General features: G+C 70.7%; 53 protein-coding genes and 1 pseudogene (2 of these 54 only partly in view). 27 read left to right on the top strand and 27 right to left on the bottom strand.

Annotated features, from left to right (window positions below):
- Window positions 1-688 carry the 3' portion of an NAD-dependent epimerase/dehydratase family protein gene (locus JYK17_RS12760; protein ID WP_222810394.1) on the top strand. It extends 167 nt beyond the left edge of the window, so only the last 688 of its 855 coding nucleotides appear in the window; its start codon lies off the left edge, out of view; the stop codon is at window positions 686-688.
- Window positions 689-719: 31 nt separating this feature from the next.
- On the opposite strand, the gene JYK17_RS12755 is transcribed toward JYK17_RS12760, so the two are convergent.
- The 3 genes from JYK17_RS12755 to JYK17_RS12745 form a co-directional block, all read right to left on the bottom strand.
- Window positions 720-2,063 (bottom strand): GH1 family beta-glucosidase, encoded by a 1,344-nt coding sequence (locus JYK17_RS12755; RefSeq protein ID WP_128802980.1) that lies wholly within the window; start codon window positions 2,061-2,063, stop codon window positions 720-722.
- Window positions 2,064-2,128: 65 nt separating this feature from the next.
- On the bottom strand, window positions 2,129-2,395 hold the full coding sequence (locus tag JYK17_RS12750; protein WP_128802981.1) for a protealysin inhibitor emfourin: 267 nt from the start codon (window positions 2,393-2,395) through the stop codon (window positions 2,129-2,131).
- A 21-nt stretch (window positions 2,396-2,416) separates the two neighbouring features.
- Window positions 2,417-3,490, bottom strand: coding sequence for a M4 family metallopeptidase (locus JYK17_RS12745; protein WP_222810393.1), 1,074 nt, complete (start codon window positions 3,488-3,490; stop codon window positions 2,417-2,419).
- Between the two features lie 319 nt (window positions 3,491-3,809).
- On the opposite strand from JYK17_RS12745, the gene leuA reads away from it, so the two are divergent.
- The 6 genes from leuA (at window position 3,810) to JYK17_RS12715 (ending at window position 12,422) form a co-directional block, all read left to right on the top strand.
- Window positions 3,810-5,531 (top strand): 2-isopropylmalate synthase, encoded by a 1,722-nt coding sequence (gene leuA / locus JYK17_RS12740; RefSeq protein ID WP_108007620.1) that lies wholly within the window; start codon window positions 3,810-3,812, stop codon window positions 5,529-5,531.
- Window positions 5,532-5,713: 182 nt separating this feature from the next.
- A complete protein-coding gene (locus JYK17_RS12735) occupies window positions 5,714-6,412 on the top strand; it encodes a TerB family tellurite resistance protein (protein WP_108007621.1) in 699 nt (232 codons plus the stop codon).
- A gap of 844 nt (window positions 6,413-7,256) precedes the next feature.
- Window positions 7,257-9,338, top strand: coding sequence for an MMPL family transporter (locus JYK17_RS12730; protein WP_222810392.1), 2,082 nt, complete (start codon window positions 7,257-7,259; stop codon window positions 9,336-9,338).
- Between the two features lie 59 nt (window positions 9,339-9,397).
- A complete protein-coding gene (locus tag JYK17_RS12725; protein ID WP_108008050.1) occupies window positions 9,398-10,576 on the top strand; it encodes a sensor histidine kinase in 1,179 nt (392 codons plus the stop codon).
- Complete coding sequence (locus JYK17_RS12720; protein ID WP_108007623.1) at window positions 10,573-11,235, top strand: response regulator; 663 nt, start codon at window positions 10,573-10,575, stop codon at window positions 11,233-11,235. The genes JYK17_RS12725 and JYK17_RS12720 overlap by 4 nt, the downstream gene beginning before the upstream one ends.
- 2 nt (window positions 11,236-11,237) lie before the next feature.
- Window positions 11,238-12,422, top strand: a complete 1,185-nt coding sequence (locus tag JYK17_RS12715) for a sialidase family protein (protein WP_108008051.1) — start codon at window positions 11,238-11,240, stop codon at window positions 12,420-12,422.
- Between the two features lie 18 nt (window positions 12,423-12,440).
- On the opposite strand, the gene JYK17_RS12710 is transcribed toward JYK17_RS12715, so the two are convergent.
- Genes JYK17_RS12710 through JYK17_RS12690 form a run of 5 tightly spaced genes read right to left on the bottom strand, consistent with a single transcriptional unit; the run spans window position 12,441 to window position 19,022 of the window.
- Window positions 12,441-13,367 (bottom strand): dihydrodipicolinate synthase family protein, encoded by a 927-nt coding sequence (locus JYK17_RS12710; protein ID WP_108007624.1) that lies wholly within the window; start codon window positions 13,365-13,367, stop codon window positions 12,441-12,443.
- The gene (locus tag JYK17_RS12705; protein ID WP_222810391.1) at window positions 13,364-14,383 is read right to left on the bottom strand and encodes an oligopeptide/dipeptide ABC transporter ATP-binding protein; all 1,020 of its coding nucleotides are present in this window, start codon (window positions 14,381-14,383) and stop codon (window positions 13,364-13,366) included. The genes JYK17_RS12710 and JYK17_RS12705 overlap by 4 nt, the downstream gene beginning before the upstream one ends.
- Window positions 14,380-16,425, bottom strand: a complete 2,046-nt coding sequence (locus tag JYK17_RS12700; RefSeq protein ID WP_108007626.1) for a dipeptide/oligopeptide/nickel ABC transporter permease/ATP-binding protein — start codon at window positions 16,423-16,425, stop codon at window positions 14,380-14,382. The genes JYK17_RS12705 and JYK17_RS12700 overlap by 4 nt, the downstream gene beginning before the upstream one ends.
- Window positions 16,422-17,384 (bottom strand): ABC transporter permease, encoded by a 963-nt coding sequence (locus JYK17_RS12695; RefSeq protein ID WP_108007627.1) that lies wholly within the window; start codon window positions 17,382-17,384, stop codon window positions 16,422-16,424. The genes JYK17_RS12700 and JYK17_RS12695 overlap by 4 nt, the downstream gene beginning before the upstream one ends.
- Before the next feature lie 39 nt (window positions 17,385-17,423).
- Window positions 17,424-19,022, bottom strand: a complete 1,599-nt coding sequence (locus JYK17_RS12690; protein ID WP_181362342.1) for an ABC transporter substrate-binding protein — start codon at window positions 19,020-19,022, stop codon at window positions 17,424-17,426.
- 198 nt (window positions 19,023-19,220) lie between these two features.
- Between JYK17_RS12690 and JYK17_RS12685 the strand changes: the two genes are divergently transcribed.
- Window positions 19,221-19,958: a FadR/GntR family transcriptional regulator gene (locus tag JYK17_RS12685; RefSeq protein ID WP_372465098.1), complete on the top strand. Its 738-nt coding sequence runs from the start codon at window positions 19,221-19,223 to the stop codon at window positions 19,956-19,958.
- Window positions 19,955-20,386 (top strand): phosphatase domain-containing protein, encoded by a 432-nt coding sequence (locus JYK17_RS12680; protein WP_128802988.1) that lies wholly within the window; start codon window positions 19,955-19,957, stop codon window positions 20,384-20,386. The genes JYK17_RS12685 and JYK17_RS12680 overlap by 4 nt, the downstream gene beginning before the upstream one ends.
- 7 nt (window positions 20,387-20,393) lie before the next feature.
- On the opposite strand, the gene bla is transcribed toward JYK17_RS12680, so the two are convergent.
- Window positions 20,394-21,338, bottom strand: a complete 945-nt coding sequence (bla, locus tag JYK17_RS12675) for a class A beta-lactamase (RefSeq protein WP_222810390.1) — start codon at window positions 21,336-21,338, stop codon at window positions 20,394-20,396.
- Between the two features lie 88 nt (window positions 21,339-21,426).
- Here bla and JYK17_RS12670 point away from each other — a divergent pair, with 88 nt between their 5' ends.
- Entirely contained in the window at window positions 21,427-22,539 is a 1,113-nt protein-coding gene (locus JYK17_RS12670; protein ID WP_222810389.1) for a glycoside hydrolase family 113 protein, read from the top strand.
- A 9-nt stretch (window positions 22,540-22,548) separates the two neighbouring features.
- On the opposite strand, the gene JYK17_RS12665 is transcribed toward JYK17_RS12670, so the two are convergent.
- The 3 genes from JYK17_RS12665 to JYK17_RS12655 all read right to left on the bottom strand — a co-directional run bounded on the left by JYK17_RS12665 (window position 22,549) and on the right by JYK17_RS12655 (window position 25,903).
- Window positions 22,549-24,030: an alpha/beta hydrolase gene (locus JYK17_RS12665; protein ID WP_222810388.1), complete on the bottom strand. Its 1,482-nt coding sequence runs from the start codon at window positions 24,028-24,030 to the stop codon at window positions 22,549-22,551.
- Between the two features lie 108 nt (window positions 24,031-24,138).
- Window positions 24,139-24,969: an ABC transporter permease family protein gene (locus tag JYK17_RS12660; protein ID WP_128802992.1), complete on the bottom strand. Its 831-nt coding sequence runs from the start codon at window positions 24,967-24,969 to the stop codon at window positions 24,139-24,141.
- A 19-nt stretch (window positions 24,970-24,988) separates the two neighbouring features.
- A complete protein-coding gene (locus tag JYK17_RS12655) occupies window positions 24,989-25,903 on the bottom strand; it encodes an ABC transporter ATP-binding protein (protein ID WP_128802993.1) in 915 nt (304 codons plus the stop codon).
- Between the two features lie 133 nt (window positions 25,904-26,036).
- Between JYK17_RS12655 and JYK17_RS12650 the strand changes: the two genes are divergently transcribed.
- From JYK17_RS12650 to JYK17_RS12635, 4 genes are all read left to right on the top strand, one after another.
- Window positions 26,037-27,242: a sensor histidine kinase gene (locus JYK17_RS12650; protein ID WP_222810387.1), complete on the top strand. Its 1,206-nt coding sequence runs from the start codon at window positions 26,037-26,039 to the stop codon at window positions 27,240-27,242.
- On the top strand, window positions 27,239-27,907 hold the full coding sequence (locus JYK17_RS12645) for a response regulator (protein WP_128802995.1): 669 nt from the start codon (window positions 27,239-27,241) through the stop codon (window positions 27,905-27,907). The genes JYK17_RS12650 and JYK17_RS12645 overlap by 4 nt, the downstream gene beginning before the upstream one ends.
- Before the next feature lie 104 nt (window positions 27,908-28,011).
- Entirely contained in the window at window positions 28,012-28,392 is a 381-nt protein-coding gene (locus JYK17_RS12640) for a type II toxin-antitoxin system RelE/ParE family toxin (protein WP_128802996.1), read from the top strand.
- Window positions 28,389-28,712 carry a helix-turn-helix domain-containing protein gene (locus JYK17_RS12635; RefSeq protein ID WP_128802997.1) on the top strand — a complete coding sequence of 108 codons (324 nt, stop codon included), beginning with the start codon at window positions 28,389-28,391 and terminating at the stop codon, window positions 28,710-28,712. Before JYK17_RS12640 ends, JYK17_RS12635 begins: the two co-directional genes overlap by 4 nt.
- A 12-nt stretch (window positions 28,713-28,724) precedes the next feature.
- Here the strand turns inward: JYK17_RS12635 and JYK17_RS12630 are convergent, their stop codons facing one another.
- On the bottom strand, window positions 28,725-29,003 hold the full coding sequence (locus JYK17_RS12630; protein ID WP_108007632.1) for a DUF397 domain-containing protein: 279 nt from the start codon (window positions 29,001-29,003) through the stop codon (window positions 28,725-28,727).
- Window positions 28,985-29,818, bottom strand: coding sequence for a helix-turn-helix domain-containing protein (locus JYK17_RS12625; protein WP_222810386.1), 834 nt, complete (start codon window positions 29,816-29,818; stop codon window positions 28,985-28,987). Before JYK17_RS12625 ends, JYK17_RS12630 begins: the two co-directional genes overlap by 19 nt.
- A gap of 183 nt (window positions 29,819-30,001) precedes the next feature.
- On the opposite strand from JYK17_RS12625, the gene JYK17_RS12620 reads away from it, so the two are divergent.
- The 5 genes and pseudogenes from JYK17_RS12620 to JYK17_RS12600 all read left to right on the top strand — a co-directional run bounded on the left by JYK17_RS12620 (window position 30,002) and on the right by JYK17_RS12600 (window position 32,720).
- Window positions 30,002-30,217 carry a hypothetical protein gene (locus JYK17_RS12620; RefSeq protein WP_108007634.1) on the top strand — a complete coding sequence of 72 codons (216 nt, stop codon included), beginning with the start codon at window positions 30,002-30,004 and terminating at the stop codon, window positions 30,215-30,217.
- A gap of 30 nt (window positions 30,218-30,247) precedes the next feature.
- Window positions 30,248-30,871 carry a DUF1266 domain-containing protein gene (locus tag JYK17_RS12615; RefSeq protein WP_128803000.1) on the top strand — a complete coding sequence of 208 codons (624 nt, stop codon included), beginning with the start codon at window positions 30,248-30,250 and terminating at the stop codon, window positions 30,869-30,871.
- 26 nt (window positions 30,872-30,897) lie between these two features.
- Window positions 30,898-30,984 (top strand): annotated as a pseudogene (locus JYK17_RS41165) (DNA repair protein RecO); the annotation flags it as partial.
- A gap of 41 nt (window positions 30,985-31,025) precedes the next feature.
- Window positions 31,026-31,772, top strand: coding sequence for a DNA repair protein RecO (gene recO / locus JYK17_RS12605; RefSeq protein ID WP_108007636.1), 747 nt, complete (start codon window positions 31,026-31,028; stop codon window positions 31,770-31,772).
- A gap of 102 nt (window positions 31,773-31,874) precedes the next feature.
- Window positions 31,875-32,720, top strand: a complete 846-nt coding sequence (locus JYK17_RS12600; RefSeq protein ID WP_128803001.1) for an isoprenyl transferase — start codon at window positions 31,875-31,877, stop codon at window positions 32,718-32,720.
- 92 nt (window positions 32,721-32,812) lie between these two features.
- On the opposite strand, the gene JYK17_RS12595 is transcribed toward JYK17_RS12600, so the two are convergent.
- Genes JYK17_RS12595 through JYK17_RS12580 form a run of 4 tightly spaced genes read right to left on the bottom strand, consistent with a single transcriptional unit; the run spans window position 32,813 to window position 35,920 of the window.
- Entirely contained in the window at window positions 32,813-33,232 is a 420-nt protein-coding gene (locus JYK17_RS12595; RefSeq protein WP_222810385.1) for a Fur family transcriptional regulator, read from the bottom strand.
- Between the two features lie 59 nt (window positions 33,233-33,291).
- The gene (locus JYK17_RS12590; protein ID WP_128803002.1) at window positions 33,292-34,194 is read right to left on the bottom strand and encodes a metal ABC transporter permease; all 903 of its coding nucleotides are present in this window, start codon (window positions 34,192-34,194) and stop codon (window positions 33,292-33,294) included.
- Window positions 34,194-34,949 (bottom strand): metal ABC transporter ATP-binding protein, encoded by a 756-nt coding sequence (locus JYK17_RS12585; RefSeq protein WP_108007640.1) that lies wholly within the window; start codon window positions 34,947-34,949, stop codon window positions 34,194-34,196. Before JYK17_RS12585 ends, JYK17_RS12590 begins: the two co-directional genes overlap by 1 nt.
- Before the next feature lie 11 nt (window positions 34,950-34,960).
- A complete protein-coding gene (locus JYK17_RS12580; RefSeq protein ID WP_222810384.1) occupies window positions 34,961-35,920 on the bottom strand; it encodes a metal ABC transporter substrate-binding protein in 960 nt (319 codons plus the stop codon).
- Window positions 35,921-36,104: 184 nt separating this feature from the next.
- Here JYK17_RS12580 and JYK17_RS12575 point away from each other — a divergent pair, with 184 nt between their 5' ends.
- Complete coding sequence (locus JYK17_RS12575; RefSeq protein WP_108007642.1) at window positions 36,105-37,487, top strand: glycine--tRNA ligase; 1,383 nt, start codon at window positions 36,105-36,107, stop codon at window positions 37,485-37,487.
- Window positions 37,488-37,553: 66 nt separating this feature from the next.
- Here the strand turns inward: JYK17_RS12575 and JYK17_RS12570 are convergent, their stop codons facing one another.
- Window positions 37,554-38,258 (bottom strand): hypothetical protein, encoded by a 705-nt coding sequence (locus JYK17_RS12570; RefSeq protein ID WP_234547737.1) that lies wholly within the window; start codon window positions 38,256-38,258, stop codon window positions 37,554-37,556.
- Between the two features lie 237 nt (window positions 38,259-38,495).
- Here JYK17_RS12570 and JYK17_RS12565 point away from each other — a divergent pair, with 237 nt between their 5' ends.
- The gene (locus tag JYK17_RS12565; RefSeq protein WP_222810382.1) at window positions 38,496-39,107 is read left to right on the top strand and encodes a LysE family translocator; all 612 of its coding nucleotides are present in this window, start codon (window positions 38,496-38,498) and stop codon (window positions 39,105-39,107) included.
- A gap of 4 nt (window positions 39,108-39,111) precedes the next feature.
- On the opposite strand, the gene JYK17_RS12560 is transcribed toward JYK17_RS12565, so the two are convergent.
- Complete coding sequence (locus tag JYK17_RS12560; protein WP_222810381.1) at window positions 39,112-40,158, bottom strand: chitinase; 1,047 nt, start codon at window positions 40,156-40,158, stop codon at window positions 39,112-39,114.
- A gap of 160 nt (window positions 40,159-40,318) precedes the next feature.
- Between JYK17_RS12560 and JYK17_RS12555 the strand changes: the two genes are divergently transcribed.
- On the top strand, window positions 40,319-41,329 hold the full coding sequence (locus JYK17_RS12555) for an aldo/keto reductase (protein WP_128803006.1): 1,011 nt from the start codon (window positions 40,319-40,321) through the stop codon (window positions 41,327-41,329).
- 25 nt (window positions 41,330-41,354) lie between these two features.
- Window positions 41,355-41,945: a TetR/AcrR family transcriptional regulator gene (locus JYK17_RS12550; RefSeq protein WP_108007647.1), complete on the top strand. Its 591-nt coding sequence runs from the start codon at window positions 41,355-41,357 to the stop codon at window positions 41,943-41,945.
- Here the strand turns inward: JYK17_RS12550 and JYK17_RS12545 are convergent.
- The 3 genes from JYK17_RS12545 to JYK17_RS12535 all read right to left on the bottom strand — a co-directional run bounded on the left by JYK17_RS12545 (window position 41,942) and on the right by JYK17_RS12535 (window position 45,016).
- Window positions 41,942-43,105: a serine hydrolase domain-containing protein gene (locus tag JYK17_RS12545; protein ID WP_222810380.1), complete on the bottom strand. Its 1,164-nt coding sequence runs from the start codon at window positions 43,103-43,105 to the stop codon at window positions 41,942-41,944. The two genes, JYK17_RS12550 and JYK17_RS12545, sit on opposite strands and share 4 nt — an antisense overlap.
- Before the next feature lie 104 nt (window positions 43,106-43,209).
- A complete protein-coding gene (locus JYK17_RS12540) occupies window positions 43,210-43,419 on the bottom strand; it encodes a hypothetical protein (RefSeq protein ID WP_108007649.1) in 210 nt (69 codons plus the stop codon).
- Window positions 43,420-43,588: 169 nt separating this feature from the next.
- A complete protein-coding gene (locus JYK17_RS12535; protein WP_222810379.1) occupies window positions 43,589-45,016 on the bottom strand; it encodes an MFS transporter in 1,428 nt (475 codons plus the stop codon).
- A 101-nt stretch (window positions 45,017-45,117) separates the two neighbouring features.
- On the opposite strand from JYK17_RS12535, the gene JYK17_RS12530 reads away from it, so the two are divergent.
- Window positions 45,118-46,026 carry a helix-turn-helix transcriptional regulator gene (locus tag JYK17_RS12530; RefSeq protein WP_222810378.1) on the top strand — a complete coding sequence of 303 codons (909 nt, stop codon included), beginning with the start codon at window positions 45,118-45,120 and terminating at the stop codon, window positions 46,024-46,026.
- Window positions 46,027-46,178: 152 nt separating this feature from the next.
- Here JYK17_RS12530 and JYK17_RS12525 read toward each other — a convergent pair whose 3' ends face one another.
- Window positions 46,179-47,624 carry an MFS transporter gene (locus JYK17_RS12525; protein WP_222810377.1) on the bottom strand — a complete coding sequence of 482 codons (1,446 nt, stop codon included), beginning with the start codon at window positions 47,622-47,624 and terminating at the stop codon, window positions 46,179-46,181.
- A gap of 55 nt (window positions 47,625-47,679) precedes the next feature.
- Window positions 47,680-49,107 (bottom strand): MFS transporter, encoded by a 1,428-nt coding sequence (locus JYK17_RS12520; protein WP_108007651.1) that lies wholly within the window; start codon window positions 49,105-49,107, stop codon window positions 47,680-47,682.
- A gap of 102 nt (window positions 49,108-49,209) precedes the next feature.
- Between JYK17_RS12520 and JYK17_RS12515 the strand changes: the two genes are divergently transcribed.
- On the top strand, window positions 49,210-50,073 hold the full coding sequence (locus tag JYK17_RS12515) for a helix-turn-helix transcriptional regulator (RefSeq protein WP_128803012.1): 864 nt from the start codon (window positions 49,210-49,212) through the stop codon (window positions 50,071-50,073).
- A 28-nt stretch (window positions 50,074-50,101) separates the two neighbouring features.
- On the opposite strand, the gene JYK17_RS40480 is transcribed toward JYK17_RS12515, so the two are convergent.
- Window positions 50,102-50,251: a hypothetical protein gene (locus JYK17_RS40480; protein ID WP_234548546.1), complete on the bottom strand. Its 150-nt coding sequence runs from the start codon at window positions 50,249-50,251 to the stop codon at window positions 50,102-50,104.
- On the opposite strand from JYK17_RS40480, the gene dusB reads away from it, so the two are divergent.
- Window positions 50,193-51,266 (top strand): tRNA dihydrouridine synthase DusB, encoded by a 1,074-nt coding sequence (dusB, locus tag JYK17_RS12510; protein WP_234548456.1) that lies wholly within the window; start codon window positions 50,193-50,195, stop codon window positions 51,264-51,266. The genes JYK17_RS40480 and dusB overlap by 59 nt on opposite strands.
- A 262-nt stretch (window positions 51,267-51,528) precedes the next feature.
- Here the strand turns inward: dusB and JYK17_RS12505 are convergent, their stop codons facing one another.
- Window positions 51,529-53,355, bottom strand: coding sequence for an LTA synthase family protein (locus tag JYK17_RS12505; protein WP_181362345.1), 1,827 nt, complete (start codon window positions 53,353-53,355; stop codon window positions 51,529-51,531).
- Between the two features lie 539 nt (window positions 53,356-53,894).
- On the opposite strand from JYK17_RS12505, the gene ppdK reads away from it, so the two are divergent.
- A protein-coding gene (gene ppdK, locus JYK17_RS12500) for a pyruvate, phosphate dikinase (protein ID WP_108007653.1) crosses the window boundary here: on the top strand, window positions 53,895-56,037 show its 5' portion. The gene runs 578 nt beyond the window's last position; only the first 2,143 of its 2,721 coding nucleotides appear in the window; it begins with the start codon at window positions 53,895-53,897; its stop codon lies beyond the right edge, outside the window.

Genomic DNA, 56,037 nt, shown 5'->3' with positions numbered 1-56,037 from the left:
GGACGAGGAGACGCTCGGCAAGGCGCTCGCCGGGGTGGACGCGGTCGTGAACGTCGCCGCCGCCTTCCGCGGCGTGCCCGACGAGGAGGCGTGGGCCGTCAACCGGGACGCCGCGGTGGCGCTGGGCCGGGCCGCGCAGACGGCCGGGGTGGAGCGGTTCGTGCAGGTCAGCACGAACAACGTGTACGGCTCCGGTCGCGGGCGCCCGCTGGTGGAGGAGGACGAGAGCAGGCCCGGCGGGCACATGTGGGGCGCCTATCCCGCCTCCAAGGCCGAGGCCGAGCGGGCGCTGCTGGCGATGGAGGGCCTGGACGTGCGCATCGCCCGGCTGCCGTTCGTCTACGGCGAGGGCGACCCGCACCTGGAGAACGTCATGGCCTGGGCGCCGCGCTGGGCCCCGCAGCAGCGGCTGCACATGGCCCACCACGCGGACGTCGCCCAGGCCCTGATGCGGCTGCTGTACGCGCCGGGCATCGCGGGCCGGATCTACAACGTCGGCGACGACGCCCCGGTCACCACCGTCGAGCTGTACCAGCTCAACGGCGTGGAGGTGCCCGCCGAGCTGTACGACAACACCGACCCCGACCCGTGGCACAACATCGTGGACACCCGGCGCATCCGCCGCGAGCTCGGCTTCCGGCCGATCTACCCGAGCGTGTACACCGCACAGGAGGCCGGGGCCCTGTGAGACCGCGCGCTGTGACGTCGTTCGGGCCCGGTCAGCCGGTCGGGCCGGCCGGCTGCCGCTGGGCCCGCAGCAGGTCGCGGAACCAGCGGTAGGAGGCTTTCGGCGTGCGGCGCTGCGTGGCGAAGTCGACGTGCACCAGTCCGAAGCGGCGCGCGTACCCCTCCGCCCACTCGAAGTTGTCGAGCAGCGACCACACGAAGTAGCCGCGCACATCGACCCCGGCCGTCACGGCGTCGTGCAGGGCCCGGACATGGCCGTCGAGGTAGGCGATGCGGTCCTGGTCGTCGAGGCCCTCGTAGGAGCAGCCGTTCTCGGTGATGACGACCGGCGGGAGGCGGTCGCCGTAGCGCTCCCGGAAGCCGGTCAGCAGTTCCGTCAGGCCCTCGGGCACCACCGGCCAGCCGAAGTCCGTCACCGGGACGCCCTCGATCTGCCGCACGGTGAAGGGGAGTTCGGCCGGGATCGTCAGTCCGCCGAAGTCGATGTCGGTGCCGTCGGGGGCGCCCACCCGGGTCGGCGCGTAGTAGTTGACGCCGTACCAGTCGAGGGGCTCGGCGATGACCTTCAGGTCCGACTCGACGTCGCCCGGCATCAACTCGCCCAACCCTTCGGGGTACTGGCCCAGCAGCAGCGGGTCCGCGAACAGCCGGTTGAGCAGCAGGTCGTAGAAGCCCGCCGCCTCCACGTCGGCCGGCTCCTGCGAGGCGGGCCAGGTCGGTCCGTGCGAGTTGGCGATCCCGATGTCCGTGGCACCGGCCGCGCGCAGCGCCCGTACCGCGAGTCCGTGGGCGAGCAGCTGGTGGTGGGCGACCGGGAGCGCGTCGAACATCAGCTGCCTGCCCGGCGCGTGCGCGCCCAGCGCGTGGCCCAACAGGGTGTGTTCCGCAGGCTCGTTGAGGGTGATCCACTTCCGCACGCGGTCGCCCAGCCGCTCGGCGACCTGCGACACGTACTCCGCGAACCGTGCCGCGGTGTCCCGCTCCAGCCAGTCCAGCGCGACCGGCAGGTCCCAGTGGAAGAGGGTCGGCACGGGGCGTATCCCCGCCGCGCACAGCTCGTCCACGAGCCGGTCGTAGAAGTCCAGGCCGCCCTCAAAGCGCACCCGCGGCCAGGAGATCGAGAAGCGGTACGCGTCCACGCCGAGGCCGGCGAGCAGGGCCACGTCCTCGCGGTAGCGGTGGTAGTGGTCGCAGGCCACCGACGCGTCCGAGCCGTCCTTGACGTGGCCCGGCTTTGCCGTGAAGGCGTCCCACACGGACGGCTCGCGCCGGTCGGCCGCGCCCTCGATCTGGTGCGCCGAGGTCGACACGCCCCACAGGAAACCGGCCGGGAAGCGGGGGATCGCCGTCGCCGCGGTGAACGGATCAGTCGCCATGCGCGGATCATCCGTACCCCCGGTGAGGGAAGTCAACGCCCGCGCATGAACGACCTGTTACCGGCTCAGGCTCCCTCCTTCAGCACCCGGGAGATCAGCGTGCGCTGCTCCTCCGTGAGCCGGGGATCCGCCGCGTAGAACGTCCTGCCGTCCACGGTGATCTCGTAGCTGAACCCGTCCGGGACGCCGACGGGCGGCGTGCTGTGCCCGCCGGCCACGGCCTGCTCGGCCAGGGCGTGCCATTCGCCCGCGTCGGGCCGCCCCGAGGTGTCCACCTCGGCGTGCCGCTCGATGCCCGCGAACCCACCCGTGCGCCGTACTCGAATACGCATGGGTCCGTGTCTAGTACGGAACTACGCCGTCCGCACCCCGACCCGTTCCCAGGCCTTCAGGACGGACTGCAACTCCTCGCCCTCGCCGAAGCGGGCCCTGGCCGCCGCGACCGTGAGCTTCGCGAAGTCCGCGAACAGCGCGTCCTTCTTGAGCTCGCCGCCGGTCAGGACGTCGTACCAGACCTGCCCCGCCTTCTCCCAGGCGTGGCCGCCGAGGGCCGTCGCGGCCAGATAGAAGGCGTGGTTGGGGATGCCGGAGTTGATGTGCACGCCGCCGTTGTCGCGGCCCGTGCGCACGAAGTCGTCCATGGTCGCGGGCTGCGGGTCCTTGCCGAGGACGTCGTCGTCGTACGCCGTGCCCGGCTCCTTCATGGAGCGCAGCGCCTTGCCGGTGACGCGCGGGGCGAGCAGTCCGGCGCCGATCAACCAGTCGGCCTCGGCGGCGGTCTGGCCGAGCGTGTACTGCTTGATCAGCGAGCCGAAGACATCGGAGATCGACTCGTTCAGGGCGCCGGGCTGGCCGAAGTAGGTGAGGTTGGCCGTGTACTGGGTGACGCCGTGGGTGAGTTCGTGGCCGATGACGTCGAGCGGGATGGTGAAGTCGAGGAAGATCTCGCCGTCACCGTCGCCGAACACCATCTGCTCGCCGTTCCAGAAGGCGTTGTTGTAGTCGTTGTCGTAGTGGACGCTCGCGTCCAGCGGCAGGCCGTCGCCGTCGATGGAGTGGCGCTCGTAGGCCTTCAGATACAGCTCGAAGGTGGCGCCGAGGCCCGCGTAGGCGCGGTTGACGGTGGCGTCCTTGCCCGGGTCCGAGCCCTCGGCGCGGACCTTCCTGCCGGGCAGCTCCGTGAGGTGGTGGGCGTCGTAGACGGTGCGGTGCGGCTGGTCGGCGGCCGCCCCCGCGGGCGCCGCGACGGCCGGGGCGCCCACAACCGTGGTCAGCCGGCGACGGGTGCGCTCGAGGGCGTCGCGCTCCAGGGTCCTGCGCGCGGCGGCGGCGAGTGCGGGGTCCTCGTGCTGGGACAGCTTGTCGAGGATGTGCGGAGGTACGACGGTGCAGAAGACGGGCTCGAAGCCCCCGTTGGTCTTCGTCATGCCCGGAACCATTGCACTGAGTTATCTGCGTGTCACTACCCGCAACCATGATTGGTGAAATATCGGGACAGCGGATCGCACTCTCTGTGACGAAGTGGTATGGCGCACGTTTTGCCCCGGTTGTCCTTCCGGTCCCGCATACTGATACGGCGCCCCGCATCCGGAGGGGCTCGGCTAGCATGCGGAGCATCATGCGTTTCGGGCTGCTTCTTCTTAGCTGCCGCGGCGAGGGCCTGTAGTCCAGGTCGACTCCCTCCCCGCGGAGCTTCGCGTTGCGTCGTCGGCCGTCCTGCCGGACATCCTGAGGAGCCCCGCAATCATGGCGAACCGCCAGCAGCCCAGCACCATGCCGATCCACAAGTACGGCCGCTACGAGCAGGTGGACATCCCCGACCGCACCTGGCCGGACCAGCGTGTCACCACCGCCCCCCGCTGGCTCTCCACCGACCTGCGCGACGGCAACCAGGCCCTGATCGACCCCATGTCGCCCGAGCGCAAGCGCCGGATGTTCGACCAGCTGGTCAAGATGGGCTACAAGGAGATCGAGGTCGGCTTCCCCGCCTCCGGCCAGACCGACTTCGACTTCGTACGGTCGATCGTCGAAGAACCCGGCGCGATCCCGGACGACGTCACCATCTCCGTGCTGACCCAGGCCCGCGAGGACCTGATCGAGCGGACCGTGGAGTCGCTGAAGGGCGCCAGGCGCGCCAACGTGCACCTCTACAACGCCACCGCCCCGGTCTTCCGCCGGGTCGTCTTCCGCGGCTCCAAGGACGACATCAAGCAGATCGCCGTGGACGGCACCCGCCTGGTGGTGGAGTACGCCGAGAAGCTGCTGGGCCCCGAAACGGAGTTCGGCTACCAGTACAGCCCCGAGATCTTCACCGACACCGAGCTGGACTTCGCGCTGGAGGTCTGCGAGGCGGTCATGGACGTCTGGCAGCCCGGCCCGGGCCGCGAGATCATCCTCAACCTGCCCGCCACGGTGGAGCGTTCGACCCCGTCCACGCACGCGGACCGCTTCGAGTGGATGCACCGCAACCTCTCGCGCCGCGAGCACGTCTGCCTGTCCGTCCACCCCCACAACGACCGCGGCACGGCCGTCGCGGCGGCCGAGCTGGCCCTGATGGCCGGCGCCGACCGCATCGAGGGCTGCCTGTTCGGACAGGGCGAGCGCACCGGCAACGTCGACCTGGTCACCCTGGGCATGAACCTGTTCTCGCAGGGCGTCGACCCGCAGATCGACTTCTCCGACATCGACGAGATCCGCCGCGTGTGGGAGTACTGCAACCAGATGGAGGTCCACCCGCGCCACCCGTACGTGGGCGACCTGGTCTACACGTCCTTCTCCGGCTCCCACCAGGACGCCATCAAGAAGGGCTTCGACGCCATGGAGGCCGACGCGGCCGCGAAGGGCGTCACCGTCGACGACATCGAGTGGGCGGTCCCGTACCTGCCCATCGACCCCAAGGACGTCGGCCGCTCCTACGAGGCGGTCATCCGCGTCAACTCGCAGTCCGGCAAGGGCGGGGTCGCCTACGTGCTGAAGAACGACCACAAGCTGGACCTGCCGCGCCGGATGCAGATCGAGTTCTCGAAGCTCATCCAGGCCAAGACGGACGCCGAGGGCGGCGAGGTCACCGGCTCCGACATCTGGGCGGTCTTCCAGGACGAGTACCTGCCGAACCCGCGGAACCCGTGGGGTCGGATCCAGGTCAAGAACGGTCAGTCGACGACCGACACGGACGGGGTGGACACCCTCACGGTGGAGGCCACCGTCGACGGCGCCGACACCGTCCTGACCGGCTCCGGCAACGGTCCGATCTCGGCCTTCTTCGACGCCCTGCAGTCCATCGGCATCGACGTACGGCTGCTGGACTACCAGGAGCACACGATGAGCGAGGGCGCCTCCGCGCAGGCCGCCTCCTATATCGAGTGCGCGATCGACGACAAGGTTCTGTGGGGAATCGGGATCGACGCGAACACGACGCGTGCGTCGCTCAAGGCGGTCGTCTCCGCCGTCAACCGAGCCGCCCGCTGACCCCTTTGACCGGGCTTTTTCGCGCCCCGACCGCCTGTGCACGGCGGTCGGGGCGCCGTCGTTTATCGGCCATCGGTTCGTGGAGGTCACGGAAAGGTCTCGTCCGGGGTACTGACTCAGCTGTAAGGATGTGGCTAACATCACGCCAGCGGCGATGGGGCCGCGGGGTGAGGAGGTGCGACGTGCTGCCAGTACGGGGACGAGACGGCCGAGCCGGCAGGCCTGCGCGCATCCTGGGCACCCGAACCGCGTGGACGCCCGTCGGGGACGGGGAGTTCTTCTGCCCCGGCTGCGGGGGCGACCGCAACTACCAGCGCCTGACCGGGCACCGGCGCTTCGTCGTGCTCGGCGTGCCCGTGCTGCCGCGCGGCGAGACCGCACCGGTCGTCGAATGCGCCGCCTGCAGCCGCCACTTCGGCACCGACGCGCTCGACCACCCGACCACCACCCGCTTCTCGGCGATGCTCCGCGACGCCGTGCACACCGTCGCCCTGGCGGTGCTCACCGCGGGCGGCACCTGCTCGCGCAGCGCCCTGGAATCCGCCGCCGGCACGGTCCGCGCGGCCGGTTTCGACGACTGCACCGAGGACCAGCTGAACGCCCTCGTCGAGGCCCTCGCCTCGGACACCGGCCGGTCCTACGACCAGTCCTGCGGCGCCGGGCTCGCCATCGAACTCCACGAGGCCCTGGACCCCCTCGCCGCCCACCTGGCCCCCGTCGGCCGCGAGTCCATCCTCCTCCAGGGCGCCCGCATCGCCCTCGCCGACGGCCCCTACACCCCCGCGGAACGCGACGTCCTGACCACCGTGGGCGCGGCCCTGACGATCTGCTCGGACGACGTGAGCAGGTTGCTGGCGGCAGCGGCGCGGACGCCGTCCTGAGCGGACCGCTCCCGCATCGGGGCCACCCGGCCGCGGTGCGTGGTTCCGCTCCCGCGTACGGCCACGATGCTCTGCCCTGAACAGCCGCGCGGCCGACGTGCCCCCTGCGGCGGGCAGCGGCGCGGAGTCCGTCCAGAGCGGGAACCTGGCTGCCGCCCGAGGCGGAGCGGTCGATCCTGCGGATGGCTGCCCGGGCGGGGCGGCGTGGCGGCGGACTCGTCGTCCGGCGGTCGCGCATGGGGTGTCCGGCTGCGGGATGGGGTCTGCTCTTGCGGGCGGCCGTGGCGTGCCGGGCGTAGCGGGTGGGACGTTGCGGGCTTCGTAGGGGCGAGGTTCCGAGTGTCGTGGGCGTGGTTCTGAGCAGCCGCGCGGCCGACGTGCCCCCTGCGGCGGGCAGCGGCGCGGACTCCGTCCTGAGCGGGCACCTGGTTACCGCCCGCGGACAACCGCGCCGTGTCCTGCCGTTGTCCCGTGCCACCGCTCCCGCCGGATGCCACCGCGGCCCGGCGGACACGCCGCCCGGGTGGAGCAGCCCAGCGGTGGACCGGCCGTTCGCCGGTCGCACACCGGGGGGGCGTCCGGCTGCGCTGCGGGACCTCGCTTGCGCGGGTTGTCGTGGCTGCCGGGTGTCGTGGGTGGGGTGGCCCCAGCCGCGTGGATTGCGTGCCCCGGCGGCAAGGCCGTGCCCCGCTCCGAGCCGGAGGCTACTCCCGTGGGAGTAACGCCGCCGCCGGGCCTCCCGGCGCAGTAACCCGTAACTCGCCCCCAGGCCCGACGAACGAGCCCTCTCGCCCCGGGAGTCTGGAAGCGACCCAGACAACCCGACCGGAGGGGAGGCCCGCTCATGGGGGCCGTAAGGACGCGAGCAGGTGCGCGGCGTGTGGTGCCGTGGGTGGTGGTCGGGTTGTGGGTGGCGGTGCTGGTGGTCGCCGGGGCGTTTGCCGGGAAGTTCGGCGGAGCCCAGGAGAACCGGCCCGTCCACTACCTCCCCGACAGCGCCGACTCCACTCAAGTGGCCCGTATCCAGGACGAGTTGCCCGGCGGCCAGGCCACCGACCTGGTGCTCGTCTACCACCGCGACGGCGGCCTCACCGCCGCCGACAAGCAGAAGGCCGGTGCACAGGTCGCCGAGGTCGGGCACCGGTACCGGCTGACCGGCACCCCCAAGGGCGTCCCCTCCCGCGACGGCACCACCCTCATGTACCCGGTCTCCAGCAGCGAGCCCGGCCCGGACAGCAAGGCACGGGCCGACTTCGTCGACCATGTGCGCGCCATCGCGGACGGCGGCGCCGGACTCAGCGCCGAGGTCGGCGGTCCCGGCGCCGTGAACGCCGACATGAACAAGGTGTTCGGCACGGTCGACGGCACCCTGCTCTACGCCACGCTCGGCGTCGTCACCACCCTGCTCATCCTGATCTACCGCAGCCCCTTCCTCTGGCTCGTACCGCTCGCCTCCGCCGGGGTCGCCGCCGGCCTCGCGATGGCTGTCGCGTATGGCCTCCACGAAGGCTTCGGCGTCACCATCACCGGCCAGAGCGGCGGCGTCATGACGGTCCTCGTCCTCGGCGCGGGCACCGACTACGCCCTGCTGCTCATCTCCCGCTACCGCGAGGAACTACGCCGCCACGAGCAGCCGTACGAGGCCATGCGCGCCGCCCTGAAGGGCTGCGGCCCGGCGATCGTCGCCTCCTCCGGCACCGTCGCCGCGGGACTGCTGTGCCTGCTCGCCGCCGACCTCAACAGCAGCAGCGGCATGGGCCCGATCGGCATGGTCGGCGTGCTCTCCGCCCTCGTCGCGATGATCACCCTGCTGCCCGCCCTGCTGGTCCTCCTCGGACGCCGCGTCTTCTGGCCGATGATCCCCGCGTTCGGCAGCACCTCCAAGGCGCGCCGGTCGCTGTTCGCGGCCATGGGCGACTCGGTCGCGCGCCGCCCGGCCGCCGTGCTCGCCCTGGGTGCCGTCCTCCTCGGCGCACTCGCCCTCGGCGCGCTCAACCTGCCGGGCACGCTCAAGCAGGAGGACTCCTTCAGCGACAGCCCCGAGTCGATCACCGCAGCCCGCACCCTGAGCCACGCCTACCCCGAGCGCAGCAGCCAGCCGATCACCGTCATGGCCCCCACCGCGAAAGCCGGAGCGGTGCTCGCCGAGGCCCGCTCGACGGACGGCGTCGCGCAGGCGGCGGCCGCACGCAGCGGGTCCGGCTGGACGGAGATCACCGTCGTCTCCACCGCGGCCCCCGAGTCGCCGGGCGAGACGAAGACCATCAAAGCCCTGCGCGCCGGGCTGGACGACACCTACGGCGCCCATGTCGGCGGACCCGGCGCCCAGCAACTCGACCTGGCCGCCGGACAGTCCCGTGACCGCGAGGTCGTCGTGCCGCTCGTGCTCGCCGCCGTCTTCGTCATCCTCGTAGGACTCCTGCGCAGCCTCGTCGCGCCGCTGATGCTGCTCGTCGCCGTGGTCGCGGTGTGGGGTGCGGCGCTCGGCATCGGCGGGCTGGTGTTCGGGCCGGTGCTCGGCTTCCACGGCACGGACCCGGGACTCGGCCTGCTGTCCTTCGTCTTCCTGGTCGCCCTCGGCGTCGACTACGGCATCTTCCTCATGCACCGCATGCGCGAGGAGTCCCTCGCCGGCGCCGCACCGCGCACGGCGGCGCTCACCGCGCTGCGCACCACCGGCGGGGTCATCGCCTCCGCGGGCGTCGTGCTGGCCGCGACGTTCGCCGTGCTGACCACGCTGCCCCTGGTGGGGATGGTCGAACTCGGCTTCGTGATCGCGGTGGGCGTCCTGCTGGACACGTTCCTGGTGCGGACGTACCTCGTCACGACGGCGAGCGTGCTGCTCGGGCGCCGGGTCTGGTGGCCCGGCCGGCTGTCGCGCGCACCGCAGCCGCAGCCGGTGCCCCGGCAGCCGGAACCCGTGTGAAGCTGAACACCGTGGAGCACACGACGACGGCGAAGGGCCCGCGGCCGGGCGAGCGGATCATGGCGGCCGTCAACCGCGATCCGCGCACCGCCCCGCACGGCACCCGCAACGACGCGATCCTCGCGACGGTGCTCGCCGCCGTCGCCGTGTGCACGGCGCTGTTCACCGACGCCGCCCGCCGCCCGGACGCCGCCGGCTGGGTGCTGCTGCTCGCCTGCCATGTGCCGCTGGTGTGGCGGCGCCCCTATCCGCTGCTCACGCTCGCGGCGGTGGCCGCGCTGGTGGTGCCGTACCACGCCCTGCACAACAACCCGCTGCCGCCCACCCCGGCCGGCTACGTCGCGCTCTACACGGTCGCCGTCACCCAGCGCCCCCTGCGCACGGTCCTGACCGGCGCCACCGTCCTCGGCATCGCGGTGACCACGATGCTCACCATCAACACGCACCAGGCCATCGAACTCCTGCGCACCTCCGGCTGGATCATCGCCACCCTGTTCTTCGGCGTCGACGTCCGGTACTACCGCCAGTACGTCGCCTCGATCGTCGAACGCGCGGAACGCGCCGAGCGCACCCGCGAGGAGGAGGCCCGCCGCAGGGTCGCCGAGGAGCGGCTGCGCATCGCCCGCGACCTGCACGACCTGCTCGCCCACACCATCACCCTCGTCGGCGTCCGCACGTCCGTCGCCGCGCACGTCCTGACCGCCGACCCCGAACGCCTGGACCGGGAGACGATCGCGAAGGCGCTGGACGAGATCGCGGAGACCTGCCGCACCGCACGCGGCGAACTGCGCACCACCCTGGAGGTGCTGCGCGCCGCCGCCCCCGGCGAGGGCCGCGGCCCCCTGCCCGGCCTCGACGGGCTGCCCGACCTGGTGGAGACGGCCCGGCTGGCGGGCGCGCGGGTCGAGCCCGCGGTACGGGTGGAGCAGGCGCCGCCCGCCGTCGGCGCCGCCGCCTACCGGATCGTGCAGGAGGCGCTGACCAACGCCGTACGGCACGCGGGGCCCGAGCCCCGCGTACGGGTCGAGTTGTACGAGGACAAGGGCTCGCTGCGCCTGTCCGTCACCGACGACGGCACCGGACCCACCCCGGGCGGCACCCCCGGCTTCGGGCTCGTGGGGATGCGGGAGAGGGCCCGCAGCGTGGGTGGCACACTCGACGCCGGGCCGTGCCCGGAGGGAGGGTTCGCGGTGCGTGCCGTACTGCCGCTGACGACCGCTGTGGAAGGGACGCGATGACGATCCGCGTGCTGCTCGCCGACGACCAGACCCTGGTGCGGGCCGCGTTCGCCATGCTCGTCGAGTCAGCGCGGGACATGGAGGTCGTGGGGCAGGCGGGCTCCGGCCGGGAGGCCGTGGCGCTGGCCCGCGGCGCGCGCCCCGACCTGGTGGTGATGGACATCCGCATGCCCGACCTGGACGGCATCGAGGCGACCCGGCTGATCGCCGCCGACGAGGATCTCGCGGGCGTCCGCATCCTGGTCCTGACCACCTACGACACCGACGAGCACATCGTGGAGGCGCTGCGCGCGGGCGCCTCCGGGTTCCTGGTCAAGGACACCCGCCCGGCCGAACTCCTCGACGCCATCCGCACGGTGGCCGCCGGGGAGGCGCTGCTGTCGCCGGGGCCCACGGGACGGCTGATCGAGCGGTTCCTGCGCAGCCCGTCGGCGCCCGCGACCGGCGGCCCGGAATGCCTGTCCGACCGTGAGCGCGAGGTGCTGACCCTGCTGGCGCGCGGGCTCAACAACACCGAGATCGGCGAGGCGTTGGGGCTCAGCCCGCTGACCGCGAAGACCCATGTCAGCCGGATCATGGGCAAGGTCGGCGCACGGGACCGGGCCCAGCTCGTCATCCTCGCCTACGAGTCGGGACTGGTGACTCCGGGAACGATGTGACGGTGACCTTCCTGAGCCGCACCTTCCTCGCCGCCCTCGTGCTCCTCACCCCGCTCACGGCCCTCGCACCCGCCTCCGCCGCCACCGGCTGCACCTCGTCACTGCCGTACACGGCGGGACAGGGCGGCTACGACACCTTCCGCATCCCGGCGGCGGTCACCACCCGCCGGGGCACGCTCCTCGCCTTCGCCGAGGGCCGGCACAACAGCGCGGGCGACACCGGCAACATCGACGTCGTGCTGCGCCGCTCCCACGACGGCGGCTGCACCTGGGACCCGCTGCAGGTGGTGGCCGCCGGGGACGGGGACACCCGGGGCAACCCGGCGCCCGTCGTCGACCCGCGCACCGGCGCCGTCGTCCTCGTCACCTCCTACAACAGCGGTGCCGTCACCGAGGCGCAGATCATGCGCGGCGAGGTCACGCGCGAGGAGAGCAGACGGGTCTTCGTGCAGCGCAGCACGGACGACGGGCGGCACTTCACCCCGGTGCGGGACATCACGGACCAGGTGAAGCCCGCCAGTTGGCGGTGGTATGCGACGGGTCCCGGCCACGCGGTCGCGCTGACCCGCGGACGGCACGCCGGTCGGCTGCTGGTCCCCGCCAACCACTCCGCGGCCCCGCCCGCCGGCTCGTCCGACACCGGCCAGGAGGCCAAGTACTACGGCGCGCACGCCCTCTACAGCGACGACGGCGGCCGCACCTGGCAACTGGGCTTCGTCGACGACTCCTACGACGGGACCGACAACTCCAACGAGTCCACGGCCGCCCAACTGCCCGACGGGCGGCTCTACTTCAGCGCCCGAGATCAGAACGGCAGCAGCGTCGGCAACCGCCTCGACACCTACTCCAGCGACGGCGGCGAGAGCCTCGACCGCCCCTACGCCGTGCAGCCCACGCTCGACGACGTCCCGGTGGTCGAGGGCAGCGTCCTCCAACTGCGGGGAATGGACGCGCCGTTGCTCTTCTCCGGCCCGTCCGTGCCGACCGCCCGCCGGGCCATGGCGATCTGGCGCAGCACGGACGGCGGCCAGACCTTCGCCAGGGCCCTGACGCTCTCCGAGCAGCCCGCCGCCTACTCCGACCTGGTGCAGGTCGACCGTCGCACGGCCGGGATCCTGTACGAGACGGGCACGACCGGGACGTACGACACGATCGAGTTCCGGCGGCTCCCGGTCGGCGACCTCTAGGCGATCTTTGGGCGCTCCCTAGAGCAGCCCCGCCCCCGCGAGGAACTTGCCGACCTGCTCCACCTCCTCCGGCGACAGCGGCACCTGGGGTTCCGCCGTCGCCGGGCAGTCGATGACGCCGCGCAGGTGCAGGGCCGCCTTGAAGGCGCCGAGGGCCGAGGAGCCGCCGCCCATGCGGGCCGGGTCGCCGACGCCCACCAGGCCGAACAGGGCGCACAGCCGGTCCTGTTCGTCGCGGGCCCGCTCCCGGTCGCCGGCGCGGCAGAGCCGGTCGAGGCGGACGTAGCCGTGCGGGTCGACGTTGGCGAGGCCGGGCACCGAGCCGTCGGCGCCCAGCGCGAGCGCCGCGTCGACGAGCAGCTCCGAGCCGGTCAGGACGCTGAAGCCGGAGAGCCCGCGCGCCCCGGTGACGACCGCGCGGAAGGCGGCCAGGTCGCCGCTGGAGTCCTTCAGACCGGCCAGCACACCGTCGGCCGCCAGATCCAGGACGACGTCCGCCGGGAGCTTGGTGTGCACGGCGACCGGGATGTCGTACGCGATCACCGGCACCGGCGAGGCGGCCGCGACCAGCCGGAAGTGGCGGGCGATCTCGGCGGGGTGGGTGCGGGCGTAGAAGGGCGCCGTGACCACCACCGCGTCCGCGCCCGCCGCCGTCACCGCCGCCACATGGTCCAGGACCCGCGGCGTCGCCATGTCGATCGCCCCGGCCAGGACCGGCACCTGGCCGCCCACATGGGCGGTCACCGCCTCCACCACGAGCCGCCGCTGCGCGTCGCGCAGATACGCCGCCTCGGACGAGGAGCCCAGCACGAACAGCGCGTGCACCCCGCCCGCGAGCAGATGGTCGACCAGCCTGAGCAGGGAGGGGACGTCCACCTCGCGGTCCGGTGTCAAAGGGGTGCAGACGGGCGGGACGACACCGGTCAGCGGGGCGGGAAAGGTCATGAGGGCTCCGTGGGGCGGCTCTGGTGCACGAGGTCGCGGGTCGACTCGTCCTCCTGCACGGGATGGTGGCAGCGGAAGCGGTGGTCCGCGCTCGACGCGGCCGAGAAGTCCGGCATGTCGGCCGCGCACCGCTCGTCCGCCTTCCAGCAGCGGGTGCGGAACGGGCAGCCGCTGGGCGGGCGCGTCGCCGACGGCACCGGGCCGGTCAGCGGGATCGGGTCGATGGGGTCGAGCAGGCCGGGGGTCGCCGAGAACAGGGCGCGGGTGTACGGGTGCCGGGCGTGCTCGGTGACCTCGGCGGCGGGGGCCTCCTCGACGATCCGGCCGAGGTACATGGTGATCACGCGGTCGCTCATCCGCCGGACGGTCTGGATGTCGTGCGAGACGAAGACGAGCGCGAGGCCCAGGCGTTCCTTGAGGTCCAGCAGCAGGTTGAGGATCTGGGCGCGCACCGACACGTCGAGCGCGCTGGTGGGTTCGTCGGCCACCACCAGAGCCGGGTCGAGCGCCAGCGCCCGGGCGATCGCCACGCGCTGGCGCTGACCGCCCGACAACTGGCCGGGCAGGGCGTCCGCGAGCGCCCGGGGCAGGCCCACCAGGGACATCAACTCCCGTACGCGGTCCTCACGTTGCTGCTTGGTGCCCCGGTCGTGCACATCCAGCGGGTCGCGCAGGATCTGCCGTATCGGCAGTCGGCGGTTCAGGGCCGTCGACGGGTCCTGGAAGATCATGCCGGTGCTGCCGCCGACGGCGGACCGGCGCTCGGCGGCCGGCATCGACCACAGGTCGCGGCCCTGGAAGGACACCGTGCCGTGCGTCGGCCGCACCACGCCCACCAGCACCTTCGCCAGCGTCGACTTGCCGCACCCGGACTCGCCCACCACGCCGACCGTCTCGCCGGGCGCGACGGAGAGGTCGGCGCCGGTCAGGGCGTACACCCGGTCCCGGGTGAACAGGCCGCCGCTGCGCGCCTTGTGCACGACGTGCGCGTCGGACAGCTCCACGATCGCGTTCACTTCACGGCCTCCGGCGACGTCATGAGCTCGACCGCGGGGTGGTGGCAGGCCGCCGTGTGCGTCGGCGTGCCCAGCAGGTCGGGCGGGGTCGTACGGCAGATGTCGCTCGCCAGCGGGCAGCGGTCGGCGAAGCGGCAGCCCGCCGGGAAGTCCGCGGGGGAGGGCACGACGCCCTTGATCTGCGTCATCCGCTCGGCCGCCGACTCCAGCGACAGCACACTGCCGAGCAGTCCGCGGGTGTAGTGGTGGGCCGGCGCCTCCACCAGGTCGGCGGTCACGCCCGTCTCCACGATCTGCCCGCCGTACATCACCACCACCCGGTCCGTGACGTCCGCGACCAGCGCCAGGTCGTGCGAGACCAGGATCAGGGCGAAGCCCAACTCCTCGCGCAGGCGCAGCAGTAGCTCGATCACCTGTGCCTGCACCGTCACATCCAGGGCCGTCGTCGGCTCGTCGGCGATGATCAGCTTCGGGTCGCGGGACAGCGCCATGGCGATCAGCACACGCTGACGCTGGCCCCCGGACAACTCGTGCGGATAACTGCGCAGGGTGCGCTCGGGGTCGAGGCCGACCATGGTGAGCAGTTCGCGGGGGCTGCGCCGGCCACCCCGTCGTACGACCTGCTTCAGCTGCGCGCGAATGGTCATCGCCGGGTTCAGGGAGGACAGCGCGTCCTGGTAGATCATCGCCATCTCGTGCCCGAGCAGCCGCCGCCGCACCCGCATCGGCTCGGTCAGCAACTCCCGCTGGCCGAACCGCACCTGCCCCCGAACCCGAGCCCCCTTCGGCTCCAACCCCATGACCGACAGCGCGGTCAACGACTTCCCACACCCCGACTCTCCGACCAGCCCGAGGACTTCACCGCCCCCCACCTCGAAGGAAATCCCGTCGACAATGTCAACGCCCTCATGCCGCCCCTCAAAACCGACGGCAAGATTCTCAACAGCGAGGACTGCACCGCCGCTCAGGGGCGCGGGGAACTGCGCGCTCAGCCCGGACGAAGCAGCACCCGCCCGACGACGCTGTGCCCCACCCTCTTGGGCGCGCCGATCCCGCAACCGCTGCGCAGCCGCCGCAAGGTCCGGCAGCTGAAGAACCTCCCCGCTCCCAGGCTCCGGCGCCTCCAACCGGTCGGCCTCGTCCCGAGTGGACACGTCTCGCGCCGAAGGAGCCGCCCAGGCATCAGACACCCCCTCCGACAGAATGTTCAGCGACAACACGGTCACCAGAATCAGCAGCCCCGGAAAGACCGTCGCCCACCAACCCCCCGTCAGCACCATGTCCTTCCCGTCGGCGATGACACTCCCCCACGAAGGGTCCGGAGGACGCACCCCCGCGCCGATGAAGGACAGCGACGCCTCGAAGACGATGGCCTCGGCGACCTGCACCGTGCAGAACACCAGGATCGGAGCGGCGCAGTTGATGGCGACGTGGCGCAGCACGATGTGCGGGGTGCGCGCGCCGATGACCCGTTCCGCCGTCACGTAGTCCTCGCCGTACTGGTCGAGGATGTTCGCCCGCACCACCCGCGCCATGGGCGGCATGAACAGGAAGGCGATCGCGCAGATCAGTACGGTGATCCCGCCGCCGAACACGGCGACCAGGACGGCCGCGAGCGCGATGCCGGGGAACGCCATCACCACGTCCAGGCAGCGCATCAGCGTCTCGTCGAGCGCCTTGCGGGAGGTCGCGGCGACGGCCCCGATCAGCGCTCCCACGACCAGCGCGAGCGCTGTCGCGCCGAGGCCGATGGCGAGCGACCAGCGGGCGCCGTACATCAGCCGGCTGAGGATGTCCCGGCCCAGGCTGTCCTGGCCCATCCAGTGACCGGCCGAGGGGTGCCCGCTGCCGCCGACGGGCGGCTGCTGGTCGAGCGGGTCGTGCGGCGCGAGCAGGGGCGCGAACAGGGCCACCAGGACCACGAGGGCCAGGAAGCAGACGGCGACCTTCGACAGCGGCGGCAGCCTGCGCAGGCCGCGCAGTCGGATGCCGGGCCGGGACAGCGCCTCGGTGAGGCTCTTGCGGGTGAACTGCGTGATCATGCGGCCGCATCCCTCAGTTTCGGATTGACCAGCAGGTACAGGACGTCGATGACCAGGTTGACCACGACGAATCCGGTCGCCGTGGTCAGCACGACTCCCTGAACCACGGCCGGGTCGCCGTTCTTCACGGCGTCGATCATCAGCTTGCCCATGCCGGGCAGCGAGAAGATCGTCTCGATGACGACCGCGCCGCCGAGCAGATACCCGACGCGCAGGCCCAGCACGGTCAGCGGGTTGATCAGGGCGTTGCGCAGGACGTTGCGGCCCACGACCACGTGCGGCGGCAGCCCGCTGCCGATCGCCGTGCGGACGTAGTCCTTGTCCAGCTCCTCCACCACCGACGTCCGTACGATGCGCGTCAGTTGGGCCGCGACGGGCAGCGAGAGCGCGAGGGCGGGCAGGGTCATCGTCTTCAGCCAGCCGGTGAGGGAGTCGCCCGGGTTGATGTAGCCGCCGGTCGGGAACCAGCCCAGGTCGACCGCCAGGTACTGGATCATCAGCAGCGCCAGCCAGAAGCCCGGGGCGGCCACACCGGTCAGCGAGACGACCCGGATGACCTGGTCGGGCAGCCGGTCTCGGTAGATCGCCGCCGTCACCCCGCCGAGCAGCGCCAGCACCACCGCGATGGCCAGGCCCAGGAAGGTGAGCTGAAGGGTCAGCGGCAGCGCGGTGGTGACCTGGTCGAGCACGGGGGCGCGGGTCAGCGCGCTGGTGCCCATGTCGCCGTGGATCAGGTCGCCGACGAAGTGGACGTAGCGCACGGGCAGCGGATCCAGCAGGCCGTTCTGCTCGCGGAAGTCGTGCAGTTGCTGCGGGGTGGGGTTCGCGCCCTGGAAGAACGCGGACGCCGGGTCGACGTCCGAGAAGCGCATCACCAGGAACACGAACAGCACGATGCCGAGCAACAGCGGAACGAGCAGGGCGATACGGCGGAGCAGGATCCTGACGACGGCGATCACGAAGCGGACTCCCTTGTCTCTGGACCCACTTGGCTGTCCCTAGACCCACTTGGCCTGCAGGACGTTGATGCCGGGGTAGGGCTGCGCCCTGATGCCGGTGAGCTGTTTCGGGTCCCAGGCGGTCATCAGCTCGTTGTGGACGACCGGATAGAGCACGGCCTGCTCGGCGACGGTGTCGACGTAGTCCTGGATCAGCGTCTTCTTCTTGTCCGCGTCGGGCTCCTGGGTGGCCCGGTCCATGTCCTTGAAGAGCTGCCTGGCCACCGAGTTGTCGGCCCAACGCGTGTACTGCATCCACAGGTTGGTGGGCCCGTAGTTGTAATGCATGATCAGGTCGGCGTCGAGGCCGAACTGGTTGGGGTTCGAGGCGGCGGCGACGACCTGGTAGTCCTGCTTCTGGTCCATCTTGGTGAAGACGGCCGTGGTCTCCTGCGGGGCGAGGGTCGTCTTCACGCCGATCGCGTCCCAGGAGGCCTTGATGGTGGGCAGGCAGTCGACGATCCAGCTCACGTTCACGGCCAGGATCTCGATCCTCAGGCCGCTGACCCCGGCGGCCTTCAGCAGCGCCTTCGCCTTCTCGGGGTCGTAGTCGTAGACCGTCTTCGCCCGCCGGTAGGTGGGGTTGGACTCGTTCAGGAACGAGGAGGAGGGCTTGCCGTGGCCCTTCAGCGCGACCTGCACCATCTTCTCGGAGTCGATGGCGTAGTGCAGGGCCTGCCGCACCCGTACGTCGTCGAAGGGCTTGTGCTTGGTGTTGAACATCAGGAACAGGTTGTTCATGCCGGCGCCGCCCGCCACCGTCAGGCCGCCGCTCTCCAGTTGCTTGATGTTGGCGTACGGGATGTTGTCGGCGATCTGCGCGCCCGCGCTGGAGCCGGAGATCTTGGCGACGCGGGGTGCGGCGTCCACGATCGTCAGCCAGTTCATCTTCTTGAAGGCGGGCGGGCGCGGGCCGTTGTAGTCGGCGAACGCCTCGAAGGTCGTGTTCGACTTGGGGTGGTGGGCGCTCTGCCGGTACGGCCCCGAGCCGACCGCGAGGCCCTTGATCGCGTCCTCCCAGGCGCCGGGCTTGGAGAAGACGTGCTTCGGCATGATCTTCGCGAGGGTGAGCCGCGAAGCCCCGTCCGGGAAGGGGAACTTGAGCACCAGCTCGACGTTCTGCGCGTCGATCTTGCGGACCTCCTTCAGCCAGCTCGCGAAGAAGCCCTTGGCGAGGGTCTGGGTCTTCGGGTCGAGGATGCGGTCGAAGACGAACACCACGTCGTCGGCGGTGACGGGTTTGCCGTCGTGGAACTTGGCGCCCGCCCGCAAAGTGAACTTCCAGGACGTGGAGTTGAGGTCCTTCGGCAGCTCGGTGGCGAGCGCGGCGTACGGCTTGCGGGAGATCGGGTCGGTGTCGAGCAGGCCCTCGTAGATGTGGTTGTTGCCCGCCATGCAGAAGGCGGACGCGGTCTGGGTCGGGTCCCACGTCCCGTCGTTGCCGTAGCCGATGACCGCGGTCAGGGTGCGGTCCTTGCCGCCCCCGCCGCCGGTGTCGTTGGTGGACTGGGGCCCCGAGGAGCAGGCCGACAGCGACGCGGAGACGGCGGTGGCCGCACCCATCGCGCCGGTGTACTTCAGGAAGGTCCGGCGATGCACGGTTCCTCCATCGAGTGAGGAGATACGACGTCCTACGTCCTGCGTCAGCCGCGACCATAGGAGGGGCTCGAAGGGCGGTCAAGAGGCCGCACACGAATGGCTCAGCTGCCAGAGGTCGAGCCAATGAAAGAACGAAATGGCGGGAGTTGGCGCACGTCAGTGCCGGACATGGGACGTGGGACGTCCGGTGCGCGTACGATGCGGCGCATGGCCGCGGACCCCAGGAACAGGGAGCCCAGGAATTACAGGAGCGCGGAGTCCGGGAACAGCCGGATACGACGGGAGGTCATCCAGCTGATCCTCGACCGCAGGCTCCGGCCGGGCGCACCGCTGCCCACCGAGGCCGAGCTGATGGAGGACCTCGGCGTCAGCCGCAACTCCGTGCGCGAGGCGCTGAAGGCCCTTCAGGCCCTCGACATCGTCGAGATCAGACACGGCTACGGCACCTACGTCGGCCAGGCCTCGCTGACCCCGCTGATCGACGGGCTCACCTTCCGCACGCTCGCCTCGCACGACGACGACACCGGCGCGCTCGCGGAGATTCTCCAGGTGCGCGAGGTGCTGGAGGAGGGGCTGATCCGGCGAATCGCCGGGACGGTCACCGAGGCCGAACTGGACGCGCTGGACGAGGTCGTCACCGGTATGGAGGCGGCCGTCCACGCGGGCCGCCCCTTCCCCGAACTCGACCGCGCCTTCCACGAGTTGCTCTACGCCTCCCTCGGCAACGCCCTCGTCCCCCAGCTCCTCGGCGCCTTCTGGACCGTCTTCCGCAGGGTGGCCGGCGCCCGCGGCTGGACCGACGACCCCGAGCCACAGCTGACCGTCGGCCGCCACCGCGCCATCGTCACCGCACTACGAGCCGGCGACGCCGAGCAGGCCGAACGCGCGATGACGCACCACTTCCACGGCATCGAGGCCCGTACGCTGGCGCGATGACGGACCCCTGGAACCCCGCGGACCCCGGCGTATTGCGGCTGCCCTCCGGCCGGTTGGTCCGGGGGCGCGGGCTGCGGCATCCCCTGGACGCGTCGGCGTCCGCGCCCTCGTACGCGCTCTATCTCCTGGGCAGGCAACCCCCGCCCGTCCCCTGGGAGTTCCGCTGGGTCCGCTGGCCGGACTTTCGGCTGCCCGCCGACCGTGCGGACGCCCGTGCCGCGCTGATCGAGGCGTGGCGGCGGGCCGCCGAGGAACGGGTGGAGATCGCCTGTGGTGGCGGGCGCGGCCGCACCGGGACCGCGCTGGCCTGCCTGGCGATCCTGGACGGCGTACCCGCCGAGGAGGCGGTGGACTTCGTACGCCGCCACTACGACCGGCGGGCGGTGGAGACGCCCTGGCAGAAGCGGTATGTGCGGCGGTTCCGGTGAGGGATTTTCAGCGGAGCGTTTCGGCCACGATCGCCGCGGCCTCCGCCTGCAGCGCGTCGTCCCAGGCCGCGTCCTGCTGCGGCCTGGTGGACAGGACCGCGACGACGACCGGGTCACCGTCGTCCGTCCAGGCGACGGCCACGTCGTTCGTGCTGCCGTAGGAGCCGGAGCCTGTCTTGTCGCCGACCGTCCAACTGGCGGGCAGGCCCGCGCGGATGCGGTGGTCGCCGGTGGTGTTGGTCAGCAGCCAGTGCGTGAGCCGGGCGCGGTCCGGGGCGTTCAGGGCGCTGCCGAGCACCAGCCGCGCGTAGCTGCCGCCGATCGCGCGGGGGCTCGTGGTGTCCGAACGGCGGCCGGGTTCGGCCGAGTTGAGCTCCGGCTCCCAGCGGTCGAGGCGGGTCACGCGGTCGCCGAGGGAGCGCGCGAAGCGGGTGATGGCGGTGGGGCCGCCGAGCAGGCGCAGCAGGAAGTTGCCGGCCGAGTTGTCGCTGTAGCGGATGGCGGCGTCGCAGAGTTCGGCGACCGTCATGCCGCGCGCCAGGTTCTCCTCCTTGCCCGTGATGGGGGCGCCGTCCACCAGGTCCGCGCGCGTGTAGTGGATACGACGGGCGAGGACCTCGCCGTGCCGGTCCAGGTCGCGCAGTACGGCCGCGGCGGCGAGGGTCTTGAACGTCGACAACATGGGGAAGCGCTCGTCGGCACGGTGGGCGACGGTCCTTCGCGTACGGAGGTTGTGCGCGAAGACGCCGAGCCGGGCGTCGTGGCGCCGCTCCAGCTCGCGCAGCGGGCCGCTGGTGGCGTGGGCGGACGTGGCGTGGGCGGGCGCGCTCGCGAGGAGCGCGGCGACGGTGGCGGGGCCTGCGATGAGCAGGGTGCGTCGGCCTGGGATCGTGTTCTCCTTCGTCGAAGGCGGCGGGTGATCTTGCCGGTCCTCTTTCGACCTCTTTCCCATGATCGACGCCGTACGTCATCCCTTGGTTGCGCGGGCGTAGACCATCGGGGGACGGCGGACCGCGCCGGTGCTCGGCACAGTGAACGGCATGGAGAAGACCAAGGGGATCAGCCGGGCACAGTTCCTCGCCGGGGCGGCGGCGCTCTCGGCCGCGGCGACGGTGCTGCCGTCCCGTCCGGCAGCCGCGTCCGGAAGGGGCCTTCGGCACCGCGGCGTCGTCTACACCGTCGGCGAGGGCGAGACACCGGGGACCGCGTGGAGCGCCGCCCGGATGCGACGGGACATCGGTGCCATCAGGGACCGGCTGCACGCGGACACCGTCGACGTGACCGGTGACGGCGTGGACCGTCTCACCGCGACGGCCGTCGAGGCCGCCGAGCGCGGGCTGCACGTCTGGCTGCAGCCGACCCTCGCGGACGCACCGGAGCGGGACATCCTGGAGCACATGGCCGAGTGCGGCCGGTTCGCGGAGCGGCTGCGGCGCCAGGGCGCGAGCGTCGACTTCAGCGTGGGCTGCGAGTTCTGGCTGTTCGTGCCCGGGATCGTGCCGGGGGCGACGGTCATGGACCGGGTGGAGAACATGCTGAACGGCACCTTCGACCCCGTGAAGATGCAGCACCGCCTCGACCGCTTCACCGCGAAGGCGGCGGCACTCGGCCGGTCCGTATTCCACGGAAACCTCAGCTACGCCGCCGCCCAGGACGACCAGGTCGACTGGCGGCTCTTCGACATCGTCGGCATCGACTACTACTCGTACTTCCGCCACCACGCCGACTACGTACGGGAGTTGAGGAAACACCTGCGCTGGGGCAAGCCCCTGGCCATCACCGAGTTCGGCACCTGCACCTACAAAGGCGCGCCCCAGGCGGGCGGCATGGGCTGGAACGTCGTCGACTACGACAAGGGCGAGATCAAGGGCGACCTGGTGCGCAGCGAGCACACCCAGGCCGTCTATCTGACCGACCTGGTGCGGGTCTTCGAGTCGATGGGCCTGTACGCGGCGATGGCCTTCGAGTTCGTCACCCCGGACGCCCCGCACCGCGCCGACAACCCCAAGAAGGACCTCGACATGGCCAGCTACAGCATCACCAAGGTCATCAAGGACCGCCCCGACGACCCGCGTTCGGGCTGGCACTGGGAACCGAAGGAGGCGTTTTACGCGCTGGCGCGGCAGTACGGCGGGTGCGCTCAGCGGCGGTAGACGCGTCGGCTAGCGGCAGTACACGTCCCGTCGTGGCCGTTCGCCCGTTGCCAGGAACCGCGAGACCGTCGCGTCGCCGCACGAGGTGCCGTTGGCGAGATAGGCGTCGTGGCCGGTGGAGTCGTTGGTCACCATGACGGCACGGTGGCCGAAGGCATTGCGCAGCTTCAGGGCGCCGCTCAGGGGGGTTGCGACGTCGCGCTTGTCCTGGACGAGCAGGATGTTGGACGGTCCCCGGTCGGTGATCCGCACCGGTGGCTGCTTCGGCCGCCACGGCCAGGCGGCGCACAGCATCGCGTTGCGGGGCATGCCGGCGGTGAGCGGGTACGCGGCCCGGCTCTTCTCAACTCCCTTTTCGTACACGGCAGTCGAGCGCGGCCAGGCGGCGTCGTTGCAGATGGTGGCGGCGCCGACCGCGGTCATGGTCTGCAGCACGGAATCCGGCGGGGACTGCGGTGCGGGCAGTGCCGTGCCGTTCTGCGCGGCCAGGATCAGCTGGGCCAACTCCGGGTAGTCGTCGGGGTCGTAGAGGCTGTTCAGCATGGACTGGCGCAGCACGTTGCCGTTCAGTTCCTCGGGGTTGGCGCCGGGCCAGGGGAGCGGTTCGCGGTCCAGCCGGGCGGCGAGCCCGAGGAAGAGCGGGCGCACCTCGGCGGGCGTGTCGGCGAGGCGGTACGGATTGCCGGGTGCGGCGGCCCACTTGGCGAACTCGGGGAAGTTGTCCTCGACGCCCGCCTCGGTGATTTTCACCCAGGCGCGCTCCGGGTTGACGGGGTCGGGGTTGTCGTTGCTGTCGAGCACGATGCGGTCGGTGCGCCCGGGGAAGAGCTGGGCGTAGACGGCTCCGACGTACGTCCCGTACGAGACGCCCCACGCGGACAGCTTCCGCTCGCCGAGGGCGGCCCGGATGCTGTCGACGTCGTAGGCGTTGTCGACCGTGCTGATGTGCCGCATCAGCGCACCGCCGTTGCGGGCGCAGGCGCTCGCCATGCGCCGGGCGGTGGCCATGTTCCCGGCGACGGACCCGTCGGGCGCGGGCCACGGCCGCGAGGCGGTCAGCGCGAGGTCACGGTGTTCGAGCCCGCAACTGGTGGTCGTGGAGGGGGCGTTGCCGCGCGGGGCGTACCCGATCAGGTCGTAGGCGTTGCGCACCTCCTGCGGCAGCTTCTGTCCCTTGCCGGAGGGGTCGTCGAGGCTGGTTCCGCCGGGTCCTCCCGGGATGAGCAGCAGCACGCCCCGGCGGGCGGACGGCTTCTCGGCGGGGATCCGGGAGAGGGCGAGGTCGATCTTCGGGCCGTCGGGGTGGGCATGGTCCAGCGGGACCTTCAAGGTCGCGCACTGCTGGCGCGGGTCGAGCCCGGCGCCGTCGCACCTGCCCCACTTCAGGCCGGAGGACGCGTCCGCCGCGGACGCGCTCAGGGGCGTGAGGACACCGAAGACGATGCCGGAGGCGGCTGCGATCAGGGCGGCGCTCTTCGTGATCTCCTTCATGCCTACGAGCGTCCCGGACCCGGGCCGTGCCGCCCATCCGGCCAACAGCCTTGTCGACAGGGGGGGTTACCCCCGTGCCGGGGCAGGGCTGGTCATACGTCAGATACGTCAGACGTCCCGTCGCTCCACGACCACCACCGTCAGTACGGCCGCGACCCCCGCCCACACCGCGAACACGACCCATCCGCCGCCGACCGTCGTCGGGAACCTGGGGACCAGGGTGAAGGGATGGTCGCCGTAGCCGATGTCGACCAGGCGCACCCAGGCGTTGTACGGGAGCGCGTTGCGGACGCAGGCCGTCCAGTGGTAGCGGTCCGTGACGAAGGCGGGCAGGAGCAGCAGGACGAGCGTCGTCAGGATCATCGTGGTCGCGCTGTGCCGGATCAGCGCGCCCATGCCCATGCCGACCAGGGCGCTCACCGGGGCGAGCAGCGCCGAGGCCACGACCACGCGCCAGGCGCCTGGGTGGCCGATCGCCACGCCCAGGCCACGGCCGTCCAGGATGGCCTGCGAGGCGGCGAAGGAGGCGCCGGCGACGACCGCGCCGTACACAGTCATCACCGCCGTCACGACGAGCACCTTGGCGGTCATCAGCGCCCGCCGGTCGGGCACGGCGGTGAACGTCGTACGGATCAGGCCCGTCCCGTACTCGCCGACGACCGTGATCGCGCCGATGCCCGCGGTCGCCAGGATCATCATCATCGTGGCCCCCGAGGTGAAGGCGTCGCGCAGCGCCCAGTAGACGAACTCGCGGCGGATCGGCCCGTCGTAGTGCGGGTAGTTGACGTAGTCGGCGCGGGCCGCGTTCGCGTTGAAGGCGATCAGGACCAGGGCGCACGAGCCGAGCGCCCAGTAAGTGGAGCGCAGGGAGCGGAGTTTGATCCACTCGGCGGCGAGCAGGTCGGTGAAGCGGGCGGCCGGGACGGCGAGGGTGGTCATCGGGTCTCTCCTGCGGTGGTCAACGGGTTTCTCCTGCCGCGTACTCGACGCTGTCGGCGGTCAGTTCCATGAAGGCCGCCTCCAGCGAGGCCGTCTGCGTGGTCAACTCCCGCAGTAGGAAGCGGTGTTCGTGAGCCAGCTCGCCGACGCGGGCCGCACTCGCGCCGCGCACCCGCAGGGTCTCCTCGTCGTGCGGGGTCACCACCACGCCCTCGGCCGTCAGTACGGCGGCCAGCCGGCCCGCGTCCGGCGAGCTGACCGTCACCGTCGGTGCCGTCCCGCGCGAGGCGAACTCCGTGAGGCTCTCGGCGGCGATGAGTTCACCGCGGCCGATGACGACCAACTCCTCGGCCGTGTGCTCCATTTCGGACATCAGATGGCTGGAGACGAAGACCGTACGGCCCTCGCGCGCCAGGCGCCGGAACAGCTCCCGCACCCACAACACGCCTTCCGGATCGAGCCCGTTGAGCGGTTCGTCGAACATCAGCACCGGCGGGTCCCCGAGCAGCGCGGCCGCGATGCCGAGCCGCTGCTTCATGCCGAGGGAGAAGGTGCCGGTCCGGCGGCGGGCCGCGCTGCCGGTCAGCCCGACCTCCGCGAGCACCTCGTCCACCCGCGCCACCGGGATGCGGTTGCTGCGGGCCAGCGCGTGCAGATGGGCCCGCGCGCTGCGCCCACCGTGCACGTCGTGGGCGTCGAGCAGGGCCCCTACGTGGCGCAGGCCGCGCGGGCGGGTGCGGAAGGAGCGGCCGTCGACGGTGGCGGTGCCGGCGCTCGGCTCGACGAGCCCCAGCAGCATGCGCAGCGTCGTCGTCTTGCCCGCGCCGTTCGGGCCGAGGAAGCCGGTGACCCGGCCGGGGCGGACGGTGAAGGACAGATTCCGGACGGCCGTCGTGGGGCCGTAGCGCTTGGTGAGCTGGTCGACCTCGATCATGCGGACCACGCTCCCGCGGACCGGCCCGCCCGCACATCGGCCCGGCGCCGACACCCACGCACTCCCGATGTCGACCGTGGTTGTACGTCCCCGGGCCGATGACCGAGCGCGCCCGCCCGCCTACGATCGCGGCATGTCGGCCATCACGCCCCCGCTGCCCCTGGTCAAGCGCGTGCCGCCGGGCGCCTGGACGGCGCTCGTGTGGTGCGCGACCACGCTGCTCACCCTGCTGACGACCGTACGGCTGCCCGGCGAGAGCGAGCCGGGGAAGCTGCCGGCGGCCCAGCTGTACCGCTGGGACGGCCTGACCGTCCTCGCGCTGTCCACCGCGCTGGCGTTCCAGGGCAGCCGGCTGCTGACGCGCAGGCCGCTGCCCGCGCTCGTCCTGACCGTCGTGGCCGCGATCTTCGAGACGAGCACCATCGGCACGGGCGAGCTGCCGATGGCGCAGTACCTCACCACCGTGGTGACCCTCTACTTCATCGCGGCCGCACAGCCCCGGCGCCTCGCGCTGACCGCCCTGGCCGTGGCGGTCGGCACGCTGGCTGCGTATCTTTCCGTACGGCTGCTGCGCGGCTGGACCGTCGGCATGTCCGCGGAGCTGGCCGTCGCCCTCGTCACGGTCATCGCCTGGCTGCTGGGCAACTCCGCGCACGAGGCCCGCGTGCACGCCGAGCGGATCGGCGCCCAGCACGCGGCGCGGGCCGTCACGGAGGAACGGCTGCGCATCGCCCGCGAGATGCACGACACCGTCGCCCACAGCATCGGCATCATCGCCCTCCAGGCCGGAGCGGCGTCCCGCGTCGCCACGACCCGCCCGGAAGCGTCCCTCGCGGCCATGCGGGCCGTGGAGAACGAGGGCCGGGAGACCCTGGCGGGCCTGCGCCGCATGCTGGTCGCGCTGCGAGCGGCGGACGAGGGGCAGACGCCGGATGCCGCGCCCGCCACGCCCGCCGGCCTGGAGGACGTCGACCGGCTGGCCGCCACGACGACGGCGGCGGGGGTGCGGGTGGAGGTACGGCGCTCGGGATCCCGACGCCAACTCCCGCCGGACATCGACCTGTCGGCGTTCCGCATCGTGCAGGAGTCGGTCACGAACGTCGTACGGCACGCGGGCACGCACCAGTGCCATGTCACATTGCACTACGGCGACGACGCCCTCGCCCTGGAGATCACCGACGACGGCCGCGGCCGCGACACCGGCACCGACACCGGGTTCGGCCTGGTCGGCATGCGCGAACGCGTCGCCCTCCTGCACGGCGAGTTCACCGCCGCGCCGCGCTCCGAGGGCGGTTTCCGCGTCGCCGCCCGCCTGCCGCTCCCGGCGGCCACGCGATGAGCGGGCTGCCGCCGGTCCGCGTCCTGCTCGTCGACGACCAGGAGCTCATCCGTACCGCACTCAGCATGGTCATGGCCGACCTCCCCGACGTCGACGTGGTCGGCGAGGCGGGCACAGGGGAGGAGGGGGTGCGGCTGGCCGCCGAACTCGCCCCGGACGTGGTCGTCATGGACATCCGCATGCCCGGCATGGACGGAATCGAGGCAACGCGCCGCATCACGGAGGCGGGCCCCGGGGCCAGGGTGGTGGTCCTGACCACCTTCGACGACGACGCCTACGTCTACGGGGCGCTGCGCGCCGGCGCGTCCGGTTTCCTGGTCAAGGACATGGCCTTGGACGACATCATCGCCGCCGTGCGCGTCGTGGCCGCCGGGGACGCACTGATCGCCCCGAGCGTGACGCGCCGCCTGATCCAGGATTTCGCTGCGCGGCCTGAACCGGTTTCCGGGCGCCGCGAGTTGAAGCCGGTGACCGACAGAGAACGCGAGGTCCTGACCCTGGTCGGCACCGGCCTCTCCAACTCCGAGATCGCCGCCGAACTCCACATCAGCGTGGCCACGGCCAAGACCTACCTGACCCGCCTACTGACCAAACTGGACGCCAGGGACCGGGTGCAGCTGGTGATCATGGCTTATGAGGCGGGGTTGGTGTCGGTGACACGGTGACACGGTGACGCCGGGACGTGCTCGATCGGGTGTAGGTGCGCATTTCGGTGTCGTAGCGCCCCCGCCGCAGGTTTAGTGACTGCTAAACTTGCGAAAGGGTTGACGTGGAAGAGCAGTGGGATGTCTACCTGACGGACGAGGTGGATCAATGGCTGCACGATCTGGAGAAGTCCGATCCGGACTCGTACGTGCTCGTGAACCAAGCGATCTGGATCCTTGCCTGTCACGGGCCTGCCGAGGGGCGTCCGCTCGTCGATCGGATCAAGGGGTCGGCCTTGCACAACCTCAAGGAGCTGCGTCCCGGCTCGTCAGGTCGAAGTGAGGTGCGCGTCCTGTTCATGTTCGACCCGTGGCGTTCCGCGATCCTTCTGGTGGCAGGCGACAAAGCAGGGAACTGGAGCGCTTGGTACGACGCGGCCATCCCGCTTGCCGAGCGTCGTTATGCCGAATACCTGGCCGATCGGAAGAAGGAGTCGGGGAAGTGAGCGGGTACACGAAGTGGTCGGGTGGTGGGCATCGTGAGCGTGCCGAAGAACTGGCCGGCGGCCGGGACGCGTTCCTGGAAGGGGCCCGGCGACTGCATGCCGAGGCGCGTGCGTGGCGGTTGGTCGAGATGCGTCAGGAGCGCGGGTACACCCAGCAGCAGGTGGCGGAACGGATGGGCGTGAGCAAGGGCCGTGTGTCGCAGATCGAGAGCGGCCAGGTCTCCGGGACCGACGTGGTCGCCAGGTACGTCGAGGCCCTCGGCGGAAGCCTGATGATGGTCGCCGTCTTCGCGGACGGGGAGCTGCGCCAGGTCGGGTGAGCGCGGCTGCGGCTACGCGTGCGCCGAGGTGAAGTCGATGAACTTCGCCCAGGCGGCCGCGCCGACGACCACGACGGGCCCGTGCGTGACCTTGCTGTCCCGAACGGGGACGACTCCAGGGATGCCGTCGGCGACTTCGACGCAGCTGCCGCCGTTGCCGTCGCTGTAGGTGCTCTTGCGCCAGCGGGCGGCGCCGGGGAAGTCGTACGCGACCTCGACGCACTCGCCGCCGTTGCCGTCGCTGTGCGTGCTCTTGCGCCAGCTCGCGTTGCTCAGGTCGTACTCGCGCATCGTCTGAAGTCCTCCGCCGCCGACTCGATCATCGTCAGGGACGCCTCCGGCGACAGCGCGGCGGCCCTGAGTAGATCGTATGCCGATTGCGCCCGCTGCACCACGGCCGGATCGTCCAGCAGCGACCCCGAATACACGGCTTCTGTATAGGCCGTTGGTGGAGCGTCCTCGAACTCCATGAGGCGCAGCGTCCCGTTCATGACCGCGTACGCACCGGCCTGGTACGGCAACACCTGTACCACCACCGCCCGCTCACGCGTGAGCGCTGCTACGTGCTCCAGTTGCCCTGCCATCACCGCTGCCCCGCCGACCGGGATACGCAGCACATGCTCGTGCAGGACCACCCAATACACAGGCCGTGGCGCGCTTTTGAGGATGCGCTGGCGCTCCAGTCGGCCCGACACCTTGTCGTCGATGTACTCGTCCGGCGCGAAGGGGTTCATCGCCAAGGTGACCGCTCGTGAGTACGCCGCCGTCTGCAAGAGGCCGGGCACCAGCGCGGGGGCGAAGTCGCAAACCTGCACCGCGAGCCGCTCCAGCTCCGCCGCCTTGGCGAAGTAATCCGCATACCGGGGATCGTCAATCAGCTTCCTGCACAACCGCCCGAAAATACCGTCGGTTTGCAGGATCCCGTCGATCCGTGAAGCGATATCGAGCTGTGGCTTTCGGATCGCCTGCTCGAACTGCCCGATATACGCGCCGGACACGAAGACCCGCGCACCCAACTCCGCCTGGGTCAGCCCCGCGTCCTCGCGTTGTCGTTTCAGCTCCGTGCCGAAGAACTCCCATGCCGCCTGACGTGAACCATTGGCCATGGCCAACCCCCTTGAGCTGCACCGTACTTGTAGAACACAGACTCCTGCCGAGAGTAGCCGGAACGGTTCACAGTGGAGAGGAAAAGCGTGAAACCCAAAAAGAAAGGGGAGCACGCTGGGGGCGCAAACGAACCCGGTCCCCGAATTGTGGGTCGTTTTCGTTACGGTCGTTAAGGAGAGGAAATGAAACCCCCCATCGGTACTCATGTCGTGGACACGCGAACAGGAAAGGTGGGAATCGTCATGGGGCACGAAGGCCCGTACGTACAACTGAGACCGTACGGCGGCGGCAGGGAGTGGGACGCCGACCCCGGCGCCGTACGCGGAGCGACCTCCGCGGAGCGGCTCAGTGCCGCGACCGCGTACGCCAACGCACGCAGCCGGGGCGAGGTGCCTTGACGCGGGACCCCTTGAGTAGGGTGCGGGCGCATGAGGTTGCCGAGCATACGGAAATGGAGAAGACCCCGGGCCGAGCGGCGCTACCCCACCCCCCTCACCCTGCACGAGCTGTGGATGGTCTCGCTGAGCGCACCCGTCAGCCGTGACCGCAACGCCTCGCGGACCACGCTGTACCCGTTCACGCGGATCGACGACGACAGCGCGCGCGGCTGGCTGGCCGAGCAGTGGGAGATCGGCTCACGGCAGGTGCTGGTCGACCGGCTCGACGGACTCTCCCGCGGCGGCTACCGGGCGCGCGCCCAGCAGGTCTACGGCGTCGCGCCGCTCGCCTGGGACGCCGCCCTGTACGTCGACATCGCCCGGCTCGGCTTCGGCTGCGGGATGATCAGCGAGGCCGAGGCGTGGACGGCGCTGAAGAACATCGTGCCGTCGGTGGTGCGGACGTACGCCTCCTGGCAGGAGTACGCCGATCACTACCTGCTGGGCCGCAAGGTGTGGCAGGACGGCCTGGGCGGCGACCGGGACGAGTCCTTCCCGGCCCCGCAGTCCGCCGCCGACGCCCATCTGAGCGCGCTCCTGGACCCCGCGAACCGGGCCAGCCCCTGGAACCTCGCCCCCTGGGACACCATCAGTCACCCCGACCGCGCCCGCTGACTTCGGCCATACGCGAGAATGGGTGCATGAGCCTGTTCCGCGACGACGGCATCGTCCTGCGCACCCAGAAGCTGGGCGAAGCGGACCGGATCATGCTGTGCCTGCCCGGGGGACAACCCCCGGACCCCCGGCCGAAGACCCGCGGCGGTGCGCGATGAGTCTGTTCCGGGACGACGGCATCGTGTTGCGGACGCAGAAGCTCGGCGAAGCGGACCGGATCATCACGCTCCTCACGCGCGGGCACGGGCGGGTGCGGGCCGTGGCGCGTGGCGTGCGGCGCACCAAGTCGAAGTTCGGGGCCCGACTCGAACCCTTCTCCCATGTCGACGTGCAGTTCTTCGCGCGCGGCAGCGAGCTGGTCGGGCGCGGGCTGCCCCTGTGCACCCAGAGCGAGACCATCGCTCCGTACGGCGGCGGCATCGTCACCGACTACGCCCGCTACACCGCGGGCACCGCCATGCTGGAGACCGCCGAGCGCTTCACCGACCACGAGGGCGAACCGGCCGTACAGCAGTATCTGCTGCTGGTGGGCGCCCTGCGGACGCTGGCCCGCGGCGAGCACGCCCCGCACCTCGTCCTCGACGCCTTCCTGCTGCGCTCCCTCGCCGTCAACGGCTACGCCCCCAGCTTCAGCGACTGCGTGAAGTGCGGTATGCCCGGTCCGAACCGGTTCTTCTCGGTCGCCTCCGGCGGCTCCGTCTGCGTCGACTGCCGGGTCGCCGGCAGCGTCGTACCCTCGCCGCAGACCCTGGAACTCCTGGCCGCACTGCTTACGGGAGACTGGGAGACCGCGGACTCGTGCGAGCCGCGGCACGTCAGGGAGGGGAGCGGGCTGGTGTCCGCGTATCTGCACTGGCATCTGGAACGCGGGTTGCGTTCGCTGCGTTACGTAGAGAAGTAGCAACCCGCAGACCGTGGACAAGCAACGTCCGTAGAGAAGCAACGTCCGTAGAGAAGCAAGACGTCCGTAGAGAAGTACGTCGCCTGAGGAGACGAGAAGCACATGGCTGTACGCGGGATCCTGGGACGCCGGCGCCGGGAGTACAGGGCGCCGGAGCCGCACCCGTCGGGCGCCCGCGCGCCGAAGCTGCCGGGCGAGCTGGTCCCGGGCCATGTGGCGATCGTCATGGACGGAAACGGCCGATGGGCCAAAGAGCGCGGGCTGCCGCGCACCGAGGGCCACAAGGTCGGCGCGGAGCGCGTCCTGGACGTGCTGCAGGGCGCCATCGAGATGGGCGTGGGCAGCATCTCGCTGTACGCGTTCTCCACGGAGAACTGGAAGCGCTCGCCCGAAGAGGTCCGCTTCCTGATGAACTTCAACCGCGACTTCATCCGCAAGACCCGCGACACCCTCGACGAACTGGGCATCCGGGTGCGCTGGGTGGGCCGTATGCCCAAGCTGTGGAAGTCGGTCGCCAAGGAGCTCCAGGTCGCCCAGGAGCAGACCAAGGACAACGACCTGCTGACGCTGTACTTCTGCATGAACTACGGCGGCCGTGCCGAGATCGCGGACGCCGCGCAGGCGCTCGCGGAGGACGTGAGGGCGGGCCGACTCGACCCGTCCAAGGTCAGCGAGAAGACCCTCGCGAAGTACATGTACTACCAGGACATGCCGGACGTGGATCTGTTCCTGCGCCCGAGCGGCGAGCAGCGCACCTCCAACTTCCTGCTCTGGCAGAGCGCTTACGCCGAAATGGTCTTCCAGGACGTCCTCTGGCCCGACTTCGACCGCCGCGACCTCTGGCGAGCCTGCGTCGAATACGCCTCCCGCGACCGCCGCTTCGGCGGCGCAGTCCCCAACGAACAACTCCTGGAGATGGAACGAGACATGCGAGGAGAGCAGGGCTGAGCTGCAACGCCTCTAGGGGCGCGGGGAACTGCGCGACCAGCCACAATCAACCGGCAGCCCGCAACGACCCGCACCCCTACGGCGACAACCGGCTACCCCGCAGAACACTCCGAGCACTCCGCACAAGTACCGAAGATCTCAACGGTGTGCGCAACGTTCACATACCCGTGCTCCGCCGCAATCCCCTCCGCCCACTTCTCCACCGCAGGCCCCTCCACCTCCACAGCCTTCCCGCACACACGGCAGACAAGATGGTGGTGGTGCTCCCCGGTGGAGCAGCGCCGGTACACCGACTCCCCCTCGGACGTGCGCAGCACATCGACTTCCCCCGCGTCGGCGAGGTTCTGCAGAGTGCGGTAGACGGTGGTCAGCCCGACCGAGTTGCCCTTGTGCTTCAGCATGTCGTGAAGCTCCTGCGCGCTGCGGAACTCCTCGACCTCGTCCAGGGCCGCCGCCACGGCTGCCCGCTGGCGGGTCGCACGGCCCTTCACGGGCGGTCCAGCGGTGGTCACCGGTTGCCTCCTCACATCTGCGTCTGCCCGGACATTGTGCCAGCCGGGGCTGTGCCCGGTCAGACGCCGACCTTCCCGTCCGGGGCCCGGGTGGCCGGAATCGCGCACTCGGCCGGGTCCGGGGCGGGCCGTGCCGCCGCGGCCGTACGGGCGTGACGCCGGGCCAGCGGGGCCGCCAGCGCGGTGAGCACGACGAAGGCGCCGATGGTCAGCAGCACGATCGTCGCGCCGGGCGGCACGTCCTGGTAGTACGAGGTGACCGTGCCGCCGATGGTCACCGTCACCCCGATCACCACCGCGATCGCGAAGGTGGCCGCGAAACTGCGGCTGAGCTGCTGCGCCGCCGCCACGGGTACCACCATCAGCGCGCTCACCAGCAGCAGCCCCACCACGCGCATCGCGACCGTGACCGTCACTGCCGCCGTGACCGCGGTGAGCAGGTTCAGGGCGCGCACCGGCAGCCCGGTGACCCGCGCGAACTCCTCGTCCTGGCTGACCGCGAACAGCTGCCGGCGCAGCCCGAGGGTGACCAGCACGACGAATCCGGCCAGCAGACAGATCGCCGTCACGTCCGACTCCGACACCGTCGACAGCGAGCCGAACAGGTACGACGTCAGGTTGGCGTTGGAGCCGCCCGGCGCGAGGTTGATGAACATGACGCCGCCGGCCATACCGCCGTAGAAGAGCATCGCCAGGGCGATGTCGCCGCGAGTGCGGCCGTACCAGCGGATCAGCTCCATGAGGATCGCGCCGAGTACCGAGACGCCCGTCGCCATCCAGACCGGGGACGTGGAGAGCAGGAAGCCGAGGCCGACGCCCGTCATCGCGACGTGGCCGATGCCGTCGCCCATCAGGGCCTGGCGGCGCTGCACGAGGTAGATGCCGATCGCCGGGGCGGTGATGCCGACGAGGACGGCGGCGAGCAGGGCCCGCTGCATGAAGGCGTAGTCGAGGAGGTCCATCAGCTCAGCAGTCCTGTGCGGGTCGGAGCGTGCGGGTGTACGTGGTCGTGGCCGGGGAGGGCGTGCTGCCCCAGGGCCTTCGGCGGAGGGCCGTCGTGCAGGACGCAGCCGTCGCGCAGCACCACCGCGCGGTCGATCAGGGGCTCCAGCGGCCCCAGTTCGTGCAGGACGAGCAGCACCGTCGCACCGGAGGCGACCTGCTCGCGCAGCGTCCCCGCCAGCACCTCCTGGCTGGCCAGGTCCACGCCCGCCATCGGCTCGTCCATGATCAGCAGTTCGGGTTCGGCGGCGAGCGCGCGGGCGATCAGTACCCGCTGGTGCTGGCCGCCGGAGAGGGCGTTCACCGAGTCCTTTGCCCGGTCCGCCATGCCGACCAGCTCCAGCGCTCGGCGCACGGCCGCGTGGTCCGCCTTGCGCAGCACCCCGAAGCGGGCCCTCGACAGCCGCCCGGACGAGACGATCTCCGTGACGGTGGCCGGGACGCCGCCCTCGGCGGTGGTGCGCTGCGGTACGTAGCCGACCCGCGCCCACTGCCGGAAGAGCCTGCGGGGCGTGCCGAACAGCTCGACCTCCCCGGCGCTCACCGGCACCTGGCCGATGATCGTGCGGATCGCGGTCGACTTGCCGGAACCGTTGGCGCCGAGCAGCGCGACCACCTCACCGCGCCCGACGGTGAGGTCGATGCCGCGCAGGACGGGGCGCGAGCCCAGGTCGGCGCGTACGCCGCGCAGCGATATGACGGTCTCGGTATCCATCTCTTCTCCCGTCACTTGGCACCCAACGCCTGCTGCAGCGCCCTGAGGTTGGCCTCCTGGACCGAGAAGTAGTCCTTGCCGCGGGACTTGTCGGTGATGCCCTCGATCGGGTCGAGGACGTCCGTCCTCAGTCCGGCGTCGGAGGCGATGGTCCTGGCGGTCGTGCCGCTGACGAGCGTTTCGTAGAAGATCGTGGTGACGCCGTCCGCCCTGGCCATCTCCTCCAGCGACCTGACCCGGGCCGCGCTCGGCTCGGACTCGGGGTCGAGGCCGTTGATGGCCTCCTCGGTGAGGCCGTAACGCTCGGCGAGATAGCCGAAGGCGGCGTGCGTGGTGATGAAGACCTTGGATGTGGTGTGCGCCAGCCCGTCCTTGAACCGCGTGTTCAGCGCGTCGAGCTTCTTCACCAGGGCCGCGGTGTTCCTTTTGTAGTCGGCCGCGTGGTCCGGGTCCGCCTTCTCGAAGGACTTGCCGACGCGCTCGGCGACCTGGGCGTAGCGCACCGGGTCCAGCCAGATGTGGGGGTCGAGGCCGGACAGCTCCTCGTTCTCGGAGTGGTCGTGGGCGGCCGCGTGGCCGCCGACCTCGTTGCCGTGCTTCTCCAGTGAGGTGAGGGAGGCGGCGTCGATCTTGGTCCTGACCTCGGACTGGGCCACGGCGTCGTCGACGGAGGGCTGGAGGTTCTTGAGGTAGAGCACCGCGTCCGACTCCTGCAGCCGCGCGGTCTGCCTGGCGCTGATCTCCAGGTCGTGGGGCTCCTGGCCGGGCTCGGTGAGGCTGGTGACGTGGACGTGCGAGCCGCCGATCCGCTCGGCGAGGAAGGCCATCGGATAGAACGACGCGACGACGTCGAACTTGCCGGTGTTGGCCGCGGCGGCGCTGTCGGTGGAGCAGGCGGAGAGGGTGGCAAGACCGAGGGCCGTGACTGCCGCGGTCGCCACCGCGGGTATGAGGCGTCGTCGTACGTTCATGACAGTCATTTTCAACAAAAATGGAAACCGTTGTCAACAAGCCTGGGCGAGGGGTGCCCGCGAGGCGGGGCGAGGCAGGTAAGGGCGGACCGATTTGATTGAGGGGCAGCCCACGCCGGTACCCTGAAGCATTCGCTCTGAAGCGTCTCGCTTCCTCGCCCGTCGTCGTAATGAAGAGAGCACCGTGGCCGCCGACAAGATCGACACCATCGTCAGCCTGAGCAAGCGCCGTGGCTTCGTATTCCCGTGCAGTGAGATCTACGGCGGCCAGCGCGCCGCCTGGGACTACGGGCCGCTGGGTGTCGAGCTCAAGGAGAACCTGAAGCGCCAGTGGTGGCGCTACATGGTGACCTCGCGCGAGGACGTGGTCGGTATCGACTCGTCCGTGATCCTGGCGCCCGAGGTCTGGGTCGCCTCCGGCCATGTCGCCACCTTCACGGACCCGCTCACCGAGTGCACCTCCTGCCACAAGCGGTTCCGCGCGGACCACCTCGAGGAGGCGTACGAGGCCAAGAAGGGCCACCTGCCCGAGAACGGCCTCGCGGACGTCAACTGCCCCAACTGCGGCAACAAGGGCCAGTTCACCGAGCCCAAGCAGTTCTCGGGCCTGCTCTCCACGCACCTCGGCCCCACGCAGGACAGCGGCTCGATCGCCTACCTGCGCCCCGAGACCGCGCAGGGCATCTTCACCAACTTCGCCCTGGTGCACACCGCCTCGCGCAAGAAGCCGCCGTTCGGCATCGCGCAGATGGGCAAGTCCTTCCGCAACGAGATCACGCCCGGCAACTTCATCTTCCGCACCCGCGAGTTCGAGCAGATGGAGATGGAGTTCTTCGTCAAGCCGGGCGAGGACGAGAAGTGGCAGGAGTACTGGATGGAGCAGCGCTGGAACTGGTACACCGGCCTGGGCCTGCGCGAGGAGAACATGCGGTGGTACGAGCACCCGAAGGAGAAGCTCTCCCACTACTCCAAGCGCACCGCCGACATCGAGTACCGCTTCCAGTTCGGCGGCAACGAGTGGGGTGAGCTGGAGGGCGTCGCCAACCGCACCGACTACGACCTCAACGCCCACTCCAAGGCCTCCGGCCAGGACCTGTCCTACTTCGACCAGGAGGCCGGCGAGCGCTGGACGCCGTACGTCATCGAGCCCGCGGCCGGTGTCGGCCGCGCGATGCTGGCGTTCCTCCTCGACGCCTACGTCGAGGACGAGGCGCCCAACGCCAAGGGCAAGATGGAGAAGCGCACGGTGCTGCGGCTGAACCACCGCCTCGCCCCGGTGAAGGTGGCCGTCCTGCCGCTGTCCCGCAACCCGGAGCTGTCGCCCAAGGCCAAGGGCCTCGCCCAGGCGCTGCGCCAGCACTGGAACATCGAGTTCGACGACGCCGGCGCCATCGGCCGCCGCTACCGCCGCCAGGACGAGATCGGCACGCCGTACTGCGTCACGGTCGACTTCGACACGCTCGACGACAACGCCGTGACCGTGCGCGAGCGTGACTCCATGAAGCAGGAGCGGGTGTCCCTCGACCAGATCGAGGGCTACCTGGCCGGGCGCCTGCTGGGCTGCTGACACCCGGCCCTGCAGCACTCACCTCTGCCGCACTCGCCGTCGAACGCCGGACGGGACCGACCTCGGTCAGTTCCCTCCGGCGTTCGGTATGTCCAGGGCGTCGTAGGTCCTGAAGGTGTACGTCGCCGACAGCTCGATCGTGTTGCCGGTGCGGCTCGGGAGTCCCAGCCGGTGGTTGACCAGGGGGTTCAGGGGGCCGCAGCCCGCTGCCCGTGGGGCCGTGAAGGTGTCGTCGTAGGCGTCGAATTTGATGACCGGCGGATTCTGCGAGATCCACTCCGAGTCACCGGAGCGCTGAAGGCGAAGCTCGATCGGGGTGTCCCTGCCGATCGTGCAGCCGTGCGGCAGCAGCGGGTCGAGGACGCGGAAGCGCATCGTGAACAGGCCGAGGCTGTTGCCGACCGAGTAGAAGTCGGAGCGGCCGCCGTACTCCGGGCGCAGGGACATGTGGTGGTGGCCCGGAACGGCCGTGGGGGCGCCCTGCAGGCCGCCGTAGACCTGGCCCTTGCCGCCGTCCGGCAGGGGGCCCTCGGCGTGGGTGATGGTGATCGGTGACAGCTCGGGCACGGTGGTGCGGCCGAGGGTCATCGACCCCGTGGCGGTGAGGACTTCGCACCTCCACGCGGCGGGGTCAACGCCGGACGGGAGCGCGGGGCAGTCGCTGAAGTCGTAGGAGGGCGTGGGCGGTTCGGCCGCGGCCGGGAGGGCCGTCGCACCGGTGACCATGGCGGCCGCGAGGGCGCCGACGGCGAGCAATGCGGTGATCTTCATGTCACTCAGCGTGCCGTCACAGGCACCCCCGCGGTAACGGGGATCCCCCTTGCTCACCCCTGAGCCGACCCTGACTGCGTGTCAGGGTCAGGCCCCGGTCGTGGGTCCCCGGTCATGGGTCCCAGATCATTGGCCCCAGATCATCGACCCCCGACCATCGGCCTCAGATCATTGGTCCCCGATACGGGCGCCGCATTGGACCTGTAGACCCGGCCGCCCCATCCGCAGGGTGGTCCCATGAGTCTCGCGTTCCTCCTGACCACCCTGGTCGTCGTCGCCACCCCCGGCACCGGTGTCGTCTACACCCTCGCCGCCGGACTGTCCCGCGGCCGCCGTGCGAGCGTCGTCGCGGCCTTCGCCTGCACCCTGGGGATCGTGCCGCATGTGCTGGCCACCGTCACCGGGCTCGCCGCCCTGCTGAACGCGAGCGCCACCGCCTTCCAGGTCCTCAAGTACGCCGGTGTCGGCTATCTGCTGTACATGGCGTGGGCGACCCTGCGGGACAAGCAGGCGATCGAGGTCGACCGGGACGACGCGGCGCTCTCGGCCGGGCGCGTGATCGTGCGGGGCGTGCTGATCAATCTGCTCAACCCCAAGCTGACGATCTTCTTCTTCGCGTTCCTGCCGCAGTTCGTCGACCCCTCCGCGCCGCACGCGCTGCCGCGAATGGTGGCTCTGAGCGGGGTGTTCATGCTGGCGACGTTCGTGGTGTTCGCCGCGTACGGGGTGCTCGCCGCCTCGGTCCGCATCCACGTCATCGCACGGCCGCGTGTGATGGCGTGGCTGCGGCGGAGCTTCGCGGGGTCGTTCGTGGCGCTGGGCGCGAAGCTGGCGCTGACGGCGCGTTAGCGGCTCAACGGCCCTGCAACGACTTCACGTTGTCGCCGAAGGTCCAGTTCTTCGACCCGTCCCAGTTGATCGACCAGGTCATCAGGCCCTTGAGCGAGCTGCCGTAGTGCTTCCACGCATCGGAGACCAGGGACGGGGACATGTAGCCGCCGCCCGCTCCGGACTGCGCGGGCAGGCCCGGGACCTGCTTGTCGTAGGGCACCTTGACCGTGGTGCTCTGCACTACGAGGCCCTTGTCGAGACAGTCGGTCTGGGCGGTGAAGCCCTCGACGGTGCCGGCCGAGTAGGAGTCGCCGGAGCAGCCGTACATGCTGCCGTTGTAGTACTGCATGTTCAGCCACCACAGGCGGCCGTTGTCGGCGTACTTCTTGATGATCGGCAGGTAGGCGCCCCAGATCGAGCCGTAGGTGACGCTGCCGCCGGTGACGTAGGCCGTCTCCGGGGCCATGGTCAGGCCGAAGTTGGACGGCATCTGGGCCAGGATGCCGTCGATGATGCGGATCAGATTGGCCTGGGACGTGGAGAGTTGGCCGATGCTGCCGCTGCCGGTCAGGCCCGTCTCGATGTCGATGTCGATGCCGTCGAAGTTGTACTTCTTCAGGATCGGGACGATCGTCGAGACGAACTTGTCCGCCACGGCGGTGGAGTTGAGATCGATGCCGGCGGTCGCGCCGCCGATCGACATCAGGATCGTCTGCCCGGCGTCCTTGGCCGCGCACATCTCCGCGGGCGTCGCCACCTTCACGCCGGAGTCCATGCCGTCCTCCCACAGGGCCGTTCCGTCGGAACGGATCACGGGGAAGGCGGCGTTGATCACGTTGTAGCCGTGCGCGGCGATACGGGAGTCGGTGATCGGGGTCCAGCCGAAGGGCGGATGGACGCCGTTCGCGGAGCCGTCCCAGTTCTCCCAGTAGCCCTGCAGGACCTTGCCGGCCGGCTTGGACTTCACCGCGCAGGTGTCGGCGGCCGAGGCGGTGGGAGCGGCGGGCAGCTGGGTGAGACAGGCGGTGGCGACGGCTGCGGTGAGCAGGCTCAGGGCGCGGCGGATCATGCGAGGCCTCCCGGTGGGGGGTGCGGTGAGGTGTCGTAGGCATGACAGTGCAGCGGTCCAGACCTTTCGTCAATAGGTCTGGACCAGTTTGGGGTTGCGGGTATGGAATGACAGCTGACAGATATTGAAATCTGTCAGCCGTCATGCAAGGGTGGGTGTCATGACGATTCAGACGCGAAACCTCGGAACCACCGGCCCTCAGGTCTCCGCCCTCGGCCTCGGCTGCATGGGCATGTCCGGTATGTACGGCGAGGCGGACCGGACCGAGTCCATCGCCACCATCCACGCCGCGCTGGAGGCCGGGGTGACGCTGCTCGACACCGGCGACTTCTACGGCATGGGCCACAACGAACTGCTGATCAGCGAGGCCCTGCGCACCGCCCCGGCCGCCCTGCGGGAGAACGCGCTGATCAGCGTGAAGTTCGGCGCCCACCGCGCCCCTGACGGCTCCTGGCTCGGCTACGACGCCCGCCCGGCCGCCGTGAAGACCTGGGCCGCGTACTCCCTACAGCGCCTCGGCGTCGACCATATCGACGTCTACCGGCCCGCCCGGCTCGACCCGAACGTGCCGATCGAGGAGACCGTCGGCGCGATCTCGGAACTTGTCGAGCAGGGATACGTCCGCCACATCGGACTCAGCGAGGTCGGTGCGGACACCATCCGCCGGGCCGCCGCCACCGCCCCGATCGCCGACCTCCAGATCGAGTACGCGCTCATCTCCCGGGGCCCCGAGCGGGAGATCCTGCCCACCCTGCGCGAATTGGGCATCGCCGTCACCGCCTACGGTGTGCTCTCCCGCGGACTGATCTCGGGGCATGCCACGGCCGAGCGGCAGTACGCGCCGAACGACTTCCGGGCCCACTCGCCCCGCTTCCAGGGGGAGAACCTCCAGCACAACCTCACGCTGGTCGAGTCCCTGCGCAAGATCGCCGAGCAGAAGGGCGTCTCCGTCGCCCAGATCGCCATCGCCTGGGTGCTCTCCCGGGGCGAGGACATCGTGCCGCTGGTCGGCGCCCGCACGCGCGAGCGGCTCGGTGAGGCGCTCGGTGCGCTGGACGTGACCCTGGACGCGGCCGACCTCGCCGCCATCGAGGCCGCCGTACCGGCGGACGCTGCGGCCGGTGACCGGTACGCGCCCGCGCAGATGGCCATGCTCGACAGCGAACGCTGAATCCGGCGCCGGGTACCGTCTAGCCATGCCTGCGACCAGCGAAACCCTGACCGCCGAGCGCATCCTCGCCGCCACCGAGGAAGTGCTGCGCCGCCACGGCCCCGCGAAGGCCACCGTGGTCGACGTGGCCCGTGCGCTCGGCGTCAGCCACGGCAGCGTCTACCGCCACTTCCGTACGAAGGCGGCGCTGCGCGAGGCGGTGACCAAACGGTGGCTGGACCGGACGACGGAGGTGCTGGCGGCCGTCGCCGCGGACACCGGGCTGGACCCGGAGGCCCGGGTGCGCGAGTGGTTCGCGACCCTCTTCGCCGCCAAGCGCCGCAAGGCGGGCCTCGATCCCGAACTGTTCGCCACGTACTCGGTACTGGCGAGCGAGGCGGGCGAGGTGGTCGGCGCCCACATATGCGACCTGACCGGCCAGCTGACCGACATCGTGCGCGCCGGCGTCGCATCCGGCGCCTTCGCCGCCGACGACCCGGAAGCCACCGCCCGAGCCCTCTTCCGTGCCACCGGCAGCTTCCACGACCCGGGTCACGTCAAGGAGTGGGAACTGCCGGGCGCGGAGGGGGAGTTCGAGGCGGTCATGGATCTGCTGGTGAAGGGGTTGCGGGCCTAGGGGGTGTTGTTCCCGGCGTTCGCCACGTGCCGCCAGAAGTCTCGCATCAGAGGCGTAGGTGTCGGGTTCTGCATGGCTGCCTGGGTGAGGAGGATGGAGATGGTTGCTGTCGGCGGGACGATGTGGGCCGTGGTGCCGGTGCCGCCGACCCAGCCGTAGCGGCCGGGGACGTTCCAGGGGTCGGTCGGGGTGACGTCGACCTGGCCGCCGTAGCCCCAGCCCTGGCCCTCCAGGAAGAGCGGGACGCGGTCGCGCTGCTGGGCCGTGAGGTGGTTGGTGGTCATACGGCTCACCGAGGTGGGGGAGAGCAGCCGGTGGCCGTCCGGGCTGGTGCCGGAGTTGACGAGCAGGCGCGCGAAGGCCAGCCAGTCGTCGGCCGTGGAGACCAGGCCACCGCCGCCCGAGTGGAAGTCGGGGACACTGCTGAACTCGCCGTCCGGGGCATCGAAGAGGTCAAGACTGCCGTCCGGGTTCGTCGAGTACGCCGAGGTGAAGCGGTGCCGTTTCGACGGCGGCACCGCGAACGCCGTGTCCGTCATGCCCAGCGGTTCGAAGATCCGCTCCGCGAGGAATTCGGGCAGGCCACGGCCACAGGCGCGGGCGATCAGGATGCCCTGGAGGTCGGACGAGGTGCCGTAGAGCCAGGCCTCGCCCGGCTGGTACAGCATCGGCACCTGGGCGAGCAGGGCCAGCCAGGCCCCCGCCTCGGGCCAGGACCTGAGCGCGCGGCCGTCCTTCTGCACCGTGAACAGCGACTGCACCGCGGGGAGCGTGAAATCGGCGGGGAAGCCCCAGCCGGTGCGGGAGCTCAGCAGGTCCTCGACCGTGATCGGACGGGCCGCCGGGACCACGTCCTCCACGGGGCTCGACGGCGTGCGCGCCACCACCGGCTTCGCCAGCTCCGGCAGCCACTCCTCGACCGGCGAGTCCAGCGCGAGCACACCGTCCTCGATCAGCATCAGCACCGCCGCGGCGGTGATCGGCTTGGTGATCGAGGCGATCCGGAAGATCGAGTCCCGGGCCATCGGGGCGGTGCCGTCGGTGTCCACCGAACCGACGGTCACCACCTCGACGTCGTCGCCGCGGGCCACCAGGGCAACGGCCCCGGGCACGGCGCCTTCGTCGACGTGGCGCTGCAGGGTCTCGCGCAGAGTGCTCATGGCCGGCCTTCCGTGGCGTGGTCGTCGTAACGGCTTACCCGGTCTACGACTGCCGCCGCGACGAAAAGTCATCGGGAGCGGGAGTAGGACGGAAGCGGGAGCGCCTACTCCTCCGCCGACGGGTCCACCGTCGCCTGGTGCGCCTCGGCCAGATGCTCCTCCGCCTTCAGCCAGGGCAGGAACTGCGCGCCCTTGCGCCAGCCGCAGGTGTCACATCTGATCGTGCGCTGCGGCCCTTTGCGCAGCACCCGGACGGTGTGTTCCCGCCCGTCTTCGTCCCAGCGGCTCACCTTGCTCGTACCTGTCTGCAGCATGATGTCTCGCCTCCGGCTAGGAGTGTGCAGCAAGACCAACATCAACAGGGGCTCCTGGGGCGTGAGTTCGGTGGGAGTTCTGCGTCATGTGGGGAAAGGGGGGTGATTCCGTGGCGCTTCGCGGGCCGCGATGTCGGCCGGTTCGTACGAAGCCCGGCAAACCGCCCCCTCAGCCGATCGTCCGCGGCAGACGCAGACTCAGCAGCCCGGTCAGGACCACGCACCCCAGTTGCACCAGAAGGGTCGTGACCAGGGCGTCGCGCATTCCGTCGCCCGGAACCAGGGAGAGGAAGAGGGTGCCCAGGGCGGCCACGCCGAGCGCCAGGGCCGACTGCTGGGTGGTCATCATCACGCCGCTGCCGACACCGGCCCGAGCGGGCGGCACCTCGGAGAGCACGACCCGGTAGACGATGGGCAGTTGGAGCGCCTGGCCCCCACCGGCGAGCGCCGCCCCGGGCAGCAGTTCGACGAAACCGAGGTCCGGCCAGGAACGCCAGGCGGCCAGGGCCAGCAGCCCGACGCCGAGCCCCTGGATCAGCGCGCCGGCGGTCACCACGCGGGTGCCGTACCGGGCCACCAGTCGCGGACCGGCGAGCGAGGCGAAGAAGAAGACGACGGCCATGGGCGCGAGCGCCAGCCCCGCCGGTACCGGCCCGAGCCCCGCGCCCCGTTGCAGGGCGACGGCGATCACGAACATGAACCCGCTGAAGCCGACGGAGAACGGCAGGATCATCACCAGACCGCGGCGCAGCGAGGTGAGCGCGAACAGGCTCGGCGGCACCAGCGGCGTACGGCCCTGCCGGTCCGCCCGGCGCTCGACCGCGTAGAACGCCGCCGCCACGAACGGGAACGCCACCAGTGACAGCCAGGTCCACAGTGGCCAGCCCGCCGAGCGGCCCTCGGTGAGCGGTGCGAGGAGCGCGAGCAGGGCCGCGGCGAGCAGGACGGTGCCGGGTCCGTCCACCGGCTCGGGGTGCTGGGAGCGGGTCTCGGGCACCCCGCGGACGGCCAGGACCAGGCCCAGGACGACCACGGGGACGTTCACCAGGAACACCGAGCGCCACCCGGTGCCCCAGATGTCGGCGGCCACCAGGATCCCGCCGAGGATCTGGCCCGCCACCATGGACAGGCCGGCCGTGGCGCCGTAGAGCCCCATGGCCTTCGCCCGCCGCTGTCCCGCGGTGGCCGACTGGATGGTGGCCAGCACCTGCGGCAGCATCGCGGCCGCGGCGGCGCCCTGCGCGACCCGCGCGGCGACCAGCGTCCAGGCGCTGGGCGCGAGCCCGCACGCCAGCGAGGTCAGGCCGAAGGCGGCCATGCCGCCGAGAAAGAAGCGGCGCCGCCCGAACAGGTCGCCGAGCCGTCCCCCGAGGACGAGCAGCACGGCGTACGCGAGCCCGTACCCGGCGACGACGAGTTCGAGCACGGCCTCGCTCGCGTGCAGGTCCTTGCCGATGGTGGGGAGGGCGACGTTGACGATGAAGAAGTCGATGAGAGGAAGTGCCGCTGCCAGCAGCACGGTGAAGAGTCCGAGGCCGCCGAGCGTGGGGGCCGCGGCCGGTGGTCGGACGGAGCGTGTAGCGATGGTTTCGGTCACGTCGTCGAGCCTGCGGTTGTCCGCAGACTGGTACCAGAGTCTTCTTATCCTGGTAGAAGGAGTACCTGGAAACAGGGTCCGCGCGGCGGCAGGCTGGGGGCATGACGACCATGGCGCAGGATCGGCCGGCAGGCGGCACCAACACCCCTGCGACGAAGGACGCCGGTTCGGTACGACGGCACGAGCTCGCCGCCTTCCTGCGGCACCGCCGTGAGCACATCACCCCCGAACAGGTCGGCCTGCCCCGCGGCAGCAGGCGCCGCACACCGGGGCTGCGCCGCGAGGAGGTCGCACACCTCGCGGCCGTAGGCGTGACCTGGTACACGTGGCTCGAGCAGGCCCGTGACATCCAGGTCTCCGTCCAGGTCCTCGACGCGCTGGCCCGCACGCTCGTCCTGGACCCCAGCGAGCGCGCCCACCTCTTCCAATTGGCGGGCCAGGTGGATCCCACCCCCGCCACGATCTGCCCGTCCATCACGCCCGGGGTGCGGGCCGTCCTGGAGCAACTGGAACCGGTCCCCGCCTGCGTGCAGAACAGCCGCTACGACATCCTCGCCTACAACCGCACCTACGGACTGCTGCTGTGCGACCTGGACGCGGTGCCGGCCGAGGACCGCAACTGCCTGGTCCTGTCGTACACGAACGACGAGTGGCGCTCCTCGATCGTGCACCTGGAAGAGGCCCAGCGAACGATGGCGGCCCGCTTCCGGGCCTCGATGGCGGGTCATCTCGCCGAGCCCGCCTGGAAGATGCTCCTCAAGCGGCTGCGCGCCGAGTCCCCCGACTTCTGCGAGATGTGGGACCGCCACGAGGTCATCGCCCATCGCACCAAGCGCAAGCTGTTCGACAACCGCTACGTCGGCCGCATCACGGTCGACCACACCGACCTCTGGCTGGGCCCCGAACTGGGCCCCCGCATCGTCACCTACGCCCCGGCGGACGACCAGTCCTGGGAACGCCTGGAGAAACTCCAGCGCCTGGCCCTGGAGAGGAGCCCTGCAGGCTTGTAGGGGAGCTAATCAGCGGACGTGACTGCAGGCTTTCAGGGGGCGCGGGGTCAAGCCGATCAGCGGACGTGACTGCAAGCTTTTAGGGGCGCGGGGAACTGCGCGACCAGCCCCCACCGACCAGCACCCGCCGAACCACGCCCCGCCCCCGGGACCTACGCGCTGATCCCCGCAGCCTCACGCACCTCAACAGCCTCAAGCCGCTCAGCAGCCCGCTCGGCGGTACCCCGAGCCCACCGCCCACTAGTCACAGCCCCGAGCACCAGCACCAACCCCCCGCAAAGAACCAACACCCACCACCCCGGCACGGAAGCCGACACGAACGCCTTCCGATACGACGACGCCCCCACCCCGGACGCCAACACAGACCCCACCACGGCGACCCCCAGCGTCTGCCCCAACTGCCGGCTCGTAGAAGCGACAGCCGCCGCGACCCCCGCCTGCGCCCGCGGCATCCCCGACACGGCCGTGTTGGTGATCGGCGCGTTCACGAACCCGAACCCGATGCCGAACAGCACGTACCCGAGGAACAGCGTGACGTCGGACGTCTCCGCGTCGAAGGCGGCGAACAGCACCGCGCTCACGGTCATCGCGATCCCCGCGATCACCAGCGAGAGCCGCGGCCCCCGGCTGCCGACCAGCCGCCCGGACAGCGGCGCGCACAGGAGAATCGGCATCGCCATGGGCAGCATCCACAGCCCGGCGTGCAGCGCGCTCAGCCCCCGTACGTTCTGCAGATACAGCGTCGACAGGAACAGGAACCCGCCGAGCGCGGCGAACGCGCTGATCGCGATGACCGTCGCCCCGCTGAACGGCACCGAGCGGAAGAAGCGCAGGTCGATGAGGGGTTCGTCGCGTCGGGGCTCGTAGAACAGCAGCCCGGCCAGCGCGAGCGCCGCGAGCGCCGCGAACGGCAGGATCGAGCCGAAGCCGGAGTCCGGGGCCTCGATGATCGCGTACGTCAGTGAGCCGAACAGGGCGATGACGAGGACCTGGCCGACCGGGTCGGGCCGGCGGGCCTTGGGGGCGCGGGACTCGGGGACGAAGCGCAGGGTCAACAGCAGGGCGATCAGCCCCACCGGCAGATTGACCCAGAAGATCGAGCGCCAGCCGACCGAGTCCACCAGCAGCCCGCCCACCAGCGGACCGGCGGCCATGGATATGCCGACCACCGCACCCCACACGCCGATCGCCCGGGCGCGCTCGCGCGGGTCCATGAAGGTGTTGGTGATGATCGACATCGCGACCGGGTTGAGCATCGAGCCGCCGACCGCCTGGATCATGCGGAAGGCGATCAGCGCGTCGAGGTTGGGGGCGAGGGAGCACAGCAGCGAGCCGAGGGTGAACACGATCAGGCCCGACATGAAGACCTTCTTGCGGCCCACCCGGTCGGCGGTGGACCCGGCGAGCATCAGAAGCGAGGCCAGGACCAGGGTGTAGGCGTCGATGGTCCACTGCAGCCCCGAGGTCGGGGCGTCCAGTTCGTGCTGCATCGAGGGCAGCGCGACATTGAGGGCCGTGGTGTCGAGACTGACGATCAGCAGGCTCATGCAGCAGATCGCGAGGACCAGCAGGCGTCGTCGGGGGCTCAGCTCGGGCATGCGCACCATCGTACGACGATTTCGATAGTGCGTCTAACTAATGACCGTTACAAGATCATGGCAGCCGCGAGGGCAGCCGCAGCCCCAGCGCCGCCAGACCCACCAGCCCCGCCGCCTGCACCCCGAGGACCACCACCAGCGCGTCCCGCATGCCGAGGCCGGGGGTGAGCGAGAGGAACAGCGAGCCCAGCGTGGCGACGCCGACCGCGAGGCAGGACTGCTGGAGCGTCGCGGCCAGCCCGCTGCCCGCGCCCGCGCGCTCCGCTGGTACGGCCGCCAGCAGGATCCGGTAGTACAGCGGCAACTGCAGCCCCTGCGCCGCGCCGCACAGCGCGAAACCCGGAGCGAGCAGCAGCGGGTTCGGGCCGGGCCACGGGACGGCCAGTGCCGTGCCCGCCACGACGGCCAGGCCCGCCAGGTGCACCACCGCGCTCACCGTCACCGCCCGCCCGCCGCACCGCCGCACCAGCCGCGGCGCCAGCACCGACGCCGCGAACTGCGCGACCCCCATCGGCACCAGCGCCAGCCCCGCCTCCAGGGCGCCGTAGCCGAGCCCCTGTTGCAGCACGACCGCGCTCACGAACATCCAGCCGCCGAAGCCGACGAACACCGGCACCCCCAGCAGCAGCCCCCTGCGCACACCGGGGGAGCCCAGCAGCGACGGCGGCAGCAGCGGACTGCCGCCCGCCTCCTCGGCGCGCCGCTGCACGCCGTAGAAGACGCTGCCCAGCACCGGTGCCGCGAGCAGCAGGAGGACCGACCACAGGGGCAGCCCGGCCGCCCGGCCCTCCGTCAGCGGCAGCAGCAGGGCGGTGAGGGCGGCGGCCAGCAGCAGCGTGCCCGTGAGGTCGCCGTGTGCCGGGCGTACGGCCCTGCTGTCGGGGACCGTGCGCACCGCGCCCAGCAGGGCGGCCGCCGCGACCGGAACGTTCACCAGGAAGACCGCGCGCCATCCGGTGCCCGCGAGGTCGGCGGCGACCAGGACGCCGCCGAGCACCTGCCCGAGCACCACGGAGACGCCGCCCACGGAGCCGTACAGCGCCACCGCGCGGGCCCGTCGCTCGCCCTCGGTCGTGGCGTGCACGGTGGCCAGCACCTGCGGCAGCAGCAGCGCCGACGCGGCACCCTGCGCCACCCGCCCGGCCACCAGCCACCAGGCACCCGGAGCCAGCCCGCAGGCCAGCGACGTCAGCCCGAACGCGGCCACGCCCCACAGGAAGAGCCGGCGCCGGCCGTAGGTGTCGCCGAGCCTGCCGCCGAGGACGAGCAGTACCGCGTAGGCGACCGCGTAGCCCGCGACGATCATCTCCAGGGCGGCCGCGGAGGCGTCCAGATCGTGCCGGACGGTCGGCAGCGCGACATTGACGACGAAGAAGTCGATCATCGGCAGCGCGGCGCCGAGGAGCAGGGTGAACAGGCCCGACGGGGTGAGGCTGCGGTGGGGGAGGGCGGTCGGGGCGCCGGGCGGGGAGGCGGTGGTCATGTCACGGAGGCTGCCGGGGCACTCAGCCGGGTACCAGATGGTGCTGATCCGGGTACTGCCACCAACTGGAACCGGTGTACGGGGACACGGCACGCTGGTCGTATGACCGCCGTAGTGCCCGAGCGCGCGCAGGACCGCGACGTCCGCCGCCGTGAGCTGGCCGCCTTCCTGCGCAGCCGCCGTGAGCGCGTCACCCCCGAGCAGGTCGGGCTGCCGCGCGGCGCGCGCCGCCGCACACCGGGGCTGCGCCGCGAGGAGGTCGCGCAGCTCGCCGCGGTCGGCGTCACCTGGTACACGTGGATCGAGCAGGGGCGGGCCACCCACATCTCCGCCCAGGTGCTGGACGCGGTCGCCCGCGCGCTGCTGATGGACGCCGCCGAGCGCGCCCACCTCTTCGCCCTCGCCGGCACCTCCGACCCGCGCACCGAGGCCGAGTGCACCGTCGCCTCACGCTCGGCCCTGCGGATCGTGGAGCGCCTGGCCCCCTACCCGGCCGCCCTGCAGAACGCCCGCTACGACGTCCTGGCCGCCAACCGCCCCTACGCCCAGGTCTTCGGCGACCCCGCCGAGCTGCCCCCGGACCAGCGCAACTGCCTGTGGCTGCTGACCACCAGCGAACGCTGGCGGCGCGACTTCCTCGACCGGGACGAGATGCTGCGCGACCTGATCGCCAAGTACCGGGCGAGCATGGCCGAGCACGTCGGCGAGCCCGTCTGGGAGGCACGGCTGAAGCGGCTCCTGGACGCCTCGCCGGAGTTCCGCCGGCTGTGGGAGCGGCACGAGGTCGCGCCGATGTCCGCGCACGTCAAGCGCTATCAGCATCCGCGCGTGGGCCTGCTGCGCCTGGAGCACCGCAACATGTGGCTGGCCCCGCAGGCACCGGCCCAGCGGGTGGTCGCCTATGTGCCGGCGGACGAGTGCACCGAGGAGCGGTTGGAGCGGCTGGCGGAGCTGTCCGGCGGGTGAGCGACAATGGGAGCTTGCCCCTGCCCGATCACCGCCGTACGTCCGCCCGGAGTTCGTTGATGTCCCAGCCGCTGTCCATCGGTCCGTACGCCGTCGCGCCGCCTGTCGTGCTCGCCCCCATGGCCGGGATCACGAACGCGCCCTTCAGGACCCTGTGCAGGGAGTTCAGCGGGGGCAAGGGTCTTTTCGTGAGCGAGATGATCACGACGCGGGCGCTGGTCGAGCGCAACGAGAAGACCATGCAGCTCATTCGCTTCGACGAGAGCGAGAAGCCGCGCTCCATCCAGTTGTACGGCGTCGACCCCGCGACCGTCGGCAAGGCCGTCCGCATGATCGCGGAGGAGGGTCTGGCCGACCACATCGACCTGAACTTCGGGTGCCCGGTGCCGAAGGTGACGCGCAAGGGTGGGGGGTCGGCGCTGCCGTACAAGCGGAATCTGCTGCGGGCGATCCTGCGCGAGGCGGTGTCGGGGGCCGGGGATCTGCCGGTCACGATGAAGATGCGCAAGGGCATCGACGACGATCACCTGACGTTTCTCGATGCCGGGCGGATCGCCGTCGAGGAGGGTGTGACGGCGATCGCGCTGCACGGGCGGACCGCTGCCCAGCACTACGGCGGTACGGCGGACTGGGACGCGATCGCGCGGCTGAAGGAGCATGTGCCGGAGATCCCCGTGCTCGGCAACGGCGACATCTGGTCGGCTGAGGACGCGCTGCGGATGGTGCGGGAGACGGGGTGCGACGGGGTGGTCGTCGGGCGGGGGTGTCTCGGGCGGCCGTGGCTCTTCGCCGACCTTGTGGCGGCCTTTGAGGGGCGTGCGGAGGCCATCGCGCGGCCGTCGTTGCGGGAGGTCGCGGACATCATGGTGCGGCATGCGACGTTGCTCGGTGAGTGGATCGGGGACGAGGGCAAGGGGGTTGTCGACTTCCGCAAGCATGTGGCCTGGTATCTCAAGGGCTTTGCGGTCGGGAGTGAGATGCGCAAGCGGCTTGCGATCACCTCGTCGCTGGGGGAACTTCGGTCCGGGCTGGACGAGTTGGACCTTGATCAGGCTTGGCCTACTGGTGCTGACGGGCCGCGTGGGCGTACGTCCGGGAACAACCGGGTGGTGCTGCCGGACGGGTGGCTGAGGGATCCGTACGACTGTGCTGGGGTTGGTGAGGACGCGGAGTTGGACACCTCCGGCGGGTGAGGCCTGCGGCGCCTTTGGTCTGCGGTGCGTGAGTTGAATGTCTTGCGGTGCGTGGGTGGGGTGCCTGCGGCGCCTGTGCGGGATTGTGGGGTTCGCGTAGCGCCTTGTCGTGCGTTGTGGGTTGGGGCCGCGGCGGGGGTGTCCGTCCTCGGTCCGGCGGGCGCCGATTGGTCGAGTGTGCGCGGTGTTCGACGCCGGCCGCTGCGGGCGGACACCCCCGCCCCGTCCCCTTCCCGCCGTACGCGGCTTTCGGCCCCCCTGGTCAGTTCGTTGTCGGGTGCGGGGTCGAGCCGTAGGCCGTCAGGAACTTGTCTCGGAAGGCGCTCATCTTCCAGACCGGGGCGTTGTGCGCGGGGCGTAGGCCGTCCGTCCAGCCCCAGTTGCTGATCTTGTCGAGGACCTTGGGGTCCTTGGCGACTATGGAGATCGGGACGTCGCGGTTGGCGTGGTTGCCGCTGACGCGGGCGATGGGCTGGTGGTCGCCGAGGAAGACCAGGACGGTGTTGTCCTTGCCGTAGCGCTCCAGCCACTCGGTGAGGGCCGTCACCGAGTATTGGATTGATTTGCCGTACTCCGCCTGGGACTTGGGTGAGCTGGTGAGGATGTCGCCCGGCTTTTTGCCTGCGTCGTGAATGGCGTTGAAGACCTTGCCGTTTCCTAGTTGGTCCCAGGGGACCATCTTCGGGATCGGGGCCCATGGTTGGTGGCTGGAGGTGAGGATGAGGAAGGACATGCGGGACTTGCCGTCGGTCGGCTTCTTGCTGTGGACGCGCTGCTGGAACTGTTCGAGGGCGTACTGGTCGGGCATCGTCGACCAGCTGAACTTCGGGCCCTGATAGCCCAGTTGGAAGGCGTTGTAGACCTTGTCGAGGCCGTACCACTTCGCCTCGGGCCAGCCCTTCTGCACACCCGGCATGACGCCGACCGTGTCGAAGGCGCCGGTCTTCTGGAACGCCTTGGTGATCGTGAGGTGTTCGCCGTTGCCCGCGGTGACGGTGCGGTAGCGGTTCTGGTTGTTGATCCACAGGCCCGACATGGTCGTGGAGTGGCCGAGCCAGCTGCTGCCGCCGTAGGTCGCCGACGTCAGCCAGCCGCTCTTGGCGTGGAAGCCCGCCTTGGCGAGGGCCTTGGTGCGCGTGTCGAGGGTGGCGTCGACGCCGGGTGCCTCGACCGGGTCCTCGATCGCGCTGCGGCCGTAGCTCTCGATGAACGTGAAGACCATGTCCTTGCCGCGCAGGTCCGGCACCAGCTGGCTGGGCGGCGTGTTGCCGAAGGTGTCGGCACGGGCCGTCTTGCCGAACGCGGCCTCGTCGCGGATGGCGTCACGGACCCGCTGGGCGCGGTACTTGAGCATCGTGACGGTGTGCTCGGCGGAGAGGGGGACGCCCTGGTTCTGCAGGTTCAGGCTCGCGCAGACCATCCAGAAGGCGCTGAGGACGAGGAGGGCCCGGGTCGAGTGGCCGGGGTTGCGGCCCACCAGGTTGCCGACCCGGACCGTCGCCAGGACCATCACGGCGAAGATCGCGAGGATGAGGAGGATCACTCCGATCGCCGCCAGTTGGGCCGTTCCCTTGCCGAGGGTGTCGCCGAGGTAGGACTGGGCGTCGGTCAGCAGGGGCCAGTCCAGGATGATGTTGAAGCCGCGGCCCAGGTACTGGTAGAAGCCGATGTCCATCAGGTTCAGCACGGTCAGCACGCCGAGGATCAGCCCGAACAGCACCGCCACGATCAGCCTCGGCCGGCGCGGCAGAGCCGTCAGGACGGCCGCCCCGAGCAGGGCCTCGACGGGCAGCCGGATGAACTCGGCCGTACGGAACGTCTCCCACCGGTTCGGCATCACCAGCGCCGCGACGATGGCCGCGAGCGCGAGCGCCGTCGCCGCGATGCCGATGACCTGCGCGGGTTTGGGATGTGCGGCCTTCCAGCGCCGCCAGGCCCGCCGCGGGTGCGGGCGCGGAAGGGCGCGCAGGCGGGAGAGGAGGGTCGACGGGGCGGGTGCGGTCACCCTGGAGGCGAGGACCAGTTCCTTACTGGGCTCGCGCGGCCCGGTCGCCTCAGCCGTCTGGCGCGTACTCGTGTCCTGAGACAACCCCAAGGTCCTTCCGTACGAGGCCCGTGCTGCGGAGTGGCGGGCCACGCTGGGGAGGCTGGGACCCGCCACCAGTCCGTACGGCCGGTTCCGGGGCGATGTTCAGGGGGCCACGGCAAACACCGGGCAAACGCCTGACCACGTTTCGTCTCGGCGGCCGTCCGTATGGTGGTATCCGGGCGTCTGTGGGAGCGTGATTCTTGCCACCCTTGATAGGGGTGACGCTCAGATGAGCGGATCTTGAGCGGCTGCACTTCTCCAAGGGGTGGCACCCAGTGCCACCCCTTGATCGTTCATCGATCGAAATCAGACGGGCTCAGGGTCGCTCAGGTGAGCGGGAATTTGCGGTTATGAGCGCTGCTGCGTTCAAGAAGTGAAAACATTGGCGCGTCGGCGCTTGCCAAGCTTTGACTTTCGATCCGCTGGCGGGCGGCTGGTTACAGGAGCACGACGCGCGCATGGACGTACCCAGACGCCTTCGATCTGGGTATGTTCCTCGCCGTCAGGGCAGCCACCGCGTCCTCGAGGGAGTCGAGACCGTGTCGGAAAACAAAGATCCTCACGTAGCGAAGTTCGTCTACGACTTCACCGAGGGAAACAAGGACCTCAAGGACCTCCTGGGTGGCAAAGGCGCGAACCTCGCCGAGATGACCAACCTGGGACTCCCCGTTCCCCCCGGCTTCACGATCACGACGGAAGCCTGCAAGGTCTACCTGGACAGCGGCGAGGAGCCGGCGGCACTGCGTGACGAGGTGAGTGCACACCTCGACGTCCTCGAAGCCCGTATGGGCAAGAAGCTCGGACAGGCCGACGACCCGCTGCTGGTCTCCGTCCGCTCCGGCGCCAAGTTCTCCATGCCGGGCATGATGGACACCGTCCTGAACATCGGGCTCTCCGACAAGTCCGTGAAGGGCCTCGCCGAGCAGGCCGGCGACGAGCGGTTCGCCTGGGACTCCTACCGGCGCCTCATCCAGATGTTCGGCAAGACGGTCCTCGGCGTCGACGGCGAGCTCTTCGAGGAGGCCCTTGACAAGGCCAAGGACACCAAGAAGGTCTCGGTCGACACCGAGCTGGAGGCCGCCGACCTCAAGAAGCTGGTCGCCACCTTCAAGAAGATCGTCAAGAAAGAGGCCGGCCGGGACTTCCCGCAGGACCCGCGCGAGCAGATGGACCTCGCCATCCACGCGGTCTTCGACTCCTGGAACACCGACCGCGCCAAGCTCTACCGCCGCCAGGAGCGCATCCCCGGCGACCTCGGCACGGCCGTCAACGTCTGCTCCATGGTCTTCGGCAACCTGGGCCCCGACTCCGGCACCGGCGTCGCCTTCACCCGCGACCCCGCCTCCGGCCACCAGGGCGTCTACGGCGACTACCTGCAGAACGCCCAGGGCGAGGACGTCGTCGCCGGCATCCGCAACACGGTGCCGCTCGCGGAGCTGGAACAGATCGACAAGACGTCGTACGACCAGCTCATGCGCATCATGGAGACCCTGGAGAACCACTACAAGGATCTCTGCGACATCGAGTTCACCATCGAGCGCGGCCGGCTCTGGATGCTGCAGACCCGCGTCGGCAAGCGGACGGCGGGCGCGGCCTTCCGTATCGCCACCCAGCTCGTCGACCAGGGCCTGATCGACGAGACCGAGGCGCTGCAGCGCGTCACCGGCGCGCAGCTCGCCCAGCTGATGTTCCCGCGCTTCGACGACGAGGCGAAGACCGAGCAGGTCGCCCGGGGTATCGCCGCCTCGCCCGGGGCGGCGGTCGGCAAGGCCGTCTTCGACTCGTACACGGCCGTCAAGTGGTCGCGCTCCGGCGAGAAGGTCATCCTGGTCCGCCGCGAGACCAACCCCGACGACCTCGACGGCATGATCGCCGCCGAGGGCATCCTGACCAGCCGCGGCGGCAAGACCTCCCACGCGGCCGTCGTCGCGCGCGGCATGGGCAAGACCTGTGTCTGCGGCGCCGAGGACCTCGAGGTCGACACCAAGCGCCGCCGGATGACGGTGCCCGGCGGGCACGTGGTGGAAGAGGGCGACGTCATCTCCATCGACGGCTCCAGCGGCAAGGTCTACCTCGGCGAGGTCCCGGTGGTCCCCTCCCCGGTCGTCGAGTACTTCGAGGGCCGGATGCACGCCGGCGCCCAGGACGCCGACGAGCTGGTCGAGGCCGTGCACCGGATCATGGCGTTCGCCGACCGCAAGCGCCGGCTGCGGGTGCGGGCGAACGCGGACAACGCCGAGGACGCGCTGCGCGCCCGTCGCTTCGGCGCCCAGGGCATCGGTCTGTGCCGTACCGAGCACATGTTCCTCGGCGACCGCCGTGAGCTGGTCGAGCGCCTCATCCTGGCCGATACGGAGGACGAGCGCGAGGAGAGCCTGAAGGCGCTGCTGCCGCTGCAGAAGAAGGACTTCGTCGACCTGTTCTCGGCGATGGACGGCCTGCCGGTGACGATCCGCCTGCTCGACCCGCCGCTGCACGAGTTCCTGCCGGACATCACCGAGCTGTCGGTGCGCGTGGCGCTCGCGGAGTCCCGCCAGGAGTCCCACGAGAACGACCTGCGGCTGCTGCAGGCCGTGCACCGGCTGCACGAGCAGAACCCGATGCTGGGCCTGCGCGGGGTCCGTCTCGGCCTGGTCATCCCCGGACTGTTCACCATGCAGGTCCGCGCGATCGCCGAGGCCG

Source organism: Streptomyces plumbidurans (assembly GCF_019857225.1).
GTDB lineage: Bacteria > Actinomycetota > Actinomycetes > Streptomycetales > Streptomycetaceae > Streptomyces > Streptomyces plumbidurans.
The sequence above is the reverse complement of the archived record's forward strand: the minus strand, read 5'-3'. Positions and strand labels throughout refer to the sequence as shown.

Bases quoted from the DNA above. Each gene is read 5' to 3' on its own strand.
- JYK17_RS12525 (WP_222810377.1), bottom strand. From the start codon at position 47,624: ATGCCCGAGCTGAGCCCCCGACGACGCCTGCTGGTCCTCGCGATCTGC.
- JYK17_RS12615 (WP_128803000.1), top strand. From the start codon at position 30,248: ATGAGGTTGCCGAGCATACGGAAATGGAGAAGACCCCGGGCCGAGCGG.
- JYK17_RS12600 (WP_128803001.1), top strand. From the start codon at position 31,875: ATGGCTGTACGCGGGATCCTGGGACGCCGGCGCCGGGAGTACAGGGCG.
- JYK17_RS12585 (WP_108007640.1), bottom strand. From the start codon at position 34,949: ATGGATACCGAGACCGTCATATCGCTGCGCGGCGTACGCGCCGACCTG.
- JYK17_RS12745 (WP_222810393.1), bottom strand. From the start codon at position 3,490: ATGACGAAGACCAACGGGGGCTTCGAGCCCGTCTTCTGCACCGTCGTA.
- JYK17_RS12660 (WP_128802992.1), bottom strand. From the start codon at position 24,969: ATGACCACCCTCGCCGTCCCGGCCGCCCGCTTCACCGACCTGCTCGCC.
- JYK17_RS12685 (WP_372465098.1), top strand. From the start codon at position 19,221: ATGCGGCGCATGGCCGCGGACCCCAGGAACAGGGAGCCCAGGAATTAC.
- dusB (WP_234548456.1), top strand. From the start codon at position 50,193: ATGGCCGGGATCACGAACGCGCCCTTCAGGACCCTGTGCAGGGAGTTC.
- JYK17_RS12650 (WP_222810387.1), top strand. From the start codon at position 26,037: ATGTCGGCCATCACGCCCCCGCTGCCCCTGGTCAAGCGCGTGCCGCCG.
- JYK17_RS12750 (WP_128802981.1), bottom strand. From the start codon at position 2,395: ATGCGTATTCGAGTACGGCGCACGGGTGGGTTCGCGGGCATCGAGCGG.
- JYK17_RS12730 (WP_222810392.1), top strand. From the start codon at position 7,257: ATGGGGGCCGTAAGGACGCGAGCAGGTGCGCGGCGTGTGGTGCCGTGG.
- JYK17_RS12625 (WP_222810386.1), bottom strand. From the start codon at position 29,818: ATGGCCAATGGTTCACGTCAGGCGGCATGGGAGTTCTTCGGCACGGAG.
- bla (WP_222810390.1), bottom strand. From the start codon at position 21,338: ATGGGAAAGAGGTCGAAAGAGGACCGGCAAGATCACCCGCCGCCTTCG.
- JYK17_RS12590 (WP_128803002.1), bottom strand. From the start codon at position 34,194: ATGGACCTCCTCGACTACGCCTTCATGCAGCGGGCCCTGCTCGCCGCC.
- JYK17_RS12755 (WP_128802980.1), bottom strand. From the start codon at position 2,063: ATGGCGACTGATCCGTTCACCGCGGCGACGGCGATCCCCCGCTTCCCG.
- JYK17_RS12700 (WP_108007626.1), bottom strand. From the start codon at position 16,425: ATGATCACGCAGTTCACCCGCAAGAGCCTCACCGAGGCGCTGTCCCGG.
- JYK17_RS12680 (WP_128802988.1), top strand. From the start codon at position 19,955: ATGACGGACCCCTGGAACCCCGCGGACCCCGGCGTATTGCGGCTGCCC.
- JYK17_RS12710 (WP_108007624.1), bottom strand. From the start codon at position 13,367: ATGACCTTTCCCGCCCCGCTGACCGGTGTCGTCCCGCCCGTCTGCACC.
- JYK17_RS12520 (WP_108007651.1), bottom strand. From the start codon at position 49,107: ATGACCACCGCCTCCCCGCCCGGCGCCCCGACCGCCCTCCCCCACCGC.
- JYK17_RS12665 (WP_222810388.1), bottom strand. From the start codon at position 24,030: ATGAAGGAGATCACGAAGAGCGCCGCCCTGATCGCAGCCGCCTCCGGC.
- JYK17_RS12530 (WP_222810378.1), top strand. From the start codon at position 45,118: ATGACGACCATGGCGCAGGATCGGCCGGCAGGCGGCACCAACACCCCT.
- JYK17_RS12630 (WP_108007632.1), bottom strand. From the start codon at position 29,003: ATGCGCGAGTACGACCTGAGCAACGCGAGCTGGCGCAAGAGCACGCAC.
- JYK17_RS12620 (WP_108007634.1), top strand. From the start codon at position 30,002: ATGAAACCCCCCATCGGTACTCATGTCGTGGACACGCGAACAGGAAAG.
- JYK17_RS12560 (WP_222810381.1), bottom strand. From the start codon at position 40,158: ATGATCCGCCGCGCCCTGAGCCTGCTCACCGCAGCCGTCGCCACCGCC.
- JYK17_RS12645 (WP_128802995.1), top strand. From the start codon at position 27,239: ATGAGCGGGCTGCCGCCGGTCCGCGTCCTGCTCGTCGACGACCAGGAG.
- JYK17_RS12655 (WP_128802993.1), bottom strand. From the start codon at position 25,903: ATGATCGAGGTCGACCAGCTCACCAAGCGCTACGGCCCCACGACGGCC.
- JYK17_RS12580 (WP_222810384.1), bottom strand. From the start codon at position 35,920: ATGAACGTACGACGACGCCTCATACCCGCGGTGGCGACCGCGGCAGTC.
- JYK17_RS12725 (WP_108008050.1), top strand. From the start codon at position 9,398: ATGGCGGCCGTCAACCGCGATCCGCGCACCGCCCCGCACGGCACCCGC.
- JYK17_RS12545 (WP_222810380.1), bottom strand. From the start codon at position 43,105: ATGAGCACTCTGCGCGAGACCCTGCAGCGCCACGTCGACGAAGGCGCC.
- JYK17_RS12570 (WP_234547737.1), bottom strand. From the start codon at position 38,258: ATGAAGATCACCGCATTGCTCGCCGTCGGCGCCCTCGCGGCCGCCATG.
- JYK17_RS12550 (WP_108007647.1), top strand. From the start codon at position 41,355: ATGCCTGCGACCAGCGAAACCCTGACCGCCGAGCGCATCCTCGCCGCC.
- JYK17_RS12670 (WP_222810389.1), top strand. From the start codon at position 21,427: ATGGAGAAGACCAAGGGGATCAGCCGGGCACAGTTCCTCGCCGGGGCG.
- recO (WP_108007636.1), top strand. From the start codon at position 31,026: ATGAGTCTGTTCCGGGACGACGGCATCGTGTTGCGGACGCAGAAGCTC.
- JYK17_RS12540 (WP_108007649.1), bottom strand. From the start codon at position 43,419: ATGCTGCAGACAGGTACGAGCAAGGTGAGCCGCTGGGACGAAGACGGG.
- leuA (WP_108007620.1), top strand. From the start codon at position 3,810: ATGGCGAACCGCCAGCAGCCCAGCACCATGCCGATCCACAAGTACGGC.
- JYK17_RS12720 (WP_108007623.1), top strand. From the start codon at position 10,573: ATGACGATCCGCGTGCTGCTCGCCGACGACCAGACCCTGGTGCGGGCC.
- JYK17_RS12565 (WP_222810382.1), top strand. From the start codon at position 38,496: ATGAGTCTCGCGTTCCTCCTGACCACCCTGGTCGTCGTCGCCACCCCC.
- JYK17_RS12555 (WP_128803006.1), top strand. From the start codon at position 40,319: ATGACGATTCAGACGCGAAACCTCGGAACCACCGGCCCTCAGGTCTCC.
- JYK17_RS12515 (WP_128803012.1), top strand. From the start codon at position 49,210: ATGACCGCCGTAGTGCCCGAGCGCGCGCAGGACCGCGACGTCCGCCGC.